A 56731-nucleotide genomic window follows, 5' to 3' on the forward strand; every position below is an offset into this window, starting at 1 on the left:
TGATCCCAGGTCACTGCCCGGCCCGGTTGACCGCCGCCGAGCGGCCTGGTGCCTGCTGGGCCTCACGCTCGCCGAGCTCGCCACCGGCGCTCTTCCTCTGGGCAGCCGCGGGACCCGAGGCCTCGGGCAGATACACGTGACGCGCGTGCGCGTTGATGGCGGAGCCGACATCGTCGGGGAACCCTGGGACTTCATAGACCCGGGCGGCGGCGCGGCCGATCGGGACGGCGCCGAGGTCGTCTCGATCGCCAGCCAGGTGCTCAAGCGACTTCGAGCGCTGATGATCGAGCCGAACCCGGACGCCAACTGGACCGGTTGGAGCTCATACCTGTGCGAGACGAAGGAGTCCTGCCGTGACTAAGGCAAGCAATCTGAACCTGCCGCCGCTGCAGTCCGGCAGGTGGAGCCACGACTGCTTACCCGCCGGCGGACTCGAGGATGTTCTGAAGCGCGCGGATAAGTGCTCAGATTCTGAGGGCCGGAAATGGCAGGGGATCGCGTATACGACTGCCGGAGCACGAGCGGTGCGCGCCGCGTCGAGTAAAGGGCTTAGCGCCACCGACGGGACACCGGTAGTGCTGGAGAGCGTCTACGAGTTGCGGCTGTGGGCTCTCGTCAAGGATGGTGACGCTGGTGTCCTTGCCCACGAGCTGCGGTGGCTCAATGGTTGGGGAACGGCGGAGATCGTCCTCCGCTGCGCGGGAGACACCTCCACCGACGCTACTGTTGCGGCACCTCAGCCCGAACGGGACACCTGTTGGTACCGCCCCAACTCATATCTCCAGCACGGTGCGAAAGCGCCGTCCGACGCCTCCGACGCCTCCGACGCCTCCGACAAGATGACAAGCGTGGAGATCTTCACCGAGAATGATTACGGCAACGTCGTCTTCGTCGACGAACTCATGACGGGAAAGTGGGCGTGAGATGAGCAGTAAGAACAACACCCCGAAGCCCGGGTCACCCAGGAGGGCTTCGAAAGCCCCCGACCCCCAATCCCAGCCCCAGACTACGCCGGGAACTGTGCCTGGCCCTCGTAACGCGCAGGCGTTCCCGGACTTCAAACCGTTCCACTCGGCGGTCAATCGGATTCCGGTGCTTCGGCCTCGGTCTACGAACAAGGCCGCTTCAGGAATCCTCTCCCCGGACCTCTTCGCCGACTCTCCTGCGCTCGGCCACGACCGCCTGCGCCCGGATCGCTGGTCCGGGTCGATCGACGTGGAGATGACAGTGCGCACACCGCTCGTCTTCGGCGCGCAGACGAAGGATGGCGGGAGGACCTGCGTCATCGTGCCTGTCGACGACGCGGGCAACCCGGTCATCGCGCCCACAATGGTCAAGGGGATGATCTCTCGCGCGTATGAGGCTCTCACCTGCTCCCGGTTCCGGGTCTTCTGCGGCCATGATGAGCCCCTCACTTACCGTGCGGATCCTGCGATGGCCAGCCCCCTCATCGCGGGACGCATCACCACGGGCTCCGATGGACAGCTTGCGCTCGAACTCCTCAGAGGACGTCATGGCGACAACGACATCGGACTGATTCGCGACGACCCCGAAAAAGGGCTTGGCACGCTCATCCTCGAAGGACATCCCATCACACTCGGCCCCGGGCAGAAGGAGCCAAGCAGCCAGCAGGTCTGGATCAGATTCCGCAACCTCCTCAAGCACGGACAGAAAGTTGGGGTTAAACTCACCCCTCGCAACGACTGTTGCATTGTCACACAGGTCTACAACCTCAGTTCCAAAGAGTTTGAAAGGTTCTTCTCGCTAACGCCGGAACAGGACGCAAAATCCTTCCTCGCCATCGGATACGTGTGCCGAACCGCACAGGATGCACACGACAACCATCCCCCATCGAAAGCCCTGTACGCCGACAAACATTACGAACGCTTCTTCTTCTCGGTTAGCGAAAGCGGCAAATTCTCGCCGGAACGCAGAATACTCACCAGCAGCGTGCTCAACGCTTACGAGCGAGTGATTAATAGTTACCGGTCAGAGCACGCCTCTCTGGAGGGAAAGCCCAACCAACGCGTTCTCAATCGCGCATCGTCCGGTCCTGAGCATCTAGCTCCACGAGACGGCGACCTCGTGTTCGTGCGCCTCGATGATGAGAGCGGCGAAGTCGCCGAGATTCTGCCAACGATGGTGGGACGCCGATCCTACGACCGCTCTCCGCGGGAACTCGCCGAGGAGCAGGATGTGCTCCCTCTGGCGAAGGCAGCGGAGGCGTCTCCCGCCGACCGCCTCTTTGGTTACGTCGTTAATTCCCCGGAAGATGGAGCCTCAGGCGGGGATGTTGCTGCGCGCGGCAGGATCGTCGTCGGTCCTGTCGACAGCACCGGAGCACTCGTGTCGACCAAGGAGAAGCAGCTCACTCCTCTCCTGTCGCCCAAACCGTCGTCCGCCAGAAGATTCCTCACGGACGAGGACGGGCTGACTCCCAAGGGGGCGGACAAGAAACCTCTGCGACGAGACCAGTACTTCACTGACGGACAGTTGCTGGGGGCAGCGGCATACCCCGTGCACCGTCGGCTCCTGGAGGGAGAGGACCTCGACCCCGATGGTTTTCCCGAGCAAGCCACCACAGCCGCCTCACTAGGCGGTCAGCAGCAGAGCAATGACTCGGTCCGCCTCACGGCCCGCTCGTGGCTCGCGTCTGGCAGCGTCCTGCGCTGCACGGTGAGCTTTACCAACTTGTCCAGCGATGAGCTCGGAGCCCTGGTGTGGGTGCTGACACCGGAGAACCTCGTCCCGCCAGAGAAGCAAACCACCGGACAAGGGATGCAGTCCCGTGCCGGTTACCTGCGCATGGGGCTGGGCAAGCCCCTCGGACTTGGGACCATCGAGGTCCGTATCGCCAAGGACGGCCTGCGAGCCGTCCGCGGGGAGGATCTCGCGGGTCTATATGCGCGCCTCGATGGCTGCCTCGGTCAGGAGATGCGCACATACCCCCTTTCCCACTTCCCGCTGCCGAACGAGGACACGCTCCGAGAAGAGCCCTGGGTACGAGCCCTTCAGCGTGCCGCCTTCGGCTACACAGGCGAACCCCCGGTTCGCTACATGAGTCTGGATGAGAACAAGGAGAACAACCAGACAGAGAGTGGAAACCAGACAGATAGTGGAAATGGGGACCCCAAGCCAGGACGCGGTCTCGCTCCCACAGACCTGTGCGCGGAGCGACCGAAGCCGATCGACATGGGTTCAGCGCCACAGCAAGGTCAGCGGAGCCAGCAGAGGCAGCGGGGACAGCAGGGAAACCACCGCAAACGGAGGTAAGCAGCCCCGTCAGCCGGCCCTCCGCCGTCGTCCCCATCCGTCCTGACGCCACATGCCAGGTTGGCGGGACGCCACACGCCGGGTTGGATCGACGCGATCCGACGGATCGGCCCGCCTCCGAGATCGCCCTCGACTCCGGCCTACCGCAGGTCCGAGCGGCGATGGAGGTCGATCCACGCCTCCTGCTCGACGGCGCCGTGCCAGGGACTCGCTCGCGGCCGTGGCCACGGCTCGTGTCAGCCCGCGCCCCCGGGCTCAGCTCTCGCGTCTCAGACTCAGTTCTCGTACACCTCGGGCTTGAGCAGCCCGATGAAGGGCAGGTTGCGGTACTGCTCGGCGTAGTCCAGGCCGTAGCCGACGACGAACTCATTGGGGATGTCGAAGCCCACGTACTTGACGTCAACCTCCACCTTCATCGCCTCCGGTTTGCGCAGGAGCGTGGCGATCTCCACGCTCGCCGCGCCCCTGCTGGACAAGTTCCCCAGCAGCCAGGACAGGGTGAGCCCGGAGTCGATGATGTCCTCCACGATGAGCACGTGGCGGCCGGTGAGGTCCGTGTCGAGGTCCTTGAGGATGCGCACGACGCCCGAGGACTTCGTGCCCGAGCCGTAGGACGACACGGCCATCCAGTCCATGGGCGCGCTGCGGCGCAGGCGCCGCGACAGGTCCGCCATGACGTACACGGCGCCCTTGAGCACGCCCACCAGCAGCAGGTCCTCGCCCGCGTAGTCGGCGTCAATCCTCTCTGCCATGTCATCCAGCCGGCTCTCGATCTCCTCGCGCGAGATCAGCACCTGCTGGAGGTCGGTTCCCATATCGGCGGCTTCCACGCCCTCATCCTCCATCTCCGCGTCGATGGTCCGCCCGGGAGTGGGCGACGACGCAGGCCAAGCCTGCCAGATCAGCGCGCCGCGGGGCCCGCCCCAGCGGTCCCTTCGCCACCGATCCGTGACCATCTGGCTGGTCAGAGAGGGGATCAGGCGCCGTTGACGGCGGAGCAGGGCCCGCCCCAGCGCCCCCACCCGGGATCCGCTCGGACCCAGCCGGACCCGTGGGCTCAATGAGGGCCTCCCCCGACCCGCTCCAACCAGGCCTCGGGACTCCCCAGCTCCGCCGCCGTCGGCAGGGCCCACGGCGACGCCCACGCCCGGTTGAGACCCTCGTGGCCCACCCTCTCGACGACGGCCCGAGCGAACCGCGCCGCCCGCGCGCTGTCGAGGAGCCGCTCACTGGCGAGGCCGGTGAAAGGGCCGCGCCCATGGCCCTGCCCGATCCCCCGCCCCTCCCCCTGCCCGGGAGGCGGCGCGGGGTCGGCGTCCAGCACCGCCCGGAGCACATGCGCTGAGGGGACCCGCGCGGGGGTGACGCCGTCGAGGGCGGCCCGTGCGTGCCCCTCCAGGAACGCGAGGGTGGCACGCAGCTCCACCAACCCCGCCAGCCCGGGCTGCCCGACCAGCCCCGCGGCCTCCCCCGGCCGGGCAGCCCAAGCCACCGAGGCGATCCCCGCCAGGCGCCCGCCCCGGGGCCAGGCCTCGACGACGGCGCCCAGCGCCTCGCGCAGCCGCGCCACCAGGTGGTCGGCGAGCCAGGGGGCTGCGGCGAGCTGGACGGCATGAGCGGTCTCATGCATCGCCACCCAGGTGGCGAGGTCGGCAAGATCGAGGCCGTGGCGGCGCTGGAGGGCGAGGACGTTGGGGGCGACGAGGAGGAGTCGTGGCCGCTCGGCGCCCGGGCCTCCCGTCCGGGCCTCAGCCACCGGCCCCGCGCCGGTGGCGCCGGTGGCACCGTCGCCGTCGGTTGCGCCGGTGGCGCCGGTGGCGCCGGTGGCGCCGGTGGCGCCGGTGGCGCCGGTGGCGCCGGTGGCGCCGGTGGCGCTGCCAGTGCCTCGACCGCCGTCGGCGCCACCGGCAGCCGCCGCGGCCGGGATCGCGGGCAGCACCTGACCCAGCAAGCGCGTCGAGAGGGCCCCGAGGGCGGCGCCCGCCTCCCACGCGGCGGCCCGGCGAACCACGGGGCCGGCAGGGGGCGCGGGAAGGCCGTCGAGAAGCCGGGCCAGGAACCCGGCAGTAGCGCGCACGAGGCCCGCGCGGTCCACGACGAGCACCCGCCCACTGCCGGCATCCCGGGCCGCCCGGCTCAGCCCCGTCATCTCACCGACCCGTTCCGGGGCCTGCGCGGCACCGCGCCGCAGCAGCTCCACCACGGCGCTGAGGGAGGCCCGGGGCGCGCTCGGGCCACCTCTGGGCGCCATGGTCCGGGCGGCGATCTCAACGCGGCTCCAGTCCACCAGCCCCCGCGCCGTCGACGGGGCGCCCACGGGGCCAGGCTCTTCGCGCCGTGTCCCCAGCGCGGGAGCCATCAACTGCCCGCCAGGGGCACCATGAAGTCCTCATCCATCGCGGCGCGGGCGCTGCTCAGGCCACCGGAGGGGAATCCATCGATGATGACGGAGAAGACCAGGAGGCGACCGTTGGCGGTCACCACGGTCCCGGCGAGGGAGGCCGTCTGGTCCAGCGAGCCGGTCTTGGCGCGCACGGTGCCGGCGCCGGCCTGGGAGACGAGGCGGTCGTTGAGCGTGCCATCGAGGGCCGCCACGGGCAGATCGGCGATGAGGGCGCGCCCCGCCGTCCCGCCGTCGGGGCCAGCGGCCCGCAGGAGGATATCGGTGAGCAGGCGGGCCGGGATCTTGTTGCCCTTGGCCAGGCCGGAGCAGTCCTTGAGGGTGACGCCCTCCATCGAGATCCCATCGGCCGTCAACTGGGCGGCGACCGCCTCGGTGGCGCCGGCGAAGGTGGTCGGCTTGCCCGCGGCCGCGGCGACGAGTCGGCCCTCGACCTCTGTCATCGTGTTGTCCGAGGCCTTGAGGGAAACCCCGAGGACGTCCACCAGCGGCGCGGAGGAAACGGAGGCGAGGTCGGTGGCGCCGTCGGCGGCCCGGCCCCGGGACACGCCCGAGACGGTGATGCCGGCGGCCTGCAGGTGCTTGGAGAAGGCCTGGACGGCGTCGTTGGCGGGGTCGGCCGGATAGGAGCGGGCCGACTCGTGGGCCCGCACGTTAATCATGATCGGCTGGATCGGCGCGACGAAGGACTGGTTGCCGTCCTCCCAGTCGCTGGACCACTTCTGGTCCTCGGGGAAGAGGGTGTCGTCGAGGGCGACCGCCACGGAGGTGATGCCCTGGGCCTTGAGCCTCTCAGCGGTGGAGCGGGCGAGGTCCCCCAGTCCCGCGCGTCCGATGACGGCGTTCGGGTCGCCCTTGTCCTCGGCCATGAGAACGTCCCCGCTGCCGATGATGGTGACGGTCGGGGTCCCGCCCGGAGCCTCTGAGAGGACGGTGCGGGTGCTCAGCGTGTGGTCCGCCCCGAGGGTGCGCAGCGCGGCCCAGGCGGTGAGGAGCTTATTGGTGGAGGCCGGGGTGAGTGGGGTTCCCGAGCTGACGCCGGCGATCTGCCGCCCTGTGGTGACGTCGACCACGCTCACGGCGGTCGACGCCCCGGCGACGCGGGGATCGGCGGCGAGGGCGGAGGCATAACCGGCCACGGCTCCGGCGTCGGGCATGGGGGCGGAGGAGTCGTAGGGGGCGGCGGTGGCGCCCGCGGCGCCGTCGAGGGAGGCCGCGGTGGGAAAGGCCGCGGGGCGGCCCGCGCCGGTGATGGTCAGGGGCCCGGGCACGATGTCGAGGGCGTCGGCGACGCCGTAGTAACCGCCGACTACCAGCAGGGTCGCCGCGGTGAGGGCAGCGGTCGTGATGCGGCGCACCGCGCCTCCGATCTGTCGCCAGGTGGGCTGCTCGAACTTGCCGGCGCTTGACAGTCCGCTGGGATGCGGACGGGAGGCGCCGTCGTGGTCCACACTAGTGCCATCGTGGCCAGCCCTCCCAGAGCTGCGCCGCCCCGTCCGCAGCCGCGGGGAGTGCCGGGCCCGCCCGGGATCCCAGCGGATCGCACAAGAGTGAGGAGCACAGCGTGGAGTTCGACGTCACCATCGAGATCCCCAAGGGGAACCGGAACAAGTACGAGATCGACCACGAGACCGGCCGCATCCGCCTCGACCGGATGCTCTTCACGTCCACCCGGTACCCGGACGACTACGGCTTCATCGATGAGACCCTCGGCGAGGACGGCGACCCGCTGGACGCGCTGGTCCTCCTGGAGGAGCCCACCTTCCCCGGCTGCGTCATCCGCTGCCGCGCGCTGGGCATGTTCCGCATGCGCGATGAGAAGGGCGGCGACGACAAGGTGCTGTGCGTTCCCGCGGCGGACCAGCGCGCGTCCTGGCGCACGGACATCGAGGACGTCAGCGAGTTCCACCGCCTGGAGATCCAGCACTTCTTCGAGGTGTACAAGGACCTGGAGCCGGGCAAGAGCGTGGAGGGCGCCCACTGGGTGGGGCGCGACGAGGCCGAGGCCGAGATCCGCCGCTCCTACGAGCGCGAGCAGCAGCACCGCGCCCACTGACACTGATCCACTCCCCCTATAACCGAGACCGGTCGAAAATAGGAGCGAGACCGGTCGAAATCACTGACGAGACCGGTTCGGCGCGGCCATCGCGGCCATGCCGAACCGGTCTCGCGTCTGTTTTCGACCGGTCTCGATTGGAGGGGAGGGTGGGTGGGAGGTCAGAAGCGGACGACGTAGGGCATGACGCCGGAGTAGCGCATGCCGGTCACTCGCACGGGGACGCCGAAGGTCGGGGCCTCGATCATCTGGTCGCCTCCGAGGTAGATCGCCACGTGGTAGATCCCCGACTGCGTCCCGTCCGAGGACCAGAACACGAGATCGCCGGGCCGGGCCTCATCGATGGGCACCCGGGTCCCCTCGCCATACTGCACCCGCGAGGAGTGCGTGAGATAGACGCCCGCCGCCTGGTACGACAGCATCACCAAGCCCGAGCAGTCGACGCCGTCATAACTCTCACCACCCCAGACGTAGGGCACACCGAGGAAGGTGTACGAGGTGTCGATCGCCGTCTGGGCGACGTCGACGGCGGGGGCCGGCTCAGGAGCCGGCTCGGGCTCAGGAGCGGGGGCCGGCTCAGGAGCGGGGGCCGGCTCAGGAGCGGGAGCCGGCGCGGGCTCCGGCTCAGCCTCAGGAGCCGGCTCGGGCGCAGGCGCCTCCTGGGCGGCCTGCGCGGGAGGAGCCGCCTCGGTCGTGGTCGGCGCTCCCTCGGTGATGGCGGGCGCCGTCGTCGCCCCGGAGGCCGGCGCCTCTGAAGAGGGTTGGGAGGGCGAGGCGCCGGGCGTCGGCGGCGCGGTCGGCGCGGGGGACGCCGAGGCCTGGGCCCGCTTCTCCTCCTCGGCCTTGCGCGCGGCCTCCTCCGCCGCGGTCTTGGCGGCCGCCTCCTCGCGCGCCTGGCGCTCGGACTCAAGGCGGTCCTGGTACTGGGTCTCCAGTTCGACGGTGGTGTTGCGCTGCGTGGCGAGTTGGGAGATGAGGGTCTCCCGCGTGGACTTCGCGTCGGAGACGGCCGTGGAGGCCTTGCTCACCTCGGCATCGGCCTTGGCCTTGAGATTCTTGGCATTGGTCGCGGCGGTCTCCTTCTCGGCCACCTTGGCCTGGGCGATGCTGCGCATGTTCTCGGCCACCGCCTGGTGCGCCCGGAAGTTCTGCAGGTCGGCGCTGCGGTTCTCGCCCACGCGGGTCAGCGCCACCGAGGTGTCGGTCGCGTCGGCCAGCGACTCAGAGGACAGGTAGGGGCTGAGGGCGTCAAGAGGGTTACCGCTGTTCTGATAGGTCTCGACGACGGCGGCGCCGAGGCTGGAGCGGGCGGTCTCGGTGTCCGCGGCGGCCTCATCAGCCGCGGTCTGGGCGTTGGCGGCGGCGGTGGTGGCGGTCTTCAACTCCGCAGCGGCCTCGAGGTAGTCCTCATTGGCGGAGGCCGCCTTGATCCGTGAGGCCTGGAGGTCGGACTTGAGCTTGGCGAGCCGCGCCTCGAGCTCGGCGATCGACGACGACGTCTGGCTCTCCGCCTTCCTCGCCTTGTCAATGTCATCCTGGTCGACGGTGTCAGCAAGGGCGCTGGGAACCATCGCGACGGCCAGAGCGGTAGCGGCGGCGAAGGCGCGTGCCGCTCGGAACGAACGGTGTCTAGGGCTCACGGATCCTCCAGGGTCTGACATTCCCGTGTCATGAGTCGCACGGCGATACACCCGAAACACTAGTCATCACGCACCCCCATGAGAACAGTGACCACTAGTTTCACATTGGTAACACCCGTCCCGCCCATCTCACAAACCCCGGAATCCTGCGGATCACACACCCTTACCCGCACCCCAGTGACCTCCCTCACAATCGCATATCGTGATCATGCTGTGACCAGGCCGGAACCGCCGCGCTCCCGCGATCCGGACGCGCTTGCGCGCCGCGCCACGGCCGTGGCACCTTTCGAGGCATGTCTTGCCGCCTCACCCGCCGAATGCATCACTGACGCGCACGCCGCCACGCCGCCGTCGGCCCACGTGCGCGTCCCCGCCCCATCAGGGCTAGAGCAGACACGCACCGGCACCAGTGAAGGATCCCCCGATGAGCAACGCGGCGACCACCCCCGACACCCTCGCCTCCTGGCGGTTCGAGACCCTCCAGGTCCAGGCTGGCCACGCCCCCGACTCCGACACCGGCGCCCGTGCGCTGCCGGTCTACCAGACCTCCTCCTTCGTCTTCCCCAGCGCCACCGAGGCGGCCGACCGCTTCTCCCTGGCCTCGCTCGGCCCCATCTACACGCGCCTGGACAACCCGACGAACGCCGCCGTCGCCCAGCGGATCTGCGCCCTGCACGGAGGCACCGGCGCCCACCTCGTGGCCTCGGGCAGCGCCGCCACCACGCTGACGATCCTCACCCTGGGCGGCGCGGGATCGAGCGTCATCGCCTCGCCGTCGCTCTACGGCGGCACCATCAACCTACTGACCTCCGCGCTTCCCCGCCTCGGGATCACCACCCGGTTCGTCGAGGATCCCTCCGACGCCGCTGCCTGGGAGGCGCTGGCCGATGAGACCACCGTGTGCTTCCTCGGCGAGTCCATCCCCAACCCCAAGGGCGACATCCTCGACATCGAGCCCATCGCCGAGGCCGCGCACCGCGTGGGGGTGCCGCTCGTCGTCGACAACACGGTGGCCTCCCCCTTCCTCACCCGGCCCTTCGAGTGGGGGGCGGACATCGTCGTCGAATCCGCCACGAAGTTCCTGGGCGGCCACGGCTCCTCGATCGCCGGAGTCATCATCGACGGCGGGGGCTTCGACTACGCCGCCCACGCCGAGCGCTTCCCCGGCTTCAACGAGCCCGACCCGTCCTACAACGGCATCGTCTTCGCCCGCGACCTGGGGGTCGGCTCGCCGCTGGGCAACGTGGCTTTCGTCCTCAAGGCGCACACGCAGGGCCAGCGCGATCTCGGATTCGCCGCGAGCCCGCTCAACGCCTTCCTCATCGCCCAGGGCGTGGAGACCCTCTCGCTGCGCATGGAGCGGCATGTGGACAACGCCCTGGCCGTGGCCCGTCACCTGGAGTCCCACCCCGCGGTGAGCCAGGTGCGCTACTCCGGCCTGCCATCCAGCCCCTACTACGAGCTGCACCGCAAGTACTGCCCGCGCGGCGCCGGATCGATCCTCACCTTCGACCTCGCGGGCGGCCGAGAGGCGGGGAGCATCTTCATCGACGCCCTCCAACTGTTCTCCAACGTCGCCAACATCGGGGACGTGCGCTCCCTGGCCATCCACCCGGCGACGACGACGCACTCACAGCTCGACGACGCCGGCCTGGCGGCGGCGGGGATCAGCGCGGGGACGGTGCGCCTGAGCATCGGAATCGAGCACATCGACGACATCATCGCCGACCTCGACCGCGGCCTGGCGGCCCTGAGCCCGCGCTGAGCGCCGGCCCCGCCCCAAGGAGAGCGCCATGACTCAGTCGGCCCCGCCCGCCCCGCCCCAGCCGGCCCTTCCGGATCCCGGCCCGCCCCAGCCGGCCCTTCCGGAGCCCGGCCTTCCGGATCCCGGTCCGCCCCAGCCGGCCCTTCCGGAGCCCGTCACGGCCGGCGTGGGGACGGCCGCCTCCAAGCTCGTCGACCGCGCGGCGGGCTCCCCCACTGGCGCCTGGCGCACCGGGGACGACCCGGGGCACCGCCGCTTCCTGGAGATCGGGGACTTGCCCCTGGAGTCCGGGGAGACCCTGCCGAACACGGTTCTGGCCTTCGAGACCTGGGGGGAGTTGAGCGAGGCGCGCGACAACGCCGTCCTCGTCCTGCACGCCCTGACCGGGGACTCCCACGTCACCGGCGAGCCCGGCCCCGGGCACCCCACCCCCGGCTGGTGGGACAGTCTCGTGGGACCGGGGCGCGCGATCGACACCGAGCGGTACTTCGTCGTCGCCGCCAATATCCTCGGCGGCTGCCAGGGCTCCACCGGGCCCTCCTCACTGGCCCCGGACGGGCGCCCCTGGGGATCGCGCTTCCCGTGGCTGACCACGCGCGACGCCGTAGCCGCCGAGGCCCGCCTCGCCGACGCCCTGGGGATCGAGGTCTTCCACCTGGTCGTGGGCGCCTCGCTGGGCGGGCACCGCGCCATCGAGTGGGGGGTGGGGCGCCCCGAGCGGGTGCGCAACCTCGCACTCGTGGCCACCGGCGCCTCAACGACGGCGGATCAGCTCGCCTGGTGCCACCTCCAGGAGCTCGCCATCGTGGGCGATCCCTACTTCTTCGACGGCGACTACTACTCCCACCCGGTGGGGCCGGTGCGCGGGCTGGCGCTGGCGCGAGCGATCGCGCACACCACCTACCGAAGCGCCGCGGAGCTCGACGCCCGCTTCGGGCGAGCGCACCAGGGCGCGGAGGATCCCGCCGTCGGCGGGCGCTACCAGGTGGAGTCCTACCTCGATCATCACTCAGGCAAGCTCCTGGCCAGGTTCGACGCCAACTCCTACCTCATTGTCACCCATTCGATGATGGTCCATGACGTCGGCACGGGTCGCGGCGGGATCCCGGCGGCCCTGGCGGGGGTCACGGCCCGCACGCTCGTGGTCGATGTGTCCTCCGATCGCCTCTTCCCCACCTGGCAGGCCGATGAACTCACCGAGGGCATCCCGGGCGCGCGGCGCGCGACCATCGACTCCCTTCACGGCCATGATGGCTTCCTCATCGAGGCCGATCAGATGGACGCCGTGCTGCGAGACTTCCTTGAGGGCGCCGAGTCGGGGAGTTGAGAACGGCGGGGCGCCCGGGAACCGGCTCTCGCAGGCCGCGTCTTCGGCTAAGCTGATCTCATGAGCCAGTGCCCGTCCAACGCCGGGGCCGGCGGCCCGGGCTCCCCGGTCGGCTGGTCGGCGCAAGGCGCGCCCGGCACGGCGAGCGCGGGGACGACAGTGCCCGGCGGCCCGGTACGGCCCCCGCGCGCGGCGGGCGCGAAATGACCGGGCGGGGAGCCGCCGACGGCTGGGGCCCTGACCACCTCGGACCCGGCTTCCAGGCCCGCACCCTGGAGCTGCTGTCGGATGAGGAGGCCGACGGCGCCGTCGCCACCCTGGTGCGGCATGTGCCCGCGGAGGACCCCCTCGCGCTGCCGGGCACGCCCACAACCCCCTCCTTCGCCTGGCTCTACCTGCACGGATGGAACGACTACTTCTTCCACACGCACCTGGCGCGGGAGATCTCCCGGCTGGGCGGGGCCTTCTACGCCCTCGACCTGCGCCGCTACGGGCGCTCCTTGCGCAAGGGGCAGATGCTCGGCTGGACGACGTCGCTCGACGACTACGATGAGGAGATCGGCCAATCCCTCGGCATCATCCGGGCCGAGCGCGGGGACGGGATCGACGTCGTCGGCTACGGGCACTCCACGGGCGGGCTCGTGGCCTCCCTGTGGGCGGACCGCCACCCGGGGGCGCTGCGGGCGCTCATCCTGGCCTCCCCATGGTTGGAGATCCAGGGGGCGGCGCCGGCCAGACTCCTCGGTCAGCCGGTGCTGCGCGCCCTGGCGCGCCATGATCCTCGCCGCCCCCTGCCGACGCCGAGCCTGCCCGCCGAGAAGTGCTTCCGCGTCACCGATGGCTGGGACGAGCGCGACGGCGAGCCGGATCCCGCGTGGGTCGACGACCCGTGGGTGCGCGGCTGGCGGATCAACGACGAGTGGGTCCACCGGCCCGGCGCGCCAATCCGGCCCGGATGGTTGCAGGCGATCCTCGCCGGTCAGGCCCGGGTGGCGGCAGGGCTCGACATCCGCTGCCCGGTGCTGTCGATGGTGTCGGCGCGCTCGCGCCTGGGGGTCACGTGGACACCGGACTCGCGTCGGACGGACACGGTGATCGACGTCGACGCGACGGCCCGGCGCTCCCTCGCCCTGGGGTCGCTCGTCACCGTGGCGCGCTTCGACGGCGCCGTGCACGACCTCATCCTCTCCGCACCTCCCGTGCGCGAGCAGGTCCTGGGTGCCATGCGCCGCTGGATGACCGCATACGTCCTGCGCTGACCTCCCTCCCCTCTTTCATCGAGACCGGTCGAAATCACGAGCGAGACCGGTCGATATGAGCCGCGAGACCGGTTGTTGTGAGGGGCGAGACCGGTTCGGGGGTGGGCTTAGTGGGGGTGGGTTAGTGGTTTTGGTACTCTTCGGCGTCGTCGGATAGGTAGGGGACCAGGCGGCGGATGTTGAAGGGCGGGGCGGCCTGGGTGGTGGTGATGTAGCCGTCGACGGGTTTCCAGGTGGTGGTGCCGGTGGGGCGGTAGCGGGCGGTCCAGGTGGTGGTCAGGGTGATGGTGACGTTGTTGGCGGTGGTGGCGTACAGGTGGGTCACGGTCTGGTGGGGGTAGGGATGCCCGGGGTCGGTGGTGGTCGTGGTGGTGCCATCCCCCCAGTTCCAGGTGTAGGTGGCGGGCGTGGCCTCGATATCCACGCGGGTGGGGCCTACGGTGGTGGATAGTGTTCGGGTGGTGGGGTTGGTGTGGGCGATCAGTGGCATGTGCAGCAAGATGGTGTCCCCGGGTGGTTGGAGGGTGATGCCCGAGCCCTCGACGATGAGGGTGGCCACGTCGCGGGAGGTCAGGACGATCGGGGCCGGGGCGGCCGGGGCCGGTGCGGCTGGTGCTGGTTGGAAGCGGCACGCGCCGCTATTGTTGCCCTGGGCGTCTTGCCCGTCGCAGATGTAACTGCCTTCCACGGGTATGGTCTGGGGCTGTCCGGCCGAGACCACCACTGCTGGCCCGCCCCCATCGTTCCCGCCGGTCGACGACGGGGAATCGCTTTGGACGATGACCTCCTCCGCCGTCAATGATTGAGTGACAATAGTATTTCCGGATCCATAACTGTCAATCTGCCTTGCGGCGCCAGCATTATCAGATCCCGCAATAATGGGAGGAGGTGAGGTCAAGAATAAGCAGGAGATCACAAGAAGGCTCATTGTTTCCGTCATCATTCTGTGGACACCTCGCCAACATGCCAGGCGTCATTGTAGTATCGCAAGGCGAGGAATAAGGTCTTCTCTTCCGCCGGTTCCACTACGACTGTTTCGCCCTTTCTAATAGACGTCGACTCGGTACTCTTCATTGTGGCCCTGACTCCGCAGTACTCCTTTCCCTCTCCTGGTGAGATATATTGAAATTCTGTGAGTTCCAGTTTCCAGGGATTGCTCCAGCCTCCCTTATCGTGAAGATCGGTCATCGCATTGATCGCAGAGACGCAGAATGTGCATCTGTCTTCGCTCATGGCGGCTAGGTCTGTGGTGTCGCCGGTGATGAAGGCGTAGCGGTAGAGCTCGATGAAGTGCACGGCGGCGCTTATGGCGCCTTGTTGGGTGTTTTCGGTGGCCTCGGGTGGGGTGGGGGGTTTGGGCATGGCTAGGGCGGTGGCTTTTTGAGCGGCCAGTTCGGGGCTGAGCGAGGGGGTTGTGCTGGCGCTGGGAGTGGTCGCCGCGCTGGCGGGGGTTTCGGCGGGGGTGGTGGTGTGCTGGGTGGGTAGGGTCGCGGTGGTCTGGGGCGGAGTGGGGTCCTTGGCGCAGGCCGTTAGGATCAGTAGTCCTGGGGCCAGGGCGCAGCAGGTCAGAAGGACCAGGGCGATGGGGTGTGCCCAGCGCGTTGTCAGCGCTTGGAGGCTCTGGCGCCGCCGGCCGGGTGGGTGAGGGGTGGCGCCGCGTTGTTGGGGCGCAGTGGGACCAGCGGCATGGGAGGTGCGAGGCTGCGAGGGTTCGGCGCTGACCTGGTTGGGCAGAAGACGACAGGGCGTGGGGCTCATAGCGGCTGGGGCCTTCCAAGAGAGCGGACGTGGACCAGGGCAAGCGCGAGGCCCCAGGTCGGCCCCAGACGACGGCGGCATCGCCGTCGGGCCCCAACCCTAGGGCCCTACCCACCCCCGGCGCTAGACCCCACCGCCAATCTGTGGAAAACCCCCACCAACCCCACCCCACCAGCACCGCCCTGCGGACAACCAACCGGTCTCGCCCCTAACAACGACCGGTCTCGCCCGTGTTTTCGACCGGTCTCGGTTCAGGGGAGAGGGGGCGGATCCGGGTTCGGGCTGAAGCGCGGCCAGGTGGAGGTGTCAACGGGGTAGCCGTTCGCCGCCGCGTGATCCAGCCAGCCCTGGGGCAGCCAGGTGCGGCCCACCACCTGCGGGTGCTCGGGCATGTACAGCACCGACCACAGAACGAGGACGAGCTCGGCCCATTGGCCGCGCAGCTTCCAGCGCGCGGTGCCCTTGGCGTTGCTCGCCGCCATGACGATCTCGCCCGGGCCGGTGGAGGCCACCTCCTGAACCTCGTGGTAGCCCACCGGCATGATGCCCTCGCCCGTTCCGATGTAGATGCCGTGCGTGGACACGGTCACGCGGGCGTTGGCCAGGTGGCGCCATTTCTCGACGGCGTCCGCCGCGGCGGCACGGCGCCTCCTCTTGTTGACCACGGCCTGCCCGCCGAAGAAGGCGGCGGTCAGCGCCAGCCCCACTGGCCCGCCCGCGAGGAAGAACCCCCTGGACGGGTTGTAGGTGGCGTCACCGCGCCGCCACATGAGCAGCTCGGCATCACAACTGGCCAGCATGCACTCCCCCGACCCGAAGGAGCCGCGCACGGGGTCGATGATCGGCGAGACAGGGTTGGGGCGGCGCCCGGCGCGAGCGGCGGTGAGAACGGCGGCGGTGTTCCACCACACGAAGTCCTGCCCAGTCCAGCTCGGCCTCGCGGCGGCCCTCTCCGCCGCGAGGCGCTCCGAGGCGGCCTGGGCCTCGCGGGCGTCGACAATGTCGAAGATCTCGCGGACCTTGATGGTGACGACCTCGTCAGTCTTCGGCGGTCGGCGGATGAGGCCCCTTCTCGGCCCAGCCATCGGGGCACCGGCCGCATCGGGCTCCCTCTGCGCGCTATCGGGGCCGCTCGCGATCCTCGGGCGATCTGGGCTCCCCGGGGCCACTGGGCTCCCGGCGCTCACGGGCCTGAACGACGGCGGGGCCTCCTTCGGACCGCTCGCGCCTCCCGGGAGCCCTGGGCCTCTCGCGCTCGCCGCGTCGTCGGATGAGGCGCCGCGGCGAGCGACGCCGTCGCCCGCAGGAGCATCCGGGCCAGCCGCGCTGGTCGCGGCTCCCGGGGCCCCAGCGCCGTCGGCATTCGCAGCGCTGCGAGCGCTGTCCGCGCCATCAGCGCCGCGAGCGCCGCGAGCGCCATCAGCGCCGCGAGCGCTCCCGCCACTCGACGCGGGCCTGGCGCTGCCACCGCTCCCAGGACCGCTGACGCCCGCCTCGACGGCCTCATCGGGGCGCGTCCCGGAGCCGTCCCCGAGCTCGCCCCCCGCCTGCTTCCCCGCTTTCTCCCCCTGCGTGTTCTGAGAGGTCACGCTGCTCCCTTCTCACTGGCGGCGGAGGTTCCGGGAACCATGTCCTCAGCCACATGCAGGAGCTCGCCCGCGGGCTCCCAGTAGTCCACGCCTACGAGCGTCCCGCCGTCGAAAGTGAGGGAGGTCAGCGAGGCGAGCGCGCACTGGCGGCGCCGGGGATCGTGCGCCAGGGGGCGCCCCTCCACCCAGAGCCGCGTGGCCCACACGGGCAGCTGGTGGGAGACGAGCAGCGCCTCGCGCCCGCGCGCGAGGGGCAGCGCGGAGCGGATGGCCCCGCTCATGCGGGTCACGAGCTCGGCGTAGGGCTCGCCCCAGGACGGGCGCAGGGGGTTGGTGTAATACAGCCAATGGCGCGGATGCGCCAGCACCCAGCGGTTGCGGTTGACGGCGACCCCCTCGAAGTGGTTGCCGGCCTCGATGAGGCGCTCGTCCGTCGTCGCCTCCAGCCCGTAGGCCCGCGCGGTGGGGGCGCCGGTCTCGACGGCGCGCTCCAGGGGGGAGGTGATGACGGCGGCGATGTCGTGATCGGTGGAGCGCAGGACCTCCGCGACGCGCTCCGCCATGCGCTGACCGAGTTCGGAGAGGTGGTAGCCGGGCATGCGCCCGTAGAGGACGGCCTCGGGGTTGTGGACCTCGCCGTGACGCATGAGGTGGATCGTGGTGCGCTCCATGGATGCGATTGTGCCACCCGGGCGCGCCCGGCCCGGATACCGGGAGAGCCGGGCCGTGTCGGGGGGCCTCCCGTAGGGTAGGGCCATGACAACGCGAAGCGCCTGGGGCCTCGGCCTGGCCACCGTCACCGACGACGGCTCCACCCTCGATGTCTGGTACCCGCGGCCGGTCCTCGGCGAGGAGCCCGAGGACGGCCATGCCGATCTGCTCGCCACGCTCTCCGCGATGGAGACCAAGGATGAAGCGCGGGGGGTCCACACCACGGTGGTGCGCACCTGGGTGGATCTCGACGACTCCCCGCGGACCGTCGCCGGCTCCTACTTGCGCCTCCATGTGCTCTCGCACCGCTTGGCCGAGCCGAACACGGTGAACCTGGACGGAATCCTGTCCCACCTGCCCAGTGTGGTGTGGACGGCGGTGGGCCCCTGCGCCGCGGAGGGCTTCGAGGCCACCCGCATGCGCCTGCGCCGGGCCCTGGGCCACCCGGTCCAGGTGCATTCCGTGGATAAGTTCCCGCGGATGGTGGACTACGTGGTGCCCACGGGCGTGAGGATCGCCGACGGCGCCCGCGTGCGCCTGGGCGCGTACCTGTCCGAGGGCACGTCGGTCCTGGCATCGGGCTTCGTCAACTACAACGCGGGCACCCTGGGCCGCTCCGTGGTGGAGGGGCGCGTCTCGCAGGGGGTGCTCATCGGCGACGGCTCCGACATCGGCGGCGGCGCCTCCACGATGGGGATGGTCGCCGACGGCGGGCTGAGGCGCGTGAGCATCGGCGAGCGCTGCCTGCTGGGCGCCAACTCGGGCCTGGGCATCCCGCTGGGCGACGACTGCGTCGTGGAGGCCGGCCTGTTCATCACCGCCGGGACGAGGGTGTCAGTGATGCCGTCAGGGGGCGTCGTCCCCGGTGGGCACGGCCTGTTCCGGGAGCCGCGCGTGGTGGCGGCCCGTGAACTCGCCGGCGCCTCGAACGTCCTGTTCCGCCGCAACTCGCAGTCCGGCGCCGTCGAGGCCCTTCCCCGCGGCGGCAAGAGCATCGAGCTCGGGGCCGCGCGCTAGCCGGCCCCCGCGGCCTCAGCCGCGGCGGGCGGCCGCCGAGCGCCAGTGGGGGATCGAAGAGCGCCAGTGGGGGATCAAAGGAGGGAACCTCCCCGCCGCCCGGGAGGACCGACTCACACTTTGTTGACGCGGTCGAGCGCGCGCTCGCCCGAACGGGTGGCGGGGTAGACGGCGTCGGAGTGCTTGCGGCGGTGGATGGCCACGTAGTGCCGCTCGGTGGCGCCGGTGTAGACCTGGCGGGGACGACCGATGCGCTTGGCGGGATCGGAGATCATCTCGCGGTACTGGGCGATCCACCCGGGCAGGCGCCCCAGGGCGAACAGGGGCGTGAACATCTTCGTGGGGAAGCCCATCGCTTGGTAGATGAGGCCGGTGTAGAAGTCCACGTTCGGGTAGAGGCGGCGCGAGATGAAGTAATCGTCGCTCAGGGCCGTCTCCTCCAACTCCATGGCGATCTGGAGCATTCGATCACCGGAGTCGCTGCCCAGGCGGGTGAGCACGTCATGGGCGGTGGCCTTGACGATGGCGGCGCGCGGGTCGTAGTTCTTGTAGACCCGGTGGCCGAAGCCCATGAGCCGCACGCCGTCCTCCTTGTCCTTCACCTTGCGGACGAACTCGGCGGTGCTCATGCCCGAGGCCTGGATCGTGTCGAGCATCCGCAGGACGGCCTCGTTCGCGCCGCCGTGCAGCGGACCGGACAGGGCCCCCACGCCCGCGGCCACGGAGGCGTACATGTTGGCGTCCGCCGAGCCGACGAGCCGCACCGTGGAGGTGGAGCAGTTCTGCTCGTGGTCGGCGTGGAGAATGAGGAGCATGTCCAGGGCCTTCACGATCGCGGGGTCGATCTCGTAGGACTGGTAGGGCATCCCGAAGGTCAGGCGCAGGAAGTCCTCCACGTATCCGCACTTGGGGTCCGGGTAGACCAGGGGCAGGCCGATGGCGCGCCGGGCGATGTAACTGATCATCGTCGGCATCTTGCTCAGCAGCAGGACGGTCGCGAGCTCGCGCTCGTAGGGGTCGTGCGGGTTGAGGGTGTCCTCGTAGTAGGTGGCCAGGCCGGAGATGCCCGCCTGGAGGATCGCCATGGGGTGCCCGGAAGAGGGGAACGCGGTGAAGAAACTGCGGAAGTCCTCATGGAGGAGGCGGTGGCGGGCGATGCGCCGCTCGAAGCGCTCGAAGGTCTCGGCGTCGGGGAGCTCGCCGTTGATGAGCAAGAAGGCGACCTCCAGGAAGGAGGAGGACTTGGCGAGCTCCTCGATGGGGTAGCCGCAGTAGCGCAGGACACCGGCGTCGCCGTCGATGTAGGTGATCCCGGAGGCGCACGAGGCCGTGTTCGTGAAGCCCGGGTCGAGGGTGACCATGCCGGTGGAGGCGAGGAGCTTGCCCACGCCCAGACCGTCAGAGCCCTCGGTGGCGTAAGCGCGGGGGAGCTCCAGGCGGCGGTCCTCGATGGTGAGGATGCCGACGGCGTCGCTGTCGTTGAGGGACCGCGGCTCGGCGGCGGGGGCGCTGGCGGCGGGGCTGGTGTCGGTCATGTCGGTCTCCTCCCTGTTCGGCGCTCCGCGCGGGCGGGCGCCTCGAGCCGGTGGGCCTGGTGCCACGGGGTCCGCCTCACTGTAGCGATCGCGCTGTCACCTCCCCGTCACCTCTGAGGATGGGCCGGGTCCCCCACGGCGTCGCCCCGGAGGCGGGCGATCGCTCAGGGGCGGAAGAGCGCGGCTGCATGGGGCGACCGCAGGCGCTCGCAGGCGGCCGCCACGCGCTCGTCGGTGCCGGTCAGGCTCATGCGGACTCGCCCGGCGCCGGCCTCCCCGTAGAAGTCGCCGGGGGCGACGACGATCCCAAGCTCGGCGAAGGCTCCGACGAGCTCGTAGGAGCCCCGGGCGGCGGCCCCCTCGGGCAGGCCGAGCCACAGGTAGAGGCCCGCCACGGATGCGGGATCGCCCACGAGGCCGGCTGCCGCCGTCGCCTCGACGAGCGCCTCGCGACGGGCACGGTAGGCCTCGCGCTGGGCGGCCACGTGGGCGTCGTCGGCCAGGGCAGTGGCCATGGCGGCCTGGACCGGCTCGGGCGGGAGCATCCCGGTGTGCTTGCGGATCTCGGTGACGGCGCCCACGAGCACGGGGTCCCCGGCGAGCAGGGCGGCGCGGTAGCCGGCGAGGTTGGACTGCTTGGACAGGGAGTACAGGGCCAGCAGCCCGCTCATGTCCCCGCCCGTGGCGCGGGGGTCGAGGAGGCTGGGGATGGCCTCGGAATCCCAAGGGGCCTCCCAGCCGAGTTCGGCGTAGCACTCGTCGGAGGCGACGACGGCGCCGCGCTCGCGCGCCCAGGTGACGATCCGCGCCAGTTGGTCGACGCCGAGCACATGACCGTCGGGGTTGCCGGGGCTGTTGAGCCAGATCATGGCGATGGGGCGGTCGAGGGTGCCCGCGCCGTCGGGGAGGTCCCAAGTGGCGGGATCGGCGTCAGTGTCGACGGGGATGGGCGTGGCCCCCGCAATGCGGGCGCCGACGTCGTAGGTGGGGTAGGCGGCGCGGGGGTGGAGGACGAGGTCACCGGGGCCCGCCCCGAGATGGAGGGGCAGGAGGGCGACGGATTCCTTCGAGCCGATCGTGGGGATGACGTGGGCGTCGGTCAGACCGGTGACGCCGCGGCGGCGGGCGGCCCAGTCGATGATGGCCCCGCGCAGCGCGGGAGTGCCGACGGCGGCCGGGTAGCCGGGGGCGTTGGCGGCGGCCGCGAGGGCCTCGCGAACGATGGTCGGAGTGTCGTCCACGGGGGTGCCGACGGCGAGGTCGACGACGCCGCCGGGGTGCTCGGCCGCGCGGGCCCGGTAGGGGGCGAGCGCATCCCAGGGGAAGTCCGGGAGGGCGAGCGGGCGGGGCAGGGCGCGGGGCCGGTCCATAGAGGCGTTCACCCCGGCATTGTCCTCCAACCCTCAGCGAGCTCGTGCTTATATCGACCGGCCCGCGCCCCGCCCACCGAAGTCGTCACCGGAGACGCGAAGCAGACGATGACCGCGCGGGCGCCTGTCAGGGCGCGGCGGCCTCAGTCGAGACCGTGCTCGGCACGGTAGTCCTCGTTCTGCGGGGGCAGGGCGGCGACCATGGGGTCGTCATAGTCCAGGGCGCCGGTCTTCTGGGCACCGCCGGGCGAGCCGAGGCCGCGCAACTCGAAGAAGTCGATATTGGCGCGGGTGTAATCCGCCCACTCCTCGGGGACGTCGTCCTCGTAGAAGATCGCCTCCGTGGGGCAGACGGGCTCGCAGGCGCCGCAGTCCACGCACTCGTCGGCGTTGATGTACAGGCTCCGCTCGCCCTCGTAGATGCAGTCCACCGGACACTCGTCGACGCAGGCACGATCCTTGACATCCACGCACGGCTGGGCGATGACGTAGGTCATGGCGGGGTTCCTCTCGACTAGGGCCCGGCGCCGCTCACCGGCGGCGCCCGATCAAGCCCAAGTATTGTCCCGCCCGGGCCGAATCCCCAAGACGACCGCATAGTGGCGGCGAGCACGCCCGCGCGGGCGTCCAGGACCGCTCCCAGTCGCCCCCATCCGACGGCGCGATACGCCTAGTCCTGTCGGCCGAAGCCCGCCTTGGCATCGGGCGTCGGCTGGGGCACGGCCTCCTCGGCGGGGGGCGCCGCCTGGGCCTGAGGAGCCGGGGGCGCCGGAGCGGCCGGGGGCACCGGGGCGGCGGCCGCGGGGCCGTCCGACGACCCGCCGGACGGCGCCTCCTGGCCCTGCGGGCTCGTCTGGGAGGAGGGGCCCGGGCCCTGGGACTGCCCGGCCTGAGCGCTCGGCGGATGCGCTGGGGCGCCCCCGCCGGAGCAGGTCACGGCGTTGTCAGGGTCATAGGTGGTGCGGAGGGTGTCCTCGGTGACGGTGCCGTCCGGGGCCTTGCGGCTGCGGGTCACCGTGATGGAGAAGCCACCCTCTCCCCCGCCGTAGGGCTCGCAGCGGGGGCCGGAGCGGTTGACGGTGCGGATGGGGGTGTAGCCCTGCTTCTCACCGGAGACGATCGAGACGTCGTAGTGACGCGTGGACCACAGGCGCACGTGCACCTTGCCGTCCACCACCCAGGCCTGGATGAGCGCGTGATAGGGGGTCGAGTTGGTGAACTTGACGTCCTTCTCCGGGGACCACAGGGTGGCCTCGCGCCCCGCCGGGTAGCGATCGAACCAGTAGGAGTGGGGATGGTGCTCGACGTCGTCCATCCCGGCCTCGTAGGCGGCGTTGAACACGGTGGTGCCGATCTGGGAGAGCCCGCCCCCGAACGCCTCGGTGTGGACCCCGTCGAGGATGACCCCGGAGGAGGTGAAGCCGTGCTCGGCGTCCACGGGCTCCAGGGACTCGTTCGTGGAGAAGGTGGCCCCCGGCTTGACGATCTTGCCGTTGAGCGCGGCGGCGCCCGCGATGAGGTTCTGGGTGCGGGCGGCGTCCTCGTAGTAGTCGGTGGCGTACTCGCCGACGATCTCCTTGATCCCCCAGTCCGCCTCAGCGGTGGTGGAGGAGGGCGCGGAGGAGGTCATCGGCAGGACGACCGCGCGCTGGGAAGACCCCACCTGGGTGCTGCCGATGGTGATGATCTGGGTGGACAGCGCGGTGGTGTCGATGGCCAGGCCGTCGACGGGCGCCACGTACTGCGGTCTGGCGTCGGCGCGGCCCTCGATGGTCCACCCGGACTCGACGGCGGCCCTCTCGATCTGGGAGCCCATCGCCGCGACCACCGCCTGGCGCAGCGCGTCAGGGTCGAGGGTGGTGGACAACTCGCCCGTCTTGGCGCTAATGCGCAGCATGGGGGCGAGCTCCTGGGGGCTCAGGGTCAGGGAGCCGGTGGCGGGAGCGGCCGTCGTCGCCGCATCCGCGGTGACCGTCACGGGCGCGGACAGGACGGGGGCGATGACGCTGTCGGCGTAGGACTGGGCCTGCTCGTCGGTGATGGCGGGGCTCGTGGTCCCCTCGACGAGGGCGATGGTGGAGGCCCCCAGCGGCCAGTCCGAGGACAGTCCGCTGACCGAGGCCTCGACGTCGACGCCGGTGCCGGCGCGGCTCGGCGAGACCACGGGCTTGGTGCCCCGCAGGGAGATCTCGGCGTTGACGGTGCCCGACGAGAGCTCGTCCAGGTGGCCGTTGAGGCTGCGGGTCAGGGCGGCCGAGTCCACGGAGGTGGCGGCGGGCACCGAGGCCCCGCCGAGGCGGTCGATGATGGTGAGCGGGTTGAGGGTGAAGCCCGTCAGGCGGCCGACGCTGGAAGCGGCGTCCACGCTCACGCCAGAGTCCGCGGGCGTGATCTGGGCGGACTTATCGCCCGCGGTGACCGTGACCGGCTGGGCCAGGCTCTGGGCGAAGGACTGCTCGACGGCGCTCCTCGCCTCCGATGGGCTCATCCCCCCGACGCTCACCCCGCCGACGGTCGAACCATCGGCGAGGGCCTGGGTGGTCCAGATCGCCGAGCCGAGCCACGCCGTGGCGACGAGGGCCCCGGCGGCGATCATGAGGCGCCGGGGGTTGCGGACGGGCCCCTTGGCCAGGCCGAGGAGGGCGGCGGCTCGGCCGGCCCCCTCATCCTCACCGGGGCGATCAGCGGCTCGGTCCCCCTGGGTATCAGCGCCGGCCTCGGAATCCGCCTCCTCGACGGCGATCTCCGGGGTGGCGGTCTCGGGCAGGGCATGGATCGGACGTGCGGCCGCACCGGCATCGCCCGGGGCTTCGGCACCGGCCGGCGGGACAGCGGTGCGCGCTCCCGCGGCGACAACGCCCAGGGCGGCGGCAGCGACGGCGGCGTCGGAGACCCCGGCCAGGTCGGTGGGCTGGGAACTCTCCCCAGCGGCCGCGCTCTCGGCCTGACCCGTCTGAGCTCCGCCGCTCTCAGTGGGCGCGTCCGAGGGTGCTCCCTCGGCGTCGTCGGCGGGCTCGGCGCCGCCGTCGGCCGCGGTCCCGGTACCCTCCTCCACCTCCCCGGGGGCGACGGCCTTGGGCAGGACGACGCCGATCCGGTCGGCCAGGGTGGCGATCGCCAGAGCGCTCGCCGCGATGGCGGCGTCGGCCGGCAGCACGGCCTCGGGGACCGCGCCCCCGACCTCGGGGGCGTCGGCATCGCCGGCGTCGGGCGCGCCCCCCTCCGCGGGCGGGGCCTCGGCGAGGGCATCGCCGTCGAGCGCCGCCTCGCCCTCGGCCGCCTCCGCAGCGTGGTCGGGGGTGGCGGCATGCAGGGCCTCCAGCGCAGCAGTGGCCTCGTCAGGGCTGGTCACGGCGTCATTCATGAGGGAACCTCCAGGGAAGGGCGGTCATCAGGACTGGGAACGACGGCGGCGAGCCGCCTCCTTGAACCGCTCCTGGGAATCAAGAATCACCTTACGAATGCGCACGGCCTCAGGGGTGACCTCCACGCACTCGTCATCAGCGGCGAACTCGAGGGCCTCCTCGAGGGTGAGCCTGCGGGGCGGCACGAGCCCCTCGAAGGAGTCGGCGGTGGAGGAGCGCATGTTGGTCTGCTGCTTCTCGCGCACGACATTGACGTCCATGTCCTCATTGCGGGGGTTCTCCCCCACGACCTGCCCCTCGTAGGTCTCCTGAGTGGGCTCCACGAAGAAGGTGCCGCGGTCCTGGAGGCGGATGAGGGCGTAGGCGGTGACGGCGCCCGCACGGTCCGAGACGAGGGATCCCGTGGTGCGCGAGACGATCGGGCCGGCCCAGGGCTCGTAGCCCTCCGCGATGGAGGAGGCGATGCCCGTGCCGCGGGTGTCGGTGAGGAACTGGCTGCGGAAGCCGATGAGGCCGCGCGCGGGCACGAGGAACTCCATGCGGATCCAGCCGGTGCCGTGGTTGGTCATCGTCTCCATGCGGCCCTTGCGGGCCGCCATGAGCTGCGTGACGGCGCCCAGGTGCTCCTCGGGGACGTCGATCGTCATGCGCTCGACGGGCTCGTGCCGCTTGCCGTCGATCATGCGGGTCACGACCTGGGGCTTGCCGACGGTGAGCTCGAATCCCTCACGGCGCATCTGCTCCACCAGGATCGCCAGGGCGAGCTCGCCGCGCCCCTGGACCTCCCAGGCGTCCGGGCGGGAGGTCGGCAGGACGCGCAGGGAGACGTTGCCGATGAGCTCGCGGTCGAGGCGGTCCTTGACCTGGCGGGCCGTGACCTTGGCGCCCTTGGTGCGCCCGGCCATCGGGGAGGTGTTGATCCCGATGGTCATGGAGATGGCGGGATCGTCGACCGTGATGAGGGGCAGCGGGCGGGGATCCTCGGGGTCGACGAGGGACTCGCCGATGGTGATGTCCTCGATGCCCGCGATGGCCACGATGTCACCGGCGTGGGCCTCCTCGGCGGGCTTGCGGTCCAGGCCCTCGGTGACCAGCAGTTCGGAGACGCGCGCGTTGGCCAGGGTGCCGTCATGGCGGGCCCAGGCCACGGCCTGCCCCTTGCGGATCGTGCCGTTGTGGATGCGCAGCAGCGCCAGGCGGCCCAGGAACGGGGAGGCGTCCAGGTTGGTGACGTGGGCCTGGAGGGGAGCGCCCTCGTCGTAGGAGGGTCCGGGGATCCGCTCGATGATCGTGCGGAAGAGGGGCTCGAGGTCCTCATTGGCGGGCAGCTCGCCGTCGGCCGGCTGGGCGGTATCCGCCCGGCGGGCCTTGGCGGAGGCGTAGATGACGGGGACGTCGAGGACGGCGTCGAGGTCGATGCCCGGGTCCTCGTCCGCGAGGTCCGAGGCCAGCGAGAGCAGCAGGTCGGTGGACTCCGAGACCACCTCGTCAAGGCGGGAGTCGGGGCGGTCCACCTTGTTGACCACGAGGATGACCGGCAGGCTCGCGGCCAGGGCCTTGCGCAGCACGAACCGGGTCTGCGGCAGGGGCCCCTCAGAGGCGTCCACGAGGAGGACGACGCCGTCGACCATCGACAGGCCGCGCTCGACCTCGCCACCGAAGTCGGCGTGGCCGGGGGTGTCGATGACGTTGATGGTGATGCCGTCCGGCAGGCCGGCCTCGACCGCGGCGGGGCCCGCGTAATGGACGGCCGTGTTCTTGGCGAGGATCGTGATGCCCTTCTCGCGCTCAAGCTCGCCGGAGTCCATGACCCGCTCAGCGGTGTTCTCCTGCGTGGCTCGGGCGCCGAAAGCGCCCGCCTCCCAGAGCATCCCGTCGACAAGGGTGGTCTTGCCATGGTCGACGTGGGCGACGATGGCGACGTTGCGCAGGTCCTGGCGCACGGTCATGTGTGGGCTCTTCTTCCGTCTGGGGAGCGCCCGGGGAGGACGCGGTGCCAGGTCGACACCGCGCGCGAGGCGCACAGCGGGCCAAGGCTAGTCGCGCGCCCGCCCGGCGCGCCATGGCGAGGGTGACACCGCTCCTGTGCTGCCGCTCACGGCCTACACCAGGACCAGGGTGACGGCCACGACGACGGCGATCGCAGCGATCGATATCACAGCGATCGCGCCCGGGTTGCGACGGGCGGCGCGCTCGCACGAGGACGCCGCGGCGCCGGAATCACCCCCCGCGCCAGTCACGCCGGCGCTCTCAAGGCGCGCGCGGTAGGCCTCGATGAGGTCGGCGGCGCGCTCCGCGGTGAGGGCCAGCACGATGGGGCGGCCACGACCGTGAGCGCCATCCAGGCCGCGGCCCCCGGCTCCAGGGAGGAGTCCCTCGCCGCCCGCCGGCGCCGGGCGCTCCCCGACGGCGGCGCGCGACCGCTCGATCTGCCGGTTGACGCCGATCGACAGCCCGCCCTGGCGGGGCGCGGCGGAGACGGGGACCCGGGCGCCGTCGCAAGTGATGATCTCCAGGCCCCAGCGGCCGCCGCAGCGCTGGTAGGCGCCCCAGCCGACACGGTGGGTGGCCAGGAGGTTGCGCGCGGTCAGGCCGCGCTCGTCGAGGCGCAACTCGGGCTGCCACCACAGGGCGTAGGCCGCGGCCGTCGCGGCCAGGGCGCAGGCCAGGGCGATGAGGAGGTGCCGGGCGCCGTCATTGATGCCGATCGTGACCGCGAGCGCAGCCCCGAGTCCCGCCACGAGGAGCGTGAGGGAGCGCCCGAACCGGGGGCGGATGATGACTGTGGGAACCGTGATCATGCGCCCATCCTCCCCCTCCCCTCCCCCCTCTCAGCGAGACCGGTCGAAAATAAGAGCGAGACCGGTTCGCGGACCGGTCTCGCTCCTATTTTCGACCGGTCTCGCTCATGGGGGTCAGGGGCGCCAGGCGGAGGCGAGGAGCTCGTAGGAGCGGCGGCGGGCGGCGGCGTCGTAGATGTAGGACAGGACGAGGACCTCCTCCAGGCCCCAGCGCTCCTCAAGATCGCGCAGGCCGGTGACCACGGTCTCGGGCGCCCCCACGAAGGACAGGCGCATCGCCTCCTCGACAGCGCCCTCCCTCCCGGCCGCCAGCGCCCGCCAGCCCTCCGGATCCTCCAGCGGCGGCTCCAACGGTCCCGGGGCGCCGGACACGAGCCGCGCCGCGCAGGCCATCGCGGTGGAGAAGAGGCTGCGCGCCTCATCATCGCTGGGCGCGACGGCAGCGTTCACCGCCGCGGCCACGCGCGGGGCCTCAATGGTGGCCGTCGGCGCGGAGGCGTCGAAGACCGACCGGTAGGTGGCCACGGCCGCCTCGGCCTGCGAGGGGGCGAAATGCGAGGCGACGACGAAGGGCAGGCCCAGCGCGCCGGCGACCCTCGCCCCGTTGACCGAGGATCCGAGTACCCAGACGGGCGTGCGGGTCCCCTCCCCCGGGACCGCCCGGACCCGGCTCCCCGGACCGCCCGGCTCACCGTGACCCACGTAGCCCAGGATGTCGGTGATGCTCGATGTGAAGGCGGCGGGGTCCGCCGGGCCCCGCCGCAGCGCCCCCGCTGTCAGCGCGTCCGTGCCGGGCGCGCGCCCCAGCCCGATCCCGACCCGCCCGGGGTAGATCGTGGCGAGCGTCCCGAACTGCTCGGCGACGACCAGGGGCGGGTGATTGGGGAGCATCGAGCAGCCGGCCACGCCGATCCGCTCCGTCGCGGCGAGCACCTGGCCGAGCAGGATCGGGGTGGCCGAGGACAGGTAGAGGGGGGAGGCGTGGTACTCGGTGACCCAGTATCGGGCGTAGCCGGCCCTGTCTGCCGCGCGCGCCAACTCGCGCATCTCGGTCAGGGCGCGGCCCCAGCCGCGTCCGACGGCGGAGGGGACGGGGTCGAGGACGGACAGCTCGGCGCTCATGGCGGAACGATAGTGCCCCGGCCGGGACAATACGTGGGTCGGAAGGCACAGCGCGTCAACTCGCATCCTCCAGGCTCGCCCCGCGCCGGGCGCGCGACCGGCCCGGGCGTCGATCACCCGGGCCGGTCGTGGAGTTGACGGCGCGCTCAGCGGCGCTTGGCGGTCACCACCGTCATGAAGGCGGACTTGAGGACGTCGCCGATGATGAAGGGCGTCAGCCCCAGGGCGACGGCCTTGCCCCAGCCCACCCCCAGGGCGATCTTGAGCCAGATGACCCCGGGGACGAACACAGAACTCGAGGCGATGAGCATGAGGGCGAAACGGACGGGAAGGCCGGCGTCCGACCGCGCGACACGGCCGGCGAGCCCCGCGGCCAGGGCGTAGCCGAGGACATAGCCAAAGGAGGCGGTCACCCCACCGCTCCAACCGGCGAGGACCGGCGCCCCGACGGCGGCCAGCCCCGCCAGCAGGAGGGAGGAGGCGATGCCGCGCCGGCTGCCGAGCACCGCGCCGACGCCGAGGGCGGCCAGGGAACCCAGGGTCACCGGGACCGGGGTGAAGGGCAGCGGTAGCGAGACCTGGCCGATGAGGGCGAGGGCGGCGGTGCCCAGGACGATGAGGGCCGCCTCGCGCGCGGCAAGGGCGAGGTGGGAGGCGGGCGTGGCAACGGCCGCACCGGCCGCTGGCGAGGTCTTATTGATCATGGGCCCACGGTATGCGGGCGCTCTCCGAGCGGGATACCCCGGACCCACGCAGCCTCACCCCACTCCATCTTGTGCGATTCCCACAAAAGGAGCGAGATTTCAGGAGACGAGCTCGCGAGCACGGGAAGGGTGGCGCCCGCCGTCGCGCCCGGGCGCCACCGGGGCGCCACCGGCGGTGCCGAGCGCGCGCCCGGTGGCCGCTGAGCAGGTCCTCAGACGACGCGCGCGATCCAGTCCAGGATGTCGCCCATCACCTCGTCGCGGTTGGTCTCGTTGAGGGCCTCATGGCGCGCCCCCGGGTAGAGGCGCAGACCAAGTGGGCAGGCCCCGGCCCTGGCGTAGCGCCGCCCCACCCAGCGAGGCCCCTTCCCCATCGCGCCCACAGGGTCCTGGGCCCCTGACAGCAGGAGGATCGGCAGTCCCGCCGGGGTGGCGTTGAAGACGGCGCGGCTGGAGGCCGCGCGCACGAGGTCGACGAGGTCGCGATAGAAGGCGGTGGTGTAGTCGAATCCGCACAGGGGGTCGGCCACGAAGGCGTCAACAACCGCCTCGTCCCGGCTGAGCCAGTCGTACCGGGTGCGGCCCGGGGAGAAGGGCTTGCTGTAGGGCCCCAACACGAGGGCGTCGAGGATCCTCTCCCGCCGGCGCGGCCCCCGCGCCAGGCACAGCGCCCGGGTGACGGCGGGGCCGATGGCCGCGAGGATCCCGGCGCTCCCGGTCGTGCCCACGAGGATGAGACCGGCGATGGCGGCGGCGGGGTCGGCCCCGGGACCCGCCCCGAGCCTGGGGGCGAGCACCCGCGCCAGGATGGAACCCCAGGAGTGGCCCATGAGGATGACCGGGAGCCCAGGGAAGGCCCGCCCGATCCAGCCCCGCGTCTGGGCGAGGTCGGCGAGGATCCTCTCGGCGCCGTCGGCGTCGGCGGTGTGCCCGCTCTCATCCGGGGAGGCCATCGTCAGGCCGTGCCCGCGGTGGTCGTCGGCCACCACCGCGTAGCCGGCCTCCACGGCGCAGCGGGCGAAGGCCCCGTAGCGGGCGGTGTGCTCGCCCATGCCGTGGACGAGTTGGATGACCGCGCGCGGCATCGGCGCGCCGTCCTCATCGGCCGCACCATCGGCAGGCGCCCAGACGCTGAGGGCGAGGCGGCGGCCGTCGTCGGCGGTAATCCACTCCCGGGCCTCGCGCGCGATCCCGGCCTCCCGAGGGGCCCGCCCCGCATCCGCACCAGGCGATCCGCTTATGGTCATTCCATGAATGTACCCCGCCCGACCCCGCCCGCTCAGCCCTTCGCCCTGATCCCCGCCGCCTACCTCCTCCTGCTGCGCGAGGCTCCCGGGCAGGGGGCACCCTCGCTCCGCACGCGGGTGCTCCTGCAGTTGCGGCGCGGCACCGGCTACATGGACGGGCACTGGGCCTGCGGGGTGGCCGGGCATGTGGACGACGGCGAGCCCGTCACCCGCACGGCCGCGCGCGAGGCCGCCGAGGAGGTGGGGGTCACTGTCGAGCCGAGCCTGATCGAACCACTGACCACGCTGCACCGCTCGAACGACGTGGGCGGGGCGGCGCTGGAGCAGCGCGTCGACTTCTTCTTCACCGCGCGCTCCTGGACGGGCAAGCCACGGATCATGGAGGGCACGAAATGCGCGGGCCTGGAGTGGTTCGCCCTGGCGGACCTCCCCGACCCGGTCCCGCCGCATGAGCGGGCCGTCCTGGAGCGCCTCGCCACGGCTCTCGACGGCGGCGCGCCTGTGCCCGCGATCCTGCCCTTCGGCTTCGACGGCGAGCGGATCGCGCACTACGGGGTGGCGCGCCCGCACTGAGGGAGGGGCGGTCGTGTGAGGGGGCGGCCTCCATGAGGGAGGGGGCGGTCGCCGTCAGCCGGCGCCCCGTCGCGGGCCCGGCACCGGCAGGCCCGGCACCGGCAGGCCCGACACCGGCAGGCCCGACACCGGCGGACCCAGCTCAGAGTCCGAGGAACGCCCTGATCGCGGGCATCTCCCGCCGGGCCTGAACGAGTCCCGCCTCGAAAGCGGTGGTGAGGCGGTCGTAGCGCAACTCGCCGTTGGCGATGTCCATGCGGTCGGGGCAGAACAGGTAGGCGCTGCCCTCGGCGCAGCGCCGCTCAATGTCCTCCAGGGCGGCGTTGTAGTGACGCGGGCGACTGATGAGGGCCTCGGCGGCCAAGGGGTACTGCCGCAGGAGCCGCCGGTAGACCTCGGGGCGCTTCTCCTCGGGCTTGCGGTAGCCGGCGGGGCGGGTGGAGATCACCAGGAGGCGCTCATAACCGTCGGCGATCGCGGCATCGGTCGCGAACCCCCCGGTGGGCCCGAGAGCACCGTCGAGGTAGGGGGCGCCGTCGATCTCGACCACGGGCATGAGCACCGGCATGGACGCGGAGGCCTGGGCGCGGGCGAGGAGATCCGCGGGGGTGGGCATGTCGGAGCGGTGGAAGTAGGCCTGCTCACCGGTGTCGCAGCGGAAGGCGCCCAGGACGAGTTCGGCGTCGGAGGCCTCGAGGGCCGGCCAGTCAACGGGCATCTCCTCGTCCGGGGCGGAGGTGCGTTGGTAGATACGGTCGGAGTTGAAGTAGCCGCGCCCGCGGGCGAAACTGCCCCAGCCACCGGCGTCGCCGAGCAGCGGCATGGCGAGGTAGGCCTCGCGGGCGCGCCAGGTGTCGCGGGTGATCATGTTGACGGCGTTCGTCGCGCCGGCGCTGATGCCGCCCACCCATCCGAACTCCAGGCCCTCCTCCAGCAGGGCGCGCACGAGGGCGCCGGTGTAGGCGCCGCGCATGCCGCCCCCCTCGAAGACAAGGGCGACGTCGTCGATCCGGGCGGTCACGGGAGCGGGGGCGTGCAGGGGATGCCCGTAGGGGTAGTAGCCGGACTGCGGATTGCGGGAGGTCACGGCATCACGCTACCCCTCCCACCCCTCCTCATCGAGACCGGTCGAAAACAGACGCGAGACCGGTCGAAATGAGGATCGAGACCGGTCCGGCCCCCTATCCAGGCACCCTGTTCCCATGTTCCCCCAGAGAAGAACAGTGCTCGTCACCTCGCCTTTCCCCCGCGCTTGGGGCGCAGAGGGCCGTAGCGTCACGGCATGAGCACTCCAGCCCTCCTCTCCCCCCTCCAGATCGGCCCACTGACCGCCCGCAACCGCCTGTGGCTGCCACCCATGTGCATGTACAGCGCTCAGGAGCACGACGGCGTCGCCACCGACTGGCACGTCCTGCACTACGGGACGCGCGCCGTCGGCGGCTTCGGCACGGTGATCGTCGAGGCCACCGCGGTCACCCCTGAGGGGCGGCTGTCCGAGTTCGACCTGGGCCTGTGGGATGACGCCCAGATCGAGGGGCACCGCCGCATCGTCGCGGCCATCCACGACGGCGGCGCGCTGGCCGGGGTGCAGCTCGGGCACGGCGGCCGCAAGGCGGGCACGCCCCCGTGGCGGCCGGATGCGACGGGCGCCCGCGCGGGGACGCTTCAGGGCTGGGACCTCGTGGCGCCCAGCGCGATCGCCTACCCCAGCGAGGGGCACGCGGTCCCGCGCGAGCTGGACGAGGCCGGGATCGCGCGGCTCGTGGAGGCCTTCGCCCAGGCCGCGCGCCGGGCGGCCGCCGCCGGTTATGACCTCATCGAGATCCATGGAGCGCACGGCTACCTGCTCCATGAGTTCCTCTCGCCACTGTCCAACACGCGCTCCGACGCCTTCGGGGGCGATGAGTCGGGCCGCCGCCGCTTCCCGCTCCAGGTGGTCGCCGCGGTGCGCCACGCCATCGACGACGCCGGGAGCTCGGCGGGCGCTATCGACGGCACTGAGGCGGGTGCCCCGCGGGCGCTCGGCATCCGCCTGTCGGCCACCGACTGGGCCGCGGGCGGGCTCACCGGCCAGGACACCGCGCGCTTCGCGGTCGAGCTCGCGGCCGCCGGCGTTGACGCGATCCACGTGTCCACCGGCGGCAACGTGCCCGGGACGGTGCCGGTGGGCCCTGGCTACCAGGTGCCCTACGCCGCGCAGGCGCGCGCCGCCCTGGCGGCCTCGGTCGCCGACGGCGGGCCGGGGGCGGGTGTCATCGTGGTCGCGGTGGGGGTGATCGACTCCGCGGCGCAGGCCGAGGCGATCCTGACCGCGGGCGATGCCGACGCGATCGCAGCGGGCCGCCCAGCCCTGCGGGACCCCTACCTGCCCGTGCGCTGGGCCCATGAGCTGGGTGTCAACGACTGGCGCGAGGCGGGGCTGCCCGTCCAGTACTGGCGCGGCGCCTGGCGGTGAAGGCCGGCCGACGGCGCGCCGCCCCCAGGGGCGGGCGGCGCGCCGAACCGGTCTCGGCGCAGTTTTCGACCGGTCTCGGTCCTAACAACGACCGGTCTCGGCGCTGTTTTCGACCGGTCTCGGTCAGAGGGCGGTCTCGTAGAGCCAGCGGCCGGCGCGGCGGATGAAGCGGCCGCGCTCGACCAACTCGTCCTCCACGACCCCGCCGCGCCCGTCCCAGGCCCGGTAGCGGGCCACGAACTCCACGATGCCGGTCTCATCCGCCGCTCCCCCACCGACCGTCTCCACGATCCGCAGGCCCAGCCAGGCCGTTCCGGGGTGGCAGTACGGCCCGGGCGGGCGCGTGCGCGGATGCCAGGTGCGGAAGATGTGGTCCTCATCACCGACGACAAAAGCCGAGTACCGCGAGCGCATGAGGGCCTCGGCGGTGGGGGCGGGGGCGCCGTCGTGGATCGGCTCGCAGCACGCGCCGAACACCGCGCCGCTCCCGCAGGGGCAGGGGTCGGAGGGGCGCGCCCCGGCGGTGCGCACGCCGCTCATGCCCCGGCCCAGTAGGCGGCGAGCGCCTGGGCCAGCCATGGCCCATCGACGACGGCGCACATCTCCCGCTGGGAGTGCATGGACAGGATCGGCTGGCCGACGTCCGCGGTGGTGATCCCGAGGCGCTGGGCGGTGATCGGCCCGATGGTCGTCCCGCAGGGCACGGCGTTGTTGGACACGAAGACCTGGTGGGGCACGCCCGCAGCCGCGCAGGCCCGCTCCCAGAGGGCCTGACCGATCGCGTCGGTGGCGTAGCGCTGCTGGGCGTTGATCTTGAGGACGGGCCCGCCGCCGAGCACGGGGCGCACGACGGGGTCGTGGAGCCGGTCGTAGTTGGGGTGAACGGAGTGCGCGACGTCGGCGCTGAGGCAGGTCGAGCGCGCGAGCATCGCCTCGTGGGCCTCGCCGGTGATCCCCAGCGCCCTCGCCAGGCGCCGCAGGACCTGCTCGAGGAAGGGACCGGCCGCGCCGGAGCGGGTGCCGGAGCCGACCTCCTCATGGTCGTTGGCGATCAGGACGACGACGTCGCCCGGGGCCGTGCCGCCGGCCGTCCGCCCGCCCTCGCCTGAGCACAGGGACTCCAGCGCTACCAGTGACGCGATCACGGAGCTGAGGTCATCCAGGCGGGAGGAGGCGATGAACTCAGCCCGGCGGCCGAACCGGGCGGGGGCCTCGGTGGGATAGGTGAGGACGTCGTGGCCGGCAAGGTCGCCCCGCTCGATCCCGGCGATCTCGCACAGGTGGGCCTCGACGTCGTCGGCGGCGCCCAGGGCCCAGATGGGGGCCAGGTGGGCCTGGCGGTCGAGGTGGAGGGAGTCGTTGACACCGCGGTCCAGGTGCGGGGCGACCTGGGCGACGCGGGCGATGGGTCCGGTTCGCACGAGGTGGACGGCTCCGTCACGGGTGACGAGCCTCCCGGCCAGGCCGAGCTCGCGGTCGAGGAAGGAGTTGAGCAGGGGCCCGCCGTAGACCTCTGCCCCGATGAGCGCGAAGCCGTCACGGCCCATCTGGGCCGCCGGCTTGAGCATGAGGGCGGGGGAGTCGGTGTGTGAGCCGACGATCCGGAAGGCGCTGTCGCGCCCCGGAGCCTCGGGCAGGACCCAGGCGGCGATGGCGCCGTCGCGGACGGCGTAGCCGCGCCGGGGCGTGTCGGGCCCCCAGGGCTCGGTCTCGTCGAGGGCGGTGAATCCGGCGGCGGCCAGTCGCCGCGCGGCCTCGGCGGCGGCGTGGTAGGAACTCGGGGAGGCGGACACGTAGTCCATGAGCTCGCGGGCGTAGGCATCGACGTCGTGGAGCGCGCCGCGCGCGGTGGCTGCGGTTCCGGTGGGGGCGGGCGGTGCGGGTGTCTCTGGCATGGCCGCATCCTCGCACCGATGATGAGCCGGCGCGGATGAGGACCTTGTTCCAGTCGGCACAGCCATCATTCCCCCGCATGTGCCGCCAGACGCTCCCGCGAACGTCACCGCCTCACAGACGAGGCTCTTGGCGGGCGGTGGCGGTCCTGTCTGAGGCGGCGGGAGCGGGGCTCGCCCGAGCCGCGCACCGGAGTCCCTCATCCTTCGGGCGGAAGGCGCGGATCCCGCTATCGGCCTGGAGGAGTTGGTCGCGGGGGCGCGGCTGGGCGAGACTGGGGCGGCATGGTGAGCGCCGCGAGCCACGGCTGGCGGCCCAGGACGGCTGGCGGCCCAGGACGCGAGCGCGAGGAAGGACTGGTATGTCGAGCACGAGGCCCGAGACCGCCGTCGAGAAGGGGAAGCCGAGCGCCGCGCGCGAGTCGACCGCCCTCAGCGGCCCGGCGGCCCCCGACGCGCCCACGACTCGCGCCTCGCGCGCCCCCGAGCGATTCGCCCGCTTCACCGGGGCCGTCCATCGCTTGATCCCGGCGGCACTGCGGCGGCTGGTCCCCGAGACCTTCATCGGCTACGCGGTCATCAACGGCTCGGCCTTCCTGCTCGACATCGCCTGCCTGAGCGTGTTCTACAACCACTTGCACTGGTGGTACTCCTTGGCGGTGACGGTGGGATACGTAATTGCCGGGGTGTACTCGCTCCTGCTCAACCGCTGGCTCAACTTCCAGTCCCATGAGCACCTGGCGCTCCAGGGCGGCCGCTACTTCATCGGCCTGATCAGCCAGTACGTGATCTTCATCCTGGGGCTTTCCAGCCTGCTGCACTGGGTCGGGGTCAACGCGCTGGTGGCCCGGGTCGTCTCCGCCTGCTGCGAGGGCCTGTACCTCTACGTGTTCGTGCGCCTGTGGGTGTTCCGCGACTCGGCCCGGGACAAGGCCCCCGCCTCGGCCTGAGCAGCGGGGCTGGGCCAAGCCGGCCGGCCCGAGCCCGACCGGGACCCGAGCCCAACCTGGGCCTCCTCGGCCCGCCGCCTTCCCACCCCCTTGGCGCGCCCACTGCTCACCAGTGGGCGCGCGTGGTCTCCGTGGGGCCGTCGAGCTCGGTGAACCCGGCGTCGACGACGCTCACGGGCCTGCTCGCCGCCTCCCATGCGGCGCGATCCGGACGCTCGATACGCACCCGGTAGCCGTCGGCCGCCCAGGCCTCCCGCAACGCCTCGGGCATGCCCGCGCTCTCCCAGGCGAGCTGGGCGGCGTGGGCGGCCTGGGCGCAGAGCTTGCCGGAGGTCATCTCATGCAGGGGCGTGACCTCGATGGTCACCAGCGCCCCCGACGACGCCGATCCCGCCCCCAGGGAGATCCTCTCCGGTGCGCTGGCGGGGTCCTTCTCAATGGCAGCAGTCATGGCCGCCGGCGGGGGCGGGAGGGCGGCGCCGTCGGGAAAGTGGGTGCCCTCCACCTGGGTCTTGGCCAGCGGCGGTGGGAGAGGCCGGACGGGGCCGGGGACGAAGGCCCGCGCGGCGGCGCTGCCCCACCCCAGTGGCCCGTCCTGCTCCACGGTGAGGCCGGGGAGCTCTTGGACCTCTTCCCAGCGCTTGCCCCGGGCGCGGCGCACGAGCTTGCGGATGCGGCCGTCGCGCCAGTAGTCGACGGCCTCGGCCCAGGGCCCGCCGGGGGCGCTGCGGGCATCGGCTAGGAGGCGGACGACGGCGCGAGCGGCGGCCTCGGCGACGTCGATCGACCGCGGCGGGGTGACCTTGTCATAGCGCACGGCGATCTGCATCGCCCAGGGGGTGACGTGGTCCGGGCGCCCGGTGATGGAGTGGCGCCCGTCCGGGGCCGCGCCGATCACCAGCCGCCACCCGCGCCGGCCCGGGCAGCGGCCCGGGCGCGCTCGCCGCTGGCGACGATGGCGCCGCGGAAGCGGCCCAGTATCCACACCACGAGCGCCAGGACGAAGAACCCGCCGACGAGCGAGCCGATCCAGGCCAGCCAGTCGTCCTTATTCGGATCGAGGAACCTGTACATGGGGTGGCCGTTACGGCGGGCGTCCCACATGTACAGCAGGATGTAGGGCAGGAGGGCCATCGTCCAGGTCACGGGCGTGGAGAAGCGCAGGAGGTTCTGATTGCGCCCCACGAGGACCCAGTCCAGGGTCATGGCGGCGGGCAGGGCCAGGTGCGGGATCCAACTGATGGGCCGATCGAAGCCGCCTTTCATGATCAATCCGAAGACCAGCCCGGTGAACACCGCCATGACGACCGCCAGGCCCCGCGCCCACTGGCCGAACGCGCGCAGCCCCAGGCTGAAGGCGCCCGCGCGGCCCACGAGCGGCTCAAGGAGGGCTCCCGCCACGATCACGAGGACGACGGCGTTGCTCAGGGTGGTGAAGAAGCGGAGTTGCCCGAGGACGAGGGCGTGCCCGCCGACAATCCTGTCGGCACGCAGCACCGGATCGACCTGGAGCCAGAGCCCGTAGCCCGCGAGCCCGGTGATGGAGGCGCGCCAGATCCAGGCGAGCATGACGGCGTACCAGGAGGGCCCTGGACGGGCGGGGAGCGGTTGGAGGGGCTGCGGGGCCGGGGCACCCATGGGAGGTCCCGCGGGCATCATCGGTGGGGCCTGCTGGTAGGGCGGTGGCATCGCGGGCCCCTGGGGCTGCGGGTAGGGCGCGGGCAGGGCCTGGGTGGCGGGGGCCTGCTGGGCGACAGGAGGCAGGTAGGCGGTCTCCGCGGGCATCTGAGGCGCCCGAGGGAGCCGGGGTGCCGGGTCGGGGTAGCCGACCATCCCGGACAGGACGGCGTCGCGGGGCAGGGCCATCGTCTGGGCGAGCGGCGCCTCGGCGGGGGTGGCCGCGCCGTCGGGAGCGGCATCGGCGCCGCTGGAGCCGTGGGCGCCGCCCATGACGCCATAGCCCTCGATCCCCTCATCAGCGGAGAAGACGTCCGTGGCGACGGCGTCGGCGGCCTCGTCGCCGAGCGCGCCCGCCTCGCCGGCGGAGGGCATCGACTGGGTCGCCTGGCCGGGCCAGGAGCCGTAGGGCCGTGGGGCCCCTGGCGACTCGCCGTCGGGCCGTGGGCTTAGGTGCTCAGCTCGGTTCTCGCTCATGGAAGGGATTGTCGCGCGCCATCGCCTTCGGCGCCATGGCGGGCGCGCGGTGACGGGGAGCGCGCCCCTGCGCGACGGTCGTCTTGGCGGCGGCGCGCCCCTCTCCCAGATCGAGGCGCGCCGGTGGCGCATCCACCTGCGGGATGACCACTTCATCCGCGAAGCCCATTACGGTGCCGCGTATGACACAGCAGTACGTCCCCGGGGCGCCGTCCGGCGGTCCCCTGGGCGCCCAGGCCCCCCGACCGGTCCAGCCACCGGTGGAGCCCCCCACCCTGTTCAATGGGGCGACCATCCACGGGTGGTTCGGGATCCGCGCGTTGCGCCATCCCAAGGAGCTCCCCCTCGTGGCCGTCTGCGGGTTGGTGACGCTGGGCGCCTACGCCTCATGGATCGGCCTCATCGCCTGGTTGATCGCGGACCCTGAGCCCACCGGGGCCAGGGCGACGGCGCGCTCGCTCATCATGAGCACCATCGGCCAGTACATCCTCCTCGTCCCCCTCCTGCCAATCCTCCTGTGGGTGGTGCGCGCCATCCTGTACGCGCAGCAACGCTCGCGGGCGGTGCAGATGAGCTTCACGCAGTTCCCCGAGGGGTACCGGATGGTCGTGGAGGCCGCGCACAACTTCGGGCTACGGCGCGTGCCGGACGCCTACGTGGTGCTCGGAAGCGGGAAGATCAACGCCTTCGCCGCCGGGCACGGGTTCCGCCGCTACGTCGTCGTCTACTCCGACCTGTTCGAGGTGGGCGGCTCGGCGCGCGACCCGGAGGCTCTGCGCTTCGTCATCAATCACGAGGTGGGGCACCTGGCCGCGGGCCACGTCTCCTTCCTGCGCCTGGCCATCACGACGCTGGGTATGCAGGCCCCGCTCATCGGGCCGGCGCTCAGCCGCGCCCAGGAGTACACGGCGGACAACCACGGCTACGCGGCGTCTCCGCAGGGGGCGCCGGGGATCATGGGGATCCTCGCCGCCGGGAAGTACCTGGGGCCGCAGGTCAACTTCCACGCCCTGGCGGATCGCGCCGTGACGGAGCGGGGCTTCTGGCTCCACATCGCCTCCTGGCGGGCCAGCCATCCGGTGCTGACCTGGCGCGCGCACGCCCTGCGGGACCGCAGTCGGCCGGGCAGGCTCATGGTCCGCCCGAAGCAGGGCGTCCTCGCCGGGCCGATCAGCCCCATGGGCCGTGAGTCCAGCAAGTCGTGGCCGACGCCGGGGCAGGTCCTGGCCTTCATGGACGCCACGCGGCCGCGGGTGGCCGAGGAGCAGTTCGGGCGCTACCCGGGGGTGGAGTACGAGGCTCCGCGCGACGCCGTGCGCCTGGCCGATCCCCGGCCGCTCGGCCGCTGACAGCCGCTGACAGCCGCTGACGCCGGGATGCCCGGCGGCTCAGGCCGCGCCGTCGGGCGCTTCACCCTCCGGGAGCGCCTGGGGCTCGCGGACGAGCAGCGCGCCATCACCGGTGGGGAAGGTGATGCCCGCGTAGTGAGGGCGCTGCTCCACCTTCTTGAAGCCGGCGGCGAGATGGCTGGCGACGACGGCGTGCTCACTGGCCTCAACGAAGGCCCACAGTGGGGCGCCGGGGTCCGCGGCGTCGACCGCCTCGGCGAGGCCCTCGAGAAGATCGCGGCCGATGGGGCGGGTCCTGGCGGCGGGGTCGAGGATGAGACCGGTGACCATCCAGGAGGCCTCCCGCCCCTCGTCGGGGTCGGCGGGAAGGACGAAGGCGCCCGCGAGGGCCACGGAGATCGCGGCATCGAAGTCGTCACGATGGGCGGGGTCCTCCAGGGAGGCGAGGACGAGCACGGGGATCGATTCGATCATGCCGGGCGCCGCCTCCAGCGCCTCCTGGATCGTGGTCCCGCGCAGCGCCAGGAGCTGGGCGACGCGGTGGGTGTCGCGGGCGTCAGCCTGCCAGAGCATGAGGCGTCCGTCGGCCAGGGCGGCGGCGAGAGCCGGGTCGGTGGGGGCCGCGAGGGCTCCGGGGGCGTCGCCCGGTCCCGCGGCGGCCTCCCCGGCCAACTCAGCGGCCGCCGCCGCGAGGATCCCGTCGATGGGCCCGGAGGGCGTCGTGTTCGTCATGGCCTCAGCCTAGACAGGCGCCGGGGCCCGATGGCGAGCCGCGGCCAGCCCGCGCCCGGTCGTCCGGGCGTCCGGGCGACGGCATCGAGGCCGGCAAGCCCGACCACTGGGGCCCAAGGACCGCAGCCCCAAGCCAGCCACCGCGGCGCGCGCGGCCCCCGGCCCACGAGCGAGCACGGGCCAGCACGAGCCGCCCCCCGGGATACCGCCTCACCCCACACAAACCGCCTCACCCCCGGGATACCGCCTCACCCCACACAAACCGCCTCACCCCCGGGATACCGCCTCACCCCACACAAACCGCCTCAAACTGCGAGAATGAGGGCGCAACGCCGGGCCGAGACGGTATCCCCGGGCCCAGACGGTATCTGGAGACCAAGACCGCAACGCCGGGCCGAGACGGTATCCCCGGGCCCAGGCCGCGAACCCGGCACCCCGGGGGGCCAGCGGCGCCACATCTGGCCCACCGCCACATCATCACCCCGCGCGCATGATCCGAAACGGCTCCCTCCACGACCCACAACCAGCCACACCACTACCCACCGCCGCTTGGCACACCACATAGGGGCACCCCTCAGCCCCGAGCCCGATGTCACCTGCCAACCCGCCAACGGCCAGACCTCGGGCTCCGTCATCGAGAAGGACGGCCAGGAGTGCCCGCTGTCCCCCCTTCGGGCTTCGACAGGATCTGGTAGTAGGAGCACGATTCGGCCGGCCCGCCGCGCATGGCGGGACTCAACACCACCGTCGTCGTCACCGCGCGCGGGCTCCGGGCGCGCAAGAGCACCGCGACGCTCTCCGGCCCGACCGCCCCTCGGGTCTAAGGCACACGAGGCGAACGGCGGTCAGCCCGCGAGCCCCAGCGCCTCGCCGAGGAGGTCTCCGCACATCCCACGCCGCGCCCATCAACGCGAATCTCACACCGGTCCTCCTGACCTCACGGTTGGCCCCAGAGATCGCTGGAATCACGGGGATTCACGACTGGTGAGGGCAGTCGGCGCGGATATCCTCTCCTAGCGCCACGCTCCCAGACCCGGCAGTGGCGCGCCTCCCCTCTCCGCCCTCCCCAGGCGGGGCCGGGACTCCCGAGGAGACTGATATGGCTCTGCCCGATCCCACTAGCCAACCAAGATCCCAAGGCGCCCCCAGACGCGCCCTGCGCTGGGCCCTCCGCGCCATCGCGCCGATGCTCGTCGGCGCCGCGCTGGCGGCCGCCGGCTCGGCCCCCGCGCCCGCCGCCGCCTCCGATTCCCCGCCCGCCTCCGATCCCCCGCCCGCCGCCGGTCCCCTGCCCGCCGCCGCCTCCGCCTCTGCCTCCGATGAGTCGATCCACATCCTGTCCTTCGTGGATTCCGACGTCATCGTGCTGCAGAGCAACGGGCGCTTCGCGCTGGTCGACTCCGGGGAGGACAAGGACTACCCCCGCGGGGACGATCCCCGGTACCCACTGCGCCCCGGCGTGACCCAGGGGGCGCCGGATGAGGACGCCATGTGGGCCTACCTCGACGAACTCGGCGTCAACTCCACCAACCTGGAGTTCTACATCGGCACCCACGCGCATTCGGACCACATCGGCACGGCTGACACCGTCATCGAGAAGTACCACCCGAAGCGGATCTACACCCCCGAGTACTCCGACGCCTGGATAACCAGCAAGAACAACCTCTGGGACAACCAGTACGTCTACGACCGGATGATCGCCGCCGCCCGCAAGGCCCAGGCGGAGCACGGCTCCGCCCTCATCCAGCACCTGGTCCCCGGCGCCCCCGTCACACCCGACCCCAGCGCCCCCACCACAGCGTCTCCCACCTTCGACTTCGGGGACATGCGAATCGAGATCGTCAATTACGACGAGTCCTACAAGCAGCCCCCCTACATCTACGACGCCAACGAGAGCGCCTGGGGCGTCAAGGTCACGGCCCACGGGCGCTCGGCGTTCCTGGCATCGGATATCGAGAACTTCTACGGAGACGAGGACCGCCTGGCCCCGCTGATCGGCGACGTCGATGTCCTCAAGCTCGGCCACCACGGCTCCATCTCCTCCAACAGCGAGGGCTTCCTGACCACGCTGCGCCCCAAGATCGCCTTCCAGACCGGGCGCTTCCAAGCCCTGGCACCCGCCACCCAGCGCACCCTGGACCGCCTCGGCACCAGGTGGTACTCAGCCGATGAGCTCCGCGCCTCCGGGCACATCAGCTTCGTCGTCGCCCTCGCCGACGACGGCGTCCACCTCTCCGACGTCGACGCCACGAGCGGCGGGCTCGTCCTGCGCACCCGTCAGGCGAGCAGCCCCCACGCCGCGGCCTACCGGAACGGCGTCGCCACCCCGCTGACCGGTTGGAGGAGGATCGGGGAGGACTACTACTGGTTCTCCGACAGCCCCTACGCCACCGAGAGCGGCTGGGCGAGCTGGAAGGGGGCCTGGTACTACCTGGGCCCCGACGGCGCAATGAAGACCGGCTGGCTGAAGGACGGGACCACCTGGTACTACCTGAGCCCCGACGGCGCGATGAAGACCGGCTGGCTGAAGGACGGGACCACCTGGTACTACCTGAGCCCCGACGGCGCGATGAAGACCGGCTGGCTGAAGGACGGCTCCTCCTGGTACTACCTGGGCGCCGACGGCGCGATGTCCACCGGCTGGCTGAGGGACGGCTCCTCCTGGTACTACTTCGCCCCTGATTCGGGACGGATGGCCGCCAACCGATGGGTGGCCAGTGGGACCGCCTGGTACCACCTCAGCGCCTCGGGCTCCATGTCCACGAGCAGGTGGATCCAATCAGGCGCCGCCTGGTACCACGTGGGGGGCAGCGGCGCGATGTCCACCGGCTGGCTGAAGGATGGGACCACCTGGTACTACCTCGACCACTCCGGCGCCATGCGGGCCAACGACTGGCTCAACCAGGGCGGCGCCTGGTACTACCTCACCAGTTCCGGATCCCTGGCCACGGGCAGAGTCATGATCGACGGCGCGGCGCACTCCTTCTCCCCCTCGGGCGCCTGGCTCGGCTAGGGTCCACGGCCCTGGGCGGTGGGCCCGGCGCCTGCGGGGCTGTCTTCCGGCGCGAGGGACGCGGTACCGTGGCCTCAGTGGAGAACCCCTACAGGAGATCTCATGACCGTCCTTGATCCGATGTCGTGCGCCCCTGCCGACCTCGCGAACCCTGCGATCACCCAGATGGATCTCGCCCGGATTGCCCAGTTCCGCCCGGATCTGCATCCGCTCGTGCGCGAGCACCCGGCCTGCTACCCAGAGCTCGCCGCGTGGATCGAGCAGCGGGCCGCCCTCCTGGAGTCCGAGGCGGCCGAGCAGCCGAGCACTGAGGGGGCGGTGTCGGACGATGACGCCGCGGCAGACTCCACCCGGGCCTGCGACGCATCGGCAACGGCCTCGGAACCATCGTCGCCCTCAGCCACAGGCACTGCCTCGCCAGCGACGGCCTCGGCCGCGCCGATCAGGGACGCCATCTGGGTCGCCGCCTCACCCGCGCGGGCGAGCGACTTCGAGCCCATCGAGCGCCCGACGCCGGGCAGGCCAGCCGCCCTGGCCTCACCCGCGTCGGCGGACGACACGGCGACCCCGGTCGGCAATATCGCCTCGCCCGCCGTCGCCTCGGCGCATTCGGCCCGCTCGGCGCGCTCCGCCCCCAGGATCATCCCGCCCGCCTCCGCCCCGGAGATCATCACCGCGGTTCCGGGCCTGGCGGTCCCCGCCGCCTATGAGCCCACTGCCGCTACGGCGACACCCGGCGCCCCCAGCAGTGACGAGGCGTCGTCGTGCCCTAGTGCCGATCCCGCGAGGGGCAGCGCGCCCCAGACCTCGCCTGAGCCCCTCATCCCCGCCTCCGCGGTGCCCTCGGCGATCGACCAGCCCGCCTCCGGGAGGCTCTTGCCAGGAGACGAGGACGGGACCGCCTCTCTCTGGCGCCGCCTCCTGCTGTGGGCCGTGCCGGTGCTGGCCGTCCTGTGCCTGGTCTCGACCTTCCTGCCGATCGTCACCATCACCTTCGACACGGGGACCTGGTCCTTCAACTACTGGAACGGGGACGGCGTCCAAGAGGCGCTCATGCTCCTGGTGGTCTTCATCGTCGCGACCGGCATCGGCCTCGCCGCGATCATCACCCCGCGGCGGTCGCGGCTGATCCTCACGGGGATCGCGGGCACCGTATCCGCCCTGCTGGCGACCAGCGACGGCTTGCGGAACATCATCCGATTCTCCGGGGACGTGCCGGACATGAAGGGGGCCACGGGCGCCTCCGTCGGCTCCGGCGCGATCCTCCTGGCAGTTGGCGGCGTGGTCCTCCTGCTCATCTCGGTCCTCCACCTCGCCTGCGCGATGCGGGGCGAGCCGGGCGCATGGGCGGGCCAGGGCGATCAGGCCTCGTCCGCTCACAGCGGCCACGAGGCGTAAGTCCTCGCCCCGCGCGCGGCGGATGGGGATCCCAGCCCATGCGCCGCACCGCCATCCCCGCTACGGTATCCCTACATCAACCACCTCCCAGGAGCCCGCATGACGGCCATCGACCCCTTGTCCTGCACACCTGCCCACCTCACGAATCCTGCGATCGCCCCGGGGACGCTCGCTCAGATCGCACAGCACCGCCCCGACCTGCGGGCGCATGTGCGCCAGCATCCCGCCTGCCCGCCTGATCTCGCCGCGTGGATCGACCAACAGGCCTACCAGCAGCCGCACTACCAGAGCGCGCCCGCCCAGTACGGCACCGCGCAGCCCCAGGCCAGTGCTGCGCTGGGCGGTGCCGCGATCACCAGGGCATCCTCGAACTGGAGCACGATCGTTCTCATCGCCATTCCGGTGATCGGGCTGCTCGCGATCATCGCGTCCTTCCTGCCCGCTGTCTCCACGACGTTCGGCTCCCAGAGCAAGACCGCCAACTTCTGGGATTACGACAACAAGAGTTACGACGTGCAGATCCTCTGCGCCAGCCTCCTGGCGATCTCGGCGGGCATCTGCGCGTTCTTCGTGAGGCAGTTCCCCGTTGTCCTCGGCGGCGGGGTGGCGACAGTCGTGGGCGGGATTTGGAACGGCATCAGCTGGCTCAACGCCAACTCGGAGATCTCCGACGCCCAGAAGACCATCAAGCAGGCCAAGACCAGTTATGGCAGCCTCGGCGGCTCTTTCGAGGTTAGCAGGGGCGTGGGCATGTACTTGCTGCTTATCGCGGCGCTGTTGCTCCTGGCCTGCGGAGCGGCGATGATCGTCGCCGGGCTGCGACTTCGACCCGGCGCCGGGATCGCAAAGGGCGCCAGCGGTTACGGCGGGCACCCCGGCGCCCACATGCCCACCGGACCACAGACGGAGCCGGGCGCCCAGCCCTCGCCGTACCAGCAGCAGGGCCCCACCTACCAGTAGGTCCTTTTCGCGCCACAGATACCGGCCCCGTCTCCTTCAAGCGAGACGGGGCCGATATCGTCGTCCGCTGGGTGGCCCGAGAGCACTGGGAATCCACTGACATAATGGGACTCATCCATCCCTGGAGTCACACCTGCCCCACGCTCGTGCTCCTCGACTCGAAAGGCCCTTCATGCCGTCTCGTGCCCTCTCATCTGCCGCATCGCTCTCCCTAGCCATCACGGCGCTCGGCGGTGCCGCCATCCCCGTCAGCACGGCCGCCGCCGCGCCACCCGCCGGCGCTGCCCAGGCTCAGACCACCGGATGGGTTGCGAGGGGCGGCCAGTGGTACCACTTCGGTCTCAATGGGGTGAGGACGGTCGGCTGGCTGGAGGACGGCGGGCGTTGGTACTTCCTGCGCGCCGACACCGGCGCGATGGCCACCGGCTGGGTCAAGGACGACCACACCTGGTACTACCTCTACGGCTCGGGAGCAATGGCCACCGGCTGGATCAAAGACAACAACACCTGGTACTACCTCTACGGCTCGGGAGCAATGGCCACCGGCTGGATCAAAGACAACAACACCTGGTACTACCTCTACGGCTCGGGAGCAATGGCCACCGGCTGGATCAAAGACAACAACACCTGGTACTACCTCTACGGCTCGGGGCCGATGGCCACGGGCACCGTGCCCGTCGACGGGCGCGTCTCGCGCTTCGCCACCAATGGCGCATGGCTGGGCTATGCCGATTTGACCCCGGTGCTGAGCGCGCCGTCGTCGAGCCGGGAGGCGCTCATCTCCTCGATGGCGCGCGCCTACCGCTCCTCCGGCAGGCCCTACCCGTCGTCGGCGCTCAGCGCTGGGGGCGCGCCCACGATCGAGGCGTTCGCGGGGATCATCTATGACGAGGCGACGTCGGAGGGGGTGAGCCCCGAACTGCTGTTCTGCCAGGTGATGAAGGAGACCGCCTGGCTGCGCTTCGGCGGTGATGTGAGTATCGGCCAGTTCAACTTCGGGGGCCTGGGGGCTACGGGCGGCGGCGCCCGCGGCGCCTCCTTCGCGGATGTGAGGACCGGCCTGCGCGCCCAGGTGCAGCATCTGCGCGCCTACGCCGATCCCTCCGTCTCGGCGCCCTCACTTGCCCACCCGGTGGTGGACCCGCGCTTCTCCTATGTGCGCAAGGGCTCCGCGCCGTACGTGCAGTACCTGGGGATCAAGGAGAACCCGGCCCATGTCGGCTGGGCTACCGATCCCGGCTACGGCACGAGCCTGGCGGAGATGATGCGCGCCTACTTCGGCTGATCGGCTCCGGCGCCACCCGTCGGCCCGCATCATCCAGCGGGGCCGGGGGCACGACGCGGGAGCGGGCCTCGGCGGCGCCGCGACGGCGCCGATCGGCGTGGACCCGGCATTGAGGGACCTGGGATTGAGGGACCCAGCATTGAGCCGGCATAGCATGCTCTGTGAGAGGCGGCGCGGTGCCATCGAGCCGTCTCACTCGTCGTGGTGGGAGGGGAAGGAAGCGGTCATGGGCGTTGAGGGGCCGGGCGGCGCGCGGAGGCCAGCCTCCGGCGGGGGCTCTGCTGAGGCGACCGCTCTCGTTGATGCGCTGCGCGATGCGACGGTGGCTGGTCGCCCGCAGGAGGCGATCTCGCTCGCGGGCGCCGTCGCTGAGTTGGCTCGGGAGCTGGGGCCTGAGGACCACCAAGTGCTGGGCGCGCGCTTCCATCTGGCCCGGGCCCACCGCGCGGCCGGGGATCCGGCATCAGCGGTGACGCTACTGGAGCAGGTGGTCGCCGGGACCGAGAGGCTGCTCGGGCCGGAGGCTCCCCAGTCGCTCACCGCCCGCAGCGCCCTGGCCGGCGCCTGCGCGGACGCGGGTCGGGCGCGCGAGGCGGTGGCTCTCCATGAGCGGATCGTTGACGACGCCGCGAGGCTGCTGGGCCGAGGGCATCCCGATGCGCTGTCGGCGCGGAACAATCTCGCCCGGGCCTGCGAGGCGGCCGGTGACACGCCTCGGGCGCTCTGCCTGTACGAGGCGCTGGTGCGCGACGCCGAGGCCGTACTCGACGCCGCGCACCCTTACCTCGCCCTGTTCCGCCGCAACCGTGATCGGCTGCGGCCTAGTGCTCAGAGGTAGTGGGCGCGGAGTTCGGCGGGGTCCTTCGGGGACAGGTCGGCGAGGGTGACGTCGAAGACGGTGCGCGCGCCGGTCTGGCCGCGAGCGACCATGCGGGCGGCGGCGCGCCCCATGGCGACCACGACTGCGCCGGTGAACTCGGGGTTCGAGTCGAGAGCCAGTTCGAAGGTGATGCGCTCGGCCACGCCGTCGGAGGTCAGGCCGCGGCGGATGACGGTGCCGCCGTGCGGGATGCCGGCGTGCTTGGCGGCCATCTCCTCGGCGGAGATGAAGGTGACGGTGGTGTCGTAGTCGGCGAAATAGTTGGGCATCTCGACGATCTCCTTCTCGATGCGAGCGAGATCAGCGCCCTCGGCGGCCACCACGTAGCAGTCGCGGCGGTGCATGGAGCGGGTGGTGAGCTCGACGTCCTCACCGGCCTTGACGGCGTCGACGGTCTCGGCGACCGGCAGCGTGTACTGGCGGGCGTCGAGCACGCCCTCGATGCGGCGCACGGCGTCGGAGTGGCCCTGGGAGACGCCGGGGCCCCAGAAGGTGGTGGTGGTGCCGTCGGGGAGGACCGAGTCCCCCAGGACGCGCAGCATGGAGAACAGGCCCGGGTCCCAGCCCGTGGAGATGATGGCGAGGTGTCCGGCGCCCTTCGCGGCGGCGTCGACGGCGGCGAAGTAGCTGGGGATCTCGGCGTGGGTGTCGAAGGAGTCGACGGTGGTGAAGTGAGCGGCCGCGGCGGGGCCCTGCTCGGCGAGGTCGGTGGCCGATCCCCCGCAGTTGAGGCAGACGTCCACCTTGTCCGCCCAGGCGGGCATGTCGTCGACATGGGCGACGGGGGCGCCCTGGGTGGTGACCGAGGCGGGATCGCGGCGGGTGAAGACGACGACGAGCTCCATGTCCTCGCTCTTCGAGATGGCCTGCTCGGCGCCCCGCCCGAGGTTGCCGTATCCGTTGATCGCGACTCTGATCATGAGTCCTCCTAGGAGTTCGTCGTGCCGTCCCTTGGCGTTCGGGCCACGGCTCGGGCAGGGGCCCGGCCAGGGACCGCAGAAGCGTAGGCATCAGCCACATGTCCGGCGCATGACGATCGCCCTGCGGACGCCGGCGCCCCCGCGCCGCGGTCTCATCCCCCACGTACCGCCTCAGCCCGCGGATACGGTCTCAGCCCGCACGTACCGCCTCAGCCCGCACGTACCGCCTCAGCCCACACATACCACCTCAGCCCACGGATACGGTCTCAGCCCGCACGTACCGCCTCATCCTTGTAGTTTGAGGGCGTAAGGCCGGGACGAGACGGTATCTGCGGGCGCAAGGCGGCGTCAGCGCAGTGGTCGTCTCCATACACTCAGGCCCCGCCGGTTCGCGAGGGTCCCGGAGGGGACGCGTGTTCCCGGGCAGGTAACCGGCGCGGGCTCCCTCATCAGGCGGATCACCGCGTGGGTGCGCCGTTCTGCCCTTGAGAAGGGGGCTGCCAGGTGGACGGCGAATCACCGCATGGGAGTGCCGTGCACTTCCTATGAGAGTCCTCTTCTCCGCATTCCCCATCTCTGATTTCCCACGGCATGGTCGAGATTACGGCTCTTACCCGCATGTTCCGCCATCGGAGGCGGCGCACGGGTCACCATATGGAGGAATCCCATGAATCATCTTCGTCGATCGGCCATCGGGGCGATCTCCGCGCTCTCACTGCTGGGAATGGTTATCCCAGCAGCTGTCGCGGATGAATTCCCCTACCCTGTGCCCTCTCCCACAGCCGGTGTGACGTCACCTCAGCCCGCGCCCGCACCACCGATCAAGGACGGGTGGGTGCAAAGCGGCGACAAGTGGTATTTCTACGAGGCAGGCCTGCTCAAGACCGGGTGGATCGCTCAAGGCGGCGCCTGGTACTACCTGATGCCCGACGGCGCGATGGCCACAGGCTGGGCGCACGATGGCAAGGCCTGGTACTACTTCGATTCCACGGGCGCGATGCAGTACGGCAGGTGGCTGGAGTCGGGCGGCGTCTGGTATTACCTGCTCCCGTCTGGGGCGATGGCCGCCAGTCAGTGGGTCGCTCAGGGGGGCGCCTGGTACTACCTGAAGGCGGACGGGACGATGGCCACTGGCTGGGCCCAGGACGGCGGATCCTGGTACCACTTCACGCCGGCCGGCGCGATGGAGAGCGGGACGTGGATCAGCTCGGGGAGCAACTGGTACTACCTGACGGCGTCGGGCGCGATGGCGACGCGCATGTGGGTGGGCGATTACTACCTGAAGGCGGACGGGACGATGGCCACGGGCTGGGCCCAGGCTGGCGACACGTGGTACCGCTTCAGCGGGAATGGACGACTGGCGGGCCGTTACAACCCGGGGACGTACACGTGCCCGAGTTGGGCGCCGATCAAGGGCAATGCCGAGTCGAAGATCTATCACCGGCCCGGTCAGGGCTCCTACAACCGGACGAAGGCTGAGGAGTGCTTCGTCAGCGGCGCTGACGCGGAGAACGCCGGATATCGCGCCGCGAGGAACTGATCTCCCAGATCAGAAGAGGCCGCGGAGCACGGCACGCTAATAGCCCGTGCCCCGCACCATGAGCCGGGGAGACGACCGGGGCGCGCGGAATCACTGCTCCGCGCGCCCCGCTGTCCTTGCCGATTCGTTGCCGACTAGGAGAAACCGACCGCTTCCGCCTCAGCCCTCGGTGAGGTCTTGGACCGTTGCGTCGGCGGCCGCGCGCTGGACAGCCTCGGTTCCCTTGACCGCAGCCGCCTTGGTCTCATAGGCCTGCCCGGTGGCGACGATCTCGCCGTTGCCAGCCTTGAGGCGGAAGCGGAACTTGCCGGCCCCGTCCTCGTACACCTCGAACTTGCTCGCCATCATCTTCTCCTCTGGCTCATGGACACCTTAAAGCGAGTATGACACGGCGGGCCGATCCCGTGAGGCAACTCGCGGCACCCGGAGAGTCTCGCCCCACGCGGCCGACGACGTCGCCCCCTCGCGGTGGCCCCTCGTGACGGGGCAACGCAATGGAGCGACGCCGGAGGCGCGGCGCATGAGCAGGCCGATCCGTCGTCGCGCCCCGTAAGCGGATCGGTCTTCCCATCGGGATGCCAGGACAAGAGGGCCCGCGGGATTCTCGCCAGCAGTACCGGCTCGGAGGCGCCTCCCACACGTTGAAGCGGACCTGCACCTTCGTGGTTCCTGAGTTGGTGGTCTTAGGTTGTCTGAGCGGGCTCGGTGTGGTGGTCGGCCAGCGTGTGGGAGCGGATCGGGCGGGGAGGCCAGTGCCGGATCCCTCAACCGGGTCCTTGATGCCGGGGCTGTCGCGTCGCGCGATGCGCTGAGCGTTGGAGGCGCTGGCGATCGGCCACCTGGCCGTCTCGAGCATCGCCGAAGGTCTTGGGGCCACCTGGCGCACAGCCGATGACGCGGTCCTAGCCGAGGACAGGCGCGCGCTAATCGACGGCCCGGGCCGTCCCGACGGCGCCTTCATGGTGAGGATGGCCACGGGCCCCGATACCTACGCAGAACGAACCGGTCACTGGGCTGCGGGCGGGGGCCTCCTGGCGAGCGCCATCTTCGTGGCTCGAGGGCATTGATGACTGTCGCAGCCTCAGCTGGCTCTAGAGTCCCTCGGATTGAACGGGGCGCAGAGAAACAGAAGAAGAAAGCTATCTGAGTCCTGCGCACACAGGGCGACTGCTCAAACGAAGTTAAGATCCGATTGTCTGATAGCAAAAGGGACGATGGACGCGCGGCCAATCAGCTTGAGCCTGAGCGGGTTGACCCGGCTACCACCAAGAACTAGGAGTCGGACCAGGGGTGCGCAACCATCTATCTGCCGATAGCGGCTGAACCTTCCAAGAATCGGGTCAGAACCGTATTGGAACGACAGTTGCCCCCTAATGTCGGAGGCTTCCTCACCGCCGCCTGAGACGGGAGCCCATCCTCCTATGACAGTAAGGAATTAGGACAACAACCACGAGCAAGCATACGATGATCCATACGGCGTTGAGTCCAATGCCGAGCAGGTAAGGGCCTGTGGCGTTAAGTGTCAACGGAACGTCGAGGGATATCCCGAGGACGCCGCAGTACGTTGGGTAGCCAGCAAATCCAGTGGATCCGCCGACAGCCCATTGAGCGGCTCCGAGGCTGGCCAGGTTCCACAGCGCTGCGATCTGTAAGCCGGTCATCGTCGCTAGTCCACCCATATATGCGAAAAGTCGGGGGTAGAGCCCGCCAAGGCGTGCAGTGGCAAGTCCGATGATCCAGGCCATAGAGATCCAGGCTACGCTGGAAACCAACTTGGCGGCGAGGAGGTAGGCGAATGCGCGCGCTGTTACGTCTTCTTTCGGCCAGGTCGTAGTGCTCGCCAGGACAGAGACGAGCCCAACCGTTGCGAATCCCAGAGCAAGTGGAAGCGTTTTGACGAGGAACTTACGCAGTGGTGAGTGGGTAGACAACTGGAGGAGCGGATCGCCCTTGAGCACGAGGAACGTGAAGATCTGCGCTCCTACGTAAAATGCGGTTCCAGCCGAAATCAAGACTACGGAGAACACCCAGACTACGCTAAGTATGGTTTCGTAGGAGTCTAGGCACTCCTTCAGTAAGAAGGCACAAAGAAGAAAGGAGACGCACGCCAGGAAAAAAATGGCGTGCTTACGCGCCTCGGTGGAAATATCATGCATGGATCATCGCCTCCTTAATGGATGACTCTAGACTACCTCCCGGCGGCATCTCCGGAACCTGGACCCGAAGCAGCAATCGCCCGTCGTGGAGCACTACGCATTCATCGAAAAGCGATTCCAGCCCTGCGATAAGATGCGTGCTGATGATCAGCAGAGCGTCGTCAGGCTTGTGCCGTTGAATAAGTTCCAGCATACGGTCGCGGGTCACGGGGTCCACCGCGGCCAGCGGCTCATCGAAGAGATAGACAGATGATCGTCTGGCCAGCGCCATGCCAAGGTTCAGCTGTTCTTCCATCCCTTTGGACAGGTCGCCCACCTTCTTTGAGGCATCCAACGTCAGGTCGTCGATGATAGACTTCGCGCGCGCGATGTCGAAGTCGTCAAAGTAGCCCGATAGGACCTCGGGAACCGACCCGACCCTAAGGAATTTATAGATAAACGGGGCGTCCGGCAGGAAAGCAGGACTCGCTGTACCACGGAACCTGAAGAAGCCTGACTTCGGGGGCAGCAATCCGGCGAGCGACCTCAGTAGTGTCGTCTTTCCGGCCCCATTGTGACCGAACAGCCCAACGATAGCGGGGTTGGCAAAACGGATAGTCAGCGGAGCCAGGCAGAACTTGCGCCCCCTCGCCACCACAAGTTCCTCCAACTCCAATAAGGCGTTCATAGATTCTGTCATGTCAGGCGCCCCCAAAAAATAGTGCACTAGACTGTCAACGATAGAGTCAATTTGCTCGCCGGTTAGACGCGCTTCAGAACGAGAGGAACTTGCGGCGCAGCAGTGATTGCATGTCACATTAGACCTAGCCACGAGGTTGAGTCCTACTGACGGCGACTTACACATTCCTTCTCTCTACGATCATGCGAGGAACCCACCCGCTGTCACGTGGGCAATGAAGGCCAGCCAGACCCTACGATCCAGCCGCCATTTCGGTGACGAAGCACCAAAGGTCGTCGACCGTCGCCAGCTCTGTCACGTTCTTGGCGATGGTGAAGGACTCGCAAATGGCCTGCTTGTCCGACATAGTTACTCCTCTCTTCTTTGAGATAAACCAATGGCTGAAGTAGACGCCTTCTGCGGAGACGCGCCGGCGAGTGGGAACGTTCCGACGCTAGCGTCAGTGACGCCTGCCTCAATTCATGTTGCGACATGAGTCATATCACATTTACGGCTCTGCCACAACGGAGCCGTGATGCGGCTAGAAGCGGTACATGGAGACATCACCACCCAGGAGGCGGATGCCGTCGTCAACGCGGCCAACTCCGCGCTGCTCGGGGGCGGCGGGGTGGACGGTGCCATTCACCGTGCTGCCGGGCCGCGCCTGTTGCAGGCCTGCCGCGAGCTGTGCGCCACCGAGCTGCCGGTGGGTCAGGCCGTGGCCACGCCCGGCTTCGACCTGTCCGCCCGCTGGGTCATCCACGCCGTTGGCCCCAACCGGCACGCCGGCCAGGGCGACCCCGCCCTGCTGCGCGCCTTCCGGGTGGCTCTGGACACCTGAGCGGCCCGGACGGCGTCGGTGGCGTGTCCGCCATCGCGCCCCGCAAGCGGATCGGCCTTCCCATCGGTGTCCCAGGATAAGAGGGCCTACGGGATTCTCGTCCAGAGGTACCGGCCCGCAGGCCGGGCCCCTCCTGCTTTCCTGACCTCGGAAGCAGGCATCTGGCATAGGCCGTGCGCGCGCCGGCCCGCGCTCGACACCGCAAGAGGCCGCGCCCCGACGCCGCAAGAGGCCGCGCCCCGACGCCGGCAGTGAAGCGGGACGCGCCGGAACAGCGCAGCCAAATCGCGATGGCACCCGGAGAACATTGTCCGAGGCATCGGTATTTGGCCGGCCATTCCGGCGCGCACCCTCCCACTGCGCTTACTGGCGCACCAGGTTTCGGTTCTTCAGTCGGAAGACCACATCCGCCTTCTTCGACAGCTGGGCCGAATGGGTCACCACGATGACACACTTATCCTGCTCATGGGCGAGGCGCTTCAGGATATCGATCATCTCCCCGGCCGTCTTGCCGTCCAAGTTGCCGGTCGGCTCGTCGGCCAAGATGACGGGCGACTTCGAGGCGAGGGCACGAGCGATGGCCACGCGCTGCTGCTGCCCTCCGGAGAGTTTCATGACATTCCTCTTCGCCTCATCCTCAGAAAGGCCTAATTCAAGGAGTGAGTCAATCTTCGCCTTCGGGTCAACGAGCTTCACGTTCTCCAACGGCGTGAGGTAGTCGATGAGGTTGTAGTTCTGGAAAACCAATGAAACGTTGTGCTGGCGATGGTAGGCGTACCCCCGCTTCGCCACATCCTCACCATCAAGGAGGATCTTGCCCTGGGAGGGGGCATCGAGGCCGGCGAGCAGGCCGAGGAGGGTGGACTTGCCCGCACCGGAGTTTCCGATGATGGCGTAGAACTTGCCCGACTTGAATTCGGCGTTGACGCCATTCAGGACACTCTTCTTCACATCCTGATAAACAAAGCCGAGCTTTTCGAGCTTCAAAGTGGTCATGACAATTTCTCCTAAAATCTCAAAGTGAACGCGCGGGAGCGCTCAGCTCATCTTCGCCAGAATTTGTTTCGGCTGCAACCGCAGGATCGGGATCATCGCGATCAGCAGCGAGGCCACCACGATCGCGAGCACTGCCACGAACGAAAATGCGGCTGCCGCCACAAGCGCGCCCGCTGGCACGCTCACGTCACCAACCGCGCTGGTGCTGACAGCGTCCAGCACGTAGTTGGAGATGAAGTACCCGATGACTTCACTGACGACAAGGCCAACGAAGAAACTGGGGATCGTCAGCATCAACAGCTCAGCGATGAACTGAGCGAATAGACGCCGCTTCGAGTGACCGATCGACAACAGGACGCCGACCTCATGAATGCGTGAGCGGGTCCAGAAGGCCAGAACGAAGATGAGGATGGCCGCGCCCGCGGCGAGCACCGCCCACAGCAGACGTGAGATCAGCGTGGTCAGACCGGCCACGGAGTCAAGAACACCGGCCACGGCCGAGGTATTGTCCTTCAGGTTAAGGCCCTCCGCGAGATTCGCCTTGGCTTCCTTCAGTGTCATATCCAGGTGTTCACGCGAGTCCGTGTAGAACGTGGCGGTACTGACGGCGTCTTTCCCGGCGAGCTGTTGAGCGCTTCTCAAATCCGTGTAGATCGGCGTCTCTTGCCCGCGTTGCGCGTTCTCAGTGGTCTTGTAGATCCCAACTACGTTGAGCTTGACGGTCTCTTCATTCTTCTTCAGCGTCAGTTCGTCGCCGACCTTCAGCTTATGCGAGGCCGCATCAGAATCGGAGAGGATCGCACCTCTGCCATCGCGAAGCTTGGCGATGGCGTCGTCAGCGCCCTCCGTGAGCTCGAGCTCTTTCTGCTCGAAGGCCTGAAGCCGGGACAGGTCGCTGACCCCCACCACCGATTGGAAGTTGCCATCCGCGTCCTCCGCCGAGGATAGGAGCGTGAAGTTGTGGCCGACCACGTGCGGGGTTGAGAGCAACGAATCAGCGGCATCCTGGTTGAAATCACCGGCAGGGGAGGTCACCGTG

Annotated in this window: 48 protein-coding genes and 2 pseudogenes (2 of these 50 cut by a window edge); 20 read left to right on the plus strand and 30 right to left on the minus strand. The window is 70.5% G+C overall.

What is annotated here, in order from left to right; translation table 11 throughout:
- The 3 genes from GVV76_RS03505 to GVV76_RS03515 all read left to right on the plus strand — a co-directional run.
- Window positions 1–361: the 3' end of an RAMP superfamily CRISPR-associated protein gene (locus GVV76_RS03505; protein WP_159624977.1), read on the plus strand. It extends 1361 nt beyond the left edge of the window; only the last 361 of its 1722 coding nucleotides appear in the window; its start codon lies beyond the left edge, outside the window; its stop codon occupies window positions 359–361.
- 214 nt (window positions 362–575) lie between these two features.
- Window positions 576–923, plus strand: coding sequence for a hypothetical protein (locus tag GVV76_RS03510; RefSeq protein WP_159624979.1), 348 nt, complete (start codon window positions 576–578; stop codon window positions 921–923).
- A 1-nt stretch (window position 924) separates the two neighbouring features.
- Entirely contained in the window at window positions 925–3273 is a 2349-nt protein-coding gene (locus GVV76_RS03515) for a TIGR03986 family type III CRISPR-associated RAMP protein (RefSeq protein WP_159624981.1), read from the plus strand.
- A 275-nt stretch (window positions 3274–3548) separates the two neighbouring features.
- Here the strand turns inward: GVV76_RS03515 and hpt are convergent, their stop codons facing one another.
- From hpt to dacB, 3 genes are all read right to left on the minus strand, one after another.
- On the minus strand, window positions 3549–4103 hold the full coding sequence (gene hpt, locus GVV76_RS03520; protein WP_159522101.1) for a hypoxanthine phosphoribosyltransferase: 555 nt from the start codon (window positions 4101–4103) through the stop codon (window positions 3549–3551).
- A 227-nt stretch (window positions 4104–4330) separates the two neighbouring features.
- The gene (locus GVV76_RS03525) at window positions 4331–5590 is read right to left on the minus strand and encodes a zinc-dependent metalloprotease (protein ID WP_159624983.1); all 1260 of its coding nucleotides are present in this window, start codon (window positions 5588–5590) and stop codon (window positions 4331–4333) included.
- A 41-nt stretch (window positions 5591–5631) separates the two neighbouring features.
- Window positions 5632–7032, minus strand: coding sequence for a D-alanyl-D-alanine carboxypeptidase/D-alanyl-D-alanine endopeptidase (gene dacB, locus GVV76_RS03530; RefSeq protein ID WP_159624985.1), 1401 nt, complete (start codon window positions 7030–7032; stop codon window positions 5632–5634).
- A gap of 206 nt (window positions 7033–7238) precedes the next feature.
- Between dacB and GVV76_RS03535 the strand changes: the two genes are divergently transcribed.
- Window positions 7239–7730 carry an inorganic diphosphatase gene (locus tag GVV76_RS03535; protein ID WP_073451538.1) on the plus strand — a complete coding sequence of 164 codons (492 nt, stop codon included), beginning with the start codon at window positions 7239–7241 and terminating at the stop codon, window positions 7728–7730.
- Window positions 7731–7891: 161 nt separating this feature from the next.
- Here the strand turns inward: GVV76_RS03535 and GVV76_RS03540 are convergent, their stop codons facing one another.
- Complete coding sequence (locus GVV76_RS03540; protein ID WP_159625160.1) at window positions 7892–9301, minus strand: C40 family peptidase; 1410 nt, start codon at window positions 9299–9301, stop codon at window positions 7892–7894.
- 493 nt (window positions 9302–9794) lie between these two features.
- Here GVV76_RS03540 and GVV76_RS03545 point away from each other — a divergent pair, with 493 nt between their 5' ends.
- The 3 genes from GVV76_RS03545 to GVV76_RS03555 all read left to right on the plus strand — a co-directional run bounded on the left by GVV76_RS03545 (window position 9795) and on the right by GVV76_RS03555 (window position 13721).
- Window positions 9795–11135: an O-acetylhomoserine aminocarboxypropyltransferase/cysteine synthase family protein gene (locus GVV76_RS03545; protein WP_159624987.1), complete on the plus strand. Its 1341-nt coding sequence runs from the start codon at window positions 9795–9797 to the stop codon at window positions 11133–11135.
- Between the two features lie 28 nt (window positions 11136–11163).
- The gene (gene metX, locus GVV76_RS03550; protein ID WP_159624989.1) at window positions 11164–12462 is read left to right on the plus strand and encodes a homoserine O-acetyltransferase MetX; all 1299 of its coding nucleotides are present in this window, start codon (window positions 11164–11166) and stop codon (window positions 12460–12462) included.
- Window positions 12463–12665: 203 nt separating this feature from the next.
- A complete protein-coding gene (locus tag GVV76_RS03555; protein ID WP_159624991.1) occupies window positions 12666–13721 on the plus strand; it encodes an alpha/beta fold hydrolase in 1056 nt (351 codons plus the stop codon).
- Between the two features lie 121 nt (window positions 13722–13842).
- On the opposite strand, the gene GVV76_RS03560 is transcribed toward GVV76_RS03555, so the two are convergent.
- From GVV76_RS03560 to GVV76_RS03575, 4 genes are all read right to left on the minus strand, one after another.
- A complete protein-coding gene (locus tag GVV76_RS03560; RefSeq protein ID WP_236263187.1) occupies window positions 13843–14409 on the minus strand; it encodes a zinc transporter in 567 nt (188 codons plus the stop codon).
- Window positions 14410–14660: 251 nt separating this feature from the next.
- Window positions 14661–15560 carry a DUF6318 family protein gene (locus tag GVV76_RS10565; RefSeq protein ID WP_328703557.1) on the minus strand — a complete coding sequence of 300 codons (900 nt, stop codon included), beginning with the start codon at window positions 15558–15560 and terminating at the stop codon, window positions 14661–14663.
- 170 nt (window positions 15561–15730) lie between these two features.
- Window positions 15731–16564 carry a hypothetical protein gene (locus GVV76_RS03570; RefSeq protein ID WP_235925194.1) on the minus strand — a complete coding sequence of 278 codons (834 nt, stop codon included), beginning with the start codon at window positions 16562–16564 and terminating at the stop codon, window positions 15731–15733.
- Between the two features lie 500 nt (window positions 16565–17064).
- Complete coding sequence (locus GVV76_RS03575; RefSeq protein ID WP_159624995.1) at window positions 17065–17739, minus strand: histidine phosphatase family protein; 675 nt, start codon at window positions 17737–17739, stop codon at window positions 17065–17067.
- 85 nt (window positions 17740–17824) lie between these two features.
- Here GVV76_RS03575 and dapD point away from each other — a divergent pair, with 85 nt between their 5' ends.
- Complete coding sequence (dapD, locus tag GVV76_RS03580) at window positions 17825–18796, plus strand: 2,3,4,5-tetrahydropyridine-2,6-dicarboxylate N-succinyltransferase (RefSeq protein WP_159522087.1); 972 nt, start codon at window positions 17825–17827, stop codon at window positions 18794–18796.
- A gap of 113 nt (window positions 18797–18909) precedes the next feature.
- On the opposite strand, the gene GVV76_RS03585 is transcribed toward dapD, so the two are convergent.
- The 9 genes from GVV76_RS03585 to GVV76_RS03625 all read right to left on the minus strand — a co-directional run bounded on the left by GVV76_RS03585 (window position 18910) and on the right by GVV76_RS03625 (window position 30940).
- Window positions 18910–20331 carry a citrate synthase gene (locus GVV76_RS03585; RefSeq protein WP_159624998.1) on the minus strand — a complete coding sequence of 474 codons (1422 nt, stop codon included), beginning with the start codon at window positions 20329–20331 and terminating at the stop codon, window positions 18910–18912.
- Window positions 20332–20495: 164 nt separating this feature from the next.
- Window positions 20496–21701 carry a succinyldiaminopimelate transaminase gene (gene dapC / locus GVV76_RS03590; protein WP_159625164.1) on the minus strand — a complete coding sequence of 402 codons (1206 nt, stop codon included), beginning with the start codon at window positions 21699–21701 and terminating at the stop codon, window positions 20496–20498.
- Between the two features lie 143 nt (window positions 21702–21844).
- On the minus strand, window positions 21845–22198 hold the full coding sequence (gene fdxA, locus GVV76_RS03595; RefSeq protein ID WP_159522083.1) for a ferredoxin: 354 nt from the start codon (window positions 22196–22198) through the stop codon (window positions 21845–21847).
- Between the two features lie 173 nt (window positions 22199–22371).
- Entirely contained in the window at window positions 22372–25065 is a 2694-nt protein-coding gene (locus GVV76_RS03600) for a VanW family protein (protein WP_159625000.1), read from the minus strand.
- 27 nt (window positions 25066–25092) lie between these two features.
- Window positions 25093–27015: a translational GTPase TypA gene (typA, locus tag GVV76_RS03605; RefSeq protein WP_159522080.1), complete on the minus strand. Its 1923-nt coding sequence runs from the start codon at window positions 27013–27015 to the stop codon at window positions 25093–25095.
- Between the two features lie 153 nt (window positions 27016–27168).
- A complete protein-coding gene (locus tag GVV76_RS03610) occupies window positions 27169–27867 on the minus strand; it encodes a PH domain-containing protein (RefSeq protein ID WP_159625002.1) in 699 nt (232 codons plus the stop codon).
- A gap of 114 nt (window positions 27868–27981) precedes the next feature.
- A complete protein-coding gene (locus GVV76_RS03615; RefSeq protein ID WP_175994061.1) occupies window positions 27982–28989 on the minus strand; it encodes an MsnO8 family LLM class oxidoreductase in 1008 nt (335 codons plus the stop codon).
- A 146-nt stretch (window positions 28990–29135) separates the two neighbouring features.
- Complete coding sequence (locus GVV76_RS03620; RefSeq protein WP_159522078.1) at window positions 29136–29693, minus strand: biotin transporter BioY; 558 nt, start codon at window positions 29691–29693, stop codon at window positions 29136–29138.
- A 212-nt stretch (window positions 29694–29905) separates the two neighbouring features.
- On the minus strand, window positions 29906–30940 hold the full coding sequence (locus tag GVV76_RS03625) for an alpha/beta fold hydrolase (RefSeq protein WP_159522077.1): 1035 nt from the start codon (window positions 30938–30940) through the stop codon (window positions 29906–29908).
- Window positions 30941–30943: 3 nt separating this feature from the next.
- Here GVV76_RS03625 and GVV76_RS03630 point away from each other — a divergent pair, with 3 nt between their 5' ends.
- Window positions 30944–31513: an NUDIX hydrolase gene (locus GVV76_RS03630; protein ID WP_159625004.1), complete on the plus strand. Its 570-nt coding sequence runs from the start codon at window positions 30944–30946 to the stop codon at window positions 31511–31513.
- Window positions 31514–31655: 142 nt separating this feature from the next.
- Here GVV76_RS03630 and GVV76_RS03635 read toward each other — a convergent pair whose 3' ends face one another.
- Complete coding sequence (locus tag GVV76_RS03635; protein ID WP_159625006.1) at window positions 31656–32600, minus strand: patatin-like phospholipase family protein; 945 nt, start codon at window positions 32598–32600, stop codon at window positions 31656–31658.
- Between the two features lie 195 nt (window positions 32601–32795).
- Between GVV76_RS03635 and GVV76_RS03640 the strand changes: the two genes are divergently transcribed.
- A complete protein-coding gene (locus tag GVV76_RS03640; protein ID WP_159625007.1) occupies window positions 32796–33968 on the plus strand; it encodes an oxidoreductase in 1173 nt (390 codons plus the stop codon).
- Window positions 33969–34091: 123 nt separating this feature from the next.
- On the opposite strand, the gene GVV76_RS03645 is transcribed toward GVV76_RS03640, so the two are convergent.
- Both GVV76_RS03645 and GVV76_RS03650 read right to left on the minus strand, forming a co-directional pair.
- Window positions 34092–34508, minus strand: a complete 417-nt coding sequence (locus GVV76_RS03645) for a YchJ family protein (protein WP_159522073.1) — start codon at window positions 34506–34508, stop codon at window positions 34092–34094.
- Entirely contained in the window at window positions 34505–35863 is a 1359-nt protein-coding gene (locus GVV76_RS03650; protein WP_159625009.1) for a M18 family aminopeptidase, read from the minus strand. The genes GVV76_RS03645 and GVV76_RS03650 overlap by 4 nt, the downstream gene beginning before the upstream one ends.
- 359 nt (window positions 35864–36222) lie before the next feature.
- Between GVV76_RS03650 and GVV76_RS03655 the strand changes: the two genes are divergently transcribed.
- Window positions 36223–36810: a GtrA family protein gene (locus GVV76_RS03655; RefSeq protein WP_159625011.1), complete on the plus strand. Its 588-nt coding sequence runs from the start codon at window positions 36223–36225 to the stop codon at window positions 36808–36810.
- Window positions 36811–36916: 106 nt separating this feature from the next.
- Here the strand turns inward: GVV76_RS03655 and GVV76_RS03660 are convergent, their stop codons facing one another.
- The 3 genes from GVV76_RS03660 to GVV76_RS03670 form a co-directional block, all read right to left on the minus strand.
- Entirely contained in the window at window positions 36917–37639 is a 723-nt protein-coding gene (locus tag GVV76_RS03660) for a peptidyl-tRNA hydrolase (RefSeq protein ID WP_159625166.1), read from the minus strand.
- Between the two features lie 65 nt (window positions 37640–37704).
- A complete protein-coding gene (locus GVV76_RS10570) occupies window positions 37705–38964 on the minus strand; it encodes a hypothetical protein (protein WP_159625013.1) in 1260 nt (419 codons plus the stop codon).
- Window positions 38945–39133, minus strand: coding sequence for a hypothetical protein (locus GVV76_RS03670; RefSeq protein ID WP_159625015.1), 189 nt, complete (start codon window positions 39131–39133; stop codon window positions 38945–38947). Before GVV76_RS03670 ends, GVV76_RS10570 begins: the two co-directional genes overlap by 20 nt.
- A 13-nt stretch (window positions 39134–39146) precedes the next feature.
- Here GVV76_RS03670 and GVV76_RS03675 point away from each other — a divergent pair, with 13 nt between their 5' ends.
- A complete protein-coding gene (locus GVV76_RS03675; RefSeq protein ID WP_159625018.1) occupies window positions 39147–40313 on the plus strand; it encodes a M48 family metallopeptidase in 1167 nt (388 codons plus the stop codon).
- A gap of 39 nt (window positions 40314–40352) precedes the next feature.
- Here GVV76_RS03675 and GVV76_RS03680 read toward each other — a convergent pair whose 3' ends face one another.
- On the minus strand, window positions 40353–41045 hold the full coding sequence (locus GVV76_RS03680; protein WP_159522064.1) for a hypothetical protein: 693 nt from the start codon (window positions 41043–41045) through the stop codon (window positions 40353–40355).
- Between the two features lie 1099 nt (window positions 41046–42144).
- Here GVV76_RS03680 and GVV76_RS03685 point away from each other — a divergent pair.
- The 5 genes from GVV76_RS03685 to GVV76_RS03705 all read left to right on the plus strand — a co-directional run bounded on the left by GVV76_RS03685 (window position 42145) and on the right by GVV76_RS03705 (window position 48539).
- Window positions 42145–44058, plus strand: a complete 1914-nt coding sequence (locus tag GVV76_RS03685) for an MBL fold metallo-hydrolase (protein WP_159625020.1) — start codon at window positions 42145–42147, stop codon at window positions 44056–44058.
- A gap of 102 nt (window positions 44059–44160) precedes the next feature.
- The gene (locus tag GVV76_RS03690; protein ID WP_159625022.1) at window positions 44161–45456 is read left to right on the plus strand and encodes a variant leucine-rich repeat-containing protein; all 1296 of its coding nucleotides are present in this window, start codon (window positions 44161–44163) and stop codon (window positions 45454–45456) included.
- Between the two features lie 99 nt (window positions 45457–45555).
- A complete protein-coding gene (locus GVV76_RS03695; RefSeq protein ID WP_159625024.1) occupies window positions 45556–46416 on the plus strand; it encodes a variant leucine-rich repeat-containing protein in 861 nt (286 codons plus the stop codon).
- Window positions 46417–46588: 172 nt separating this feature from the next.
- Window positions 46589–47701, plus strand: a complete 1113-nt coding sequence (locus tag GVV76_RS03700; protein WP_159625026.1) for a glucosaminidase domain-containing protein — start codon at window positions 46589–46591, stop codon at window positions 47699–47701.
- Window positions 47702–47927: 226 nt separating this feature from the next.
- Complete coding sequence (locus tag GVV76_RS03705) at window positions 47928–48539, plus strand: tetratricopeptide repeat protein (RefSeq protein WP_159522054.1); 612 nt, start codon at window positions 47928–47930, stop codon at window positions 48537–48539.
- On the opposite strand, the gene GVV76_RS03710 is transcribed toward GVV76_RS03705, so the two are convergent.
- Window positions 48530–49501, minus strand: coding sequence for a diaminopimelate dehydrogenase (locus GVV76_RS03710; protein ID WP_159625028.1), 972 nt, complete (start codon window positions 49499–49501; stop codon window positions 48530–48532). The genes GVV76_RS03705 and GVV76_RS03710 overlap by 10 nt on opposite strands.
- An 835-nt stretch (window positions 49502–50336) precedes the next feature.
- On the opposite strand from GVV76_RS03710, the gene GVV76_RS03715 reads away from it, so the two are divergent.
- Window positions 50337–51041 (plus strand): sunset domain-containing protein, encoded by a 705-nt coding sequence (locus GVV76_RS03715; RefSeq protein WP_236263191.1) that lies wholly within the window; start codon window positions 50337–50339, stop codon window positions 51039–51041.
- A 159-nt stretch (window positions 51042–51200) separates the two neighbouring features.
- Here GVV76_RS03715 and GVV76_RS03720 read toward each other — a convergent pair whose 3' ends face one another.
- Window positions 51201–51386, minus strand: coding sequence for a YegP family protein (locus GVV76_RS03720; RefSeq protein ID WP_159522048.1), 186 nt, complete (start codon window positions 51384–51386; stop codon window positions 51201–51203).
- 467 nt (window positions 51387–51853) lie between these two features.
- Between GVV76_RS03720 and GVV76_RS10700 the strand changes: the two are divergent.
- Window positions 51854–51994 (plus strand): annotated as a pseudogene (locus GVV76_RS10700) (ISL3 family transposase); the annotation flags it as partial.
- Window positions 51995–52429: 435 nt separating this feature from the next.
- Here the strand turns inward: GVV76_RS10700 and GVV76_RS03730 are convergent.
- Entirely contained in the window at window positions 52430–53197 is a 768-nt protein-coding gene (locus tag GVV76_RS03730; protein ID WP_159625034.1) for a hypothetical protein, read from the minus strand.
- The gene (locus GVV76_RS03735; RefSeq protein ID WP_159625036.1) at window positions 53190–53876 is read right to left on the minus strand and encodes an ATP-binding cassette domain-containing protein; all 687 of its coding nucleotides are present in this window, start codon (window positions 53874–53876) and stop codon (window positions 53190–53192) included. Before GVV76_RS03735 ends, GVV76_RS03730 begins: the two co-directional genes overlap by 8 nt.
- Window positions 53877–54390: 514 nt before the next feature.
- On the opposite strand from GVV76_RS03735, the pseudogene GVV76_RS03740 reads away from it, so the two are divergent.
- Window positions 54391–54672: pseudogene (locus GVV76_RS03740) on the plus strand (macro domain-containing protein); the annotation flags it as partial.
- Between the two features lie 387 nt (window positions 54673–55059).
- Here GVV76_RS03740 and GVV76_RS03745 read toward each other — a convergent pair.
- Together GVV76_RS03745 and GVV76_RS03750 are read right to left on the minus strand one after the other, a co-directional pair.
- Window positions 55060–55692 (minus strand): ATP-binding cassette domain-containing protein, encoded by a 633-nt coding sequence (locus GVV76_RS03745; RefSeq protein ID WP_159625038.1) that lies wholly within the window; start codon window positions 55690–55692, stop codon window positions 55060–55062.
- A 42-nt stretch (window positions 55693–55734) separates the two neighbouring features.
- Window positions 55735–56731: the 3' portion of an ABC transporter permease gene (locus GVV76_RS03750; protein ID WP_159625041.1), read on the minus strand. It continues 170 nt past the right edge of the window; the window shows 997 of its 1167 coding nt (coding positions 171–1167); the start codon falls outside the window, past its right edge; the stop codon is at window positions 55735–55737.

It is taken from the genome of Actinomyces sp. zg296 (assembly GCF_009829695.1).
In the GTDB taxonomy this organism is placed as follows: domain Bacteria; phylum Actinomycetota; class Actinomycetes; order Actinomycetales; family Actinomycetaceae; genus Actinomyces; species Actinomyces marmotae.

Bases quoted from the DNA above. Each gene is read 5' to 3' on its own strand.
- GVV76_RS03515 (WP_159624981.1), top strand. From the start codon at position 925: ATGAGCAGTAAGAACAACACCCCGAAGCCCGGGTCACCCAGGAGGGCT.
- GVV76_RS03540 (WP_159625160.1), bottom strand. From the start codon at position 9,301: ATGGTTCCCAGCGCCCTTGCTGACACCGTCGACCAGGATGACATTGAC.
- GVV76_RS03545 (WP_159624987.1), top strand. From the start codon at position 9,795: ATGAGCAACGCGGCGACCACCCCCGACACCCTCGCCTCCTGGCGGTTC.
- metX (WP_159624989.1), top strand. From the start codon at position 11,164: ATGACTCAGTCGGCCCCGCCCGCCCCGCCCCAGCCGGCCCTTCCGGAT.
- GVV76_RS03555 (WP_159624991.1), top strand. From the start codon at position 12,666: ATGACCGGGCGGGGAGCCGCCGACGGCTGGGGCCCTGACCACCTCGGA.
- GVV76_RS10565 (WP_328703557.1), bottom strand. From the start codon at position 15,560: ATGCCGCCGTCGTCTGGGGCCGACCTGGGGCCTCGCGCTTGCCCTGGT.
- GVV76_RS03570 (WP_235925194.1), bottom strand. From the start codon at position 16,564: ATGGCTGGGCCGAGAAGGGGCCTCATCCGCCGACCGCCGAAGACTGAC.
- GVV76_RS03575 (WP_159624995.1), bottom strand. From the start codon at position 17,739: ATGGAGCGCACCACGATCCACCTCATGCGTCACGGCGAGGTCCACAAC.
- dapD (WP_159522087.1), top strand. From the start codon at position 17,825: ATGACAACGCGAAGCGCCTGGGGCCTCGGCCTGGCCACCGTCACCGAC.
- GVV76_RS03585 (WP_159624998.1), bottom strand. From the start codon at position 20,331: ATGACCGACACCAGCCCCGCCGCCAGCGCCCCCGCCGCCGAGCCGCGG.
- dapC (WP_159625164.1), bottom strand. From the start codon at position 21,701: ATGGACCGGCCCCGCGCCCTGCCCCGCCCGCTCGCCCTCCCGGACTTC.
- fdxA (WP_159522083.1), bottom strand. From the start codon at position 22,198: ATGACCTACGTCATCGCCCAGCCGTGCGTGGATGTCAAGGATCGTGCC.
- GVV76_RS03600 (WP_159625000.1), bottom strand. From the start codon at position 25,065: ATGAATGACGCCGTGACCAGCCCTGACGAGGCCACTGCTGCGCTGGAG.
- typA (WP_159522080.1), bottom strand. From the start codon at position 27,015: ATGACCGTGCGCCAGGACCTGCGCAACGTCGCCATCGTCGCCCACGTC.
- GVV76_RS03610 (WP_159625002.1), bottom strand. From the start codon at position 27,867: ATGATCACGGTTCCCACAGTCATCATCCGCCCCCGGTTCGGGCGCTCC.
- GVV76_RS03615 (WP_175994061.1), bottom strand. From the start codon at position 28,989: ATGAGCGCCGAGCTGTCCGTCCTCGACCCCGTCCCCTCCGCCGTCGGA.
- GVV76_RS03620 (WP_159522078.1), bottom strand. From the start codon at position 29,693: ATGATCAATAAGACCTCGCCAGCGGCCGGTGCGGCCGTTGCCACGCCC.
- GVV76_RS03625 (WP_159522077.1), bottom strand. From the start codon at position 30,940: ATGACCATAAGCGGATCGCCTGGTGCGGATGCGGGGCGGGCCCCTCGG.
- GVV76_RS03630 (WP_159625004.1), top strand. From the start codon at position 30,944: ATGAATGTACCCCGCCCGACCCCGCCCGCTCAGCCCTTCGCCCTGATC.
- GVV76_RS03640 (WP_159625007.1), top strand. From the start codon at position 32,796: ATGAGCACTCCAGCCCTCCTCTCCCCCCTCCAGATCGGCCCACTGACC.
- GVV76_RS03645 (WP_159522073.1), bottom strand. From the start codon at position 34,508: ATGAGCGGCGTGCGCACCGCCGGGGCGCGCCCCTCCGACCCCTGCCCC.
- GVV76_RS03650 (WP_159625009.1), bottom strand. From the start codon at position 35,863: ATGCCAGAGACACCCGCACCGCCCGCCCCCACCGGAACCGCAGCCACC.
- GVV76_RS03655 (WP_159625011.1), top strand. From the start codon at position 36,223: ATGTCGAGCACGAGGCCCGAGACCGCCGTCGAGAAGGGGAAGCCGAGC.
- GVV76_RS03660 (WP_159625166.1), bottom strand. From the start codon at position 37,639: ATGCAGATCGCCGTGCGCTATGACAAGGTCACCCCGCCGCGGTCGATC.
- GVV76_RS10570 (WP_159625013.1), bottom strand. From the start codon at position 38,964: ATGAGCGAGAACCGAGCTGAGCACCTAAGCCCACGGCCCGACGGCGAG.
- GVV76_RS03670 (WP_159625015.1), bottom strand. From the start codon at position 39,133: ATGGGCTTCGCGGATGAAGTGGTCATCCCGCAGGTGGATGCGCCACCG.
- GVV76_RS03675 (WP_159625018.1), top strand. From the start codon at position 39,147: ATGACACAGCAGTACGTCCCCGGGGCGCCGTCCGGCGGTCCCCTGGGC.
- GVV76_RS03680 (WP_159522064.1), bottom strand. From the start codon at position 41,045: ATGACGAACACGACGCCCTCCGGGCCCATCGACGGGATCCTCGCGGCG.
- GVV76_RS03685 (WP_159625020.1), top strand. From the start codon at position 42,145: ATGGCTCTGCCCGATCCCACTAGCCAACCAAGATCCCAAGGCGCCCCC.
- GVV76_RS03690 (WP_159625022.1), top strand. From the start codon at position 44,161: ATGACCGTCCTTGATCCGATGTCGTGCGCCCCTGCCGACCTCGCGAAC.
- GVV76_RS03695 (WP_159625024.1), top strand. From the start codon at position 45,556: ATGACGGCCATCGACCCCTTGTCCTGCACACCTGCCCACCTCACGAAT.
- GVV76_RS03700 (WP_159625026.1), top strand. From the start codon at position 46,589: ATGCCGTCTCGTGCCCTCTCATCTGCCGCATCGCTCTCCCTAGCCATC.
- GVV76_RS03705 (WP_159522054.1), top strand. From the start codon at position 47,928: ATGGGCGTTGAGGGGCCGGGCGGCGCGCGGAGGCCAGCCTCCGGCGGG.
- GVV76_RS03710 (WP_159625028.1), bottom strand. From the start codon at position 49,501: ATGATCAGAGTCGCGATCAACGGATACGGCAACCTCGGGCGGGGCGCC.
- GVV76_RS03720 (WP_159522048.1), bottom strand. From the start codon at position 51,386: ATGGCGAGCAAGTTCGAGGTGTACGAGGACGGGGCCGGCAAGTTCCGC.
- GVV76_RS03730 (WP_159625034.1), bottom strand. From the start codon at position 53,197: ATGCATGATATTTCCACCGAGGCGCGTAAGCACGCCATTTTTTTCCTG.
- GVV76_RS03735 (WP_159625036.1), bottom strand. From the start codon at position 53,876: ATGACAGAATCTATGAACGCCTTATTGGAGTTGGAGGAACTTGTGGTG.
- GVV76_RS03745 (WP_159625038.1), bottom strand. From the start codon at position 55,692: ATGACCACTTTGAAGCTCGAAAAGCTCGGCTTTGTTTATCAGGATGTG.